Annotated in this window: 52 protein-coding genes (2 of these 52 running past the window's edge); 21 read left to right on the top strand and 31 right to left on the bottom strand. The window is 61.6% G+C overall.

Annotated elements, in window-relative coordinates; all coding sequences use genetic code 11:
- The 3 genes in view from IE123_RS08805 to IE123_RS08795 are tightly spaced (at most 46 nt apart) and all read left to right on the top strand, a layout consistent with a single transcriptional unit that may run on beyond the window.
- On the top strand, positions 1-621 hold the 3' portion of the coding sequence (locus tag IE123_RS08805; protein ID WP_189517183.1) for an ABC transporter permease. The gene continues 369 nt to the left of window position 1, outside the view; only the last 621 of its 990 coding nucleotides appear in the window; its start codon lies beyond the left edge, outside the window; the stop codon is at positions 619-621.
- 46 nt (positions 622-667) lie between these two features.
- Entirely contained in the window at positions 668-1,762 is a 1,095-nt protein-coding gene (locus IE123_RS08800) for a zinc-binding dehydrogenase (protein WP_189517181.1), read from the top strand.
- 11 nt (positions 1,763-1,773) lie between these two features.
- The gene (locus IE123_RS08795; protein ID WP_189517179.1) at positions 1,774-2,526 is read left to right on the top strand and encodes an SDR family oxidoreductase; all 753 of its coding nucleotides are present in this window, start codon (positions 1,774-1,776) and stop codon (positions 2,524-2,526) included.
- 120 nt (positions 2,527-2,646) lie between these two features.
- On the opposite strand, the gene IE123_RS08790 is transcribed toward IE123_RS08795, so the two are convergent.
- The 17 genes from IE123_RS08790 to rhmD form a co-directional block, all read right to left on the bottom strand.
- Entirely contained in the window at positions 2,647-3,333 is a 687-nt protein-coding gene (locus IE123_RS08790; protein ID WP_189517176.1) for a hypothetical protein, read from the bottom strand.
- Positions 3,334-3,550: 217 nt separating this feature from the next.
- Positions 3,551-4,213 (bottom strand): Cap15 family cyclic dinucleotide receptor domain-containing protein, encoded by a 663-nt coding sequence (locus IE123_RS08785; protein ID WP_189517174.1) that lies wholly within the window; start codon positions 4,211-4,213, stop codon positions 3,551-3,553.
- Positions 4,213-5,091, bottom strand: a complete 879-nt coding sequence (locus IE123_RS08780; protein ID WP_189517172.1) for a nucleotidyltransferase domain-containing protein — start codon at positions 5,089-5,091, stop codon at positions 4,213-4,215. Before IE123_RS08780 ends, IE123_RS08785 begins: the two co-directional genes overlap by 1 nt.
- Positions 5,092-5,944: 853 nt before the next feature.
- Positions 5,945-8,131 carry an OsmC domain/YcaO domain-containing protein gene (locus tag IE123_RS08775; RefSeq protein WP_189517170.1) on the bottom strand — a complete coding sequence of 729 codons (2,187 nt, stop codon included), beginning with the start codon at positions 8,129-8,131 and terminating at the stop codon, positions 5,945-5,947.
- 102 nt (positions 8,132-8,233) lie between these two features.
- On the bottom strand, positions 8,234-8,890 hold the full coding sequence (locus IE123_RS08770; protein WP_189517168.1) for a DsbA family oxidoreductase: 657 nt from the start codon (positions 8,888-8,890) through the stop codon (positions 8,234-8,236).
- A 325-nt stretch (positions 8,891-9,215) separates the two neighbouring features.
- The gene (gene hemB, locus IE123_RS08765; RefSeq protein WP_189517166.1) at positions 9,216-10,190 is read right to left on the bottom strand and encodes a porphobilinogen synthase; all 975 of its coding nucleotides are present in this window, start codon (positions 10,188-10,190) and stop codon (positions 9,216-9,218) included.
- Positions 10,191-10,511: 321 nt separating this feature from the next.
- Positions 10,512-10,712, bottom strand: coding sequence for a hypothetical protein (locus tag IE123_RS08760; RefSeq protein ID WP_189517164.1), 201 nt, complete (start codon positions 10,710-10,712; stop codon positions 10,512-10,514).
- Complete coding sequence (locus tag IE123_RS08755) at positions 10,709-12,196, bottom strand: purine-cytosine permease family protein (protein ID WP_189517162.1); 1,488 nt, start codon at positions 12,194-12,196, stop codon at positions 10,709-10,711. Before IE123_RS08755 ends, IE123_RS08760 begins: the two co-directional genes overlap by 4 nt.
- Positions 12,197-12,254: 58 nt before the next feature.
- A complete protein-coding gene (gene aldA / locus IE123_RS08750; RefSeq protein ID WP_189517160.1) occupies positions 12,255-13,694 on the bottom strand; it encodes an aldehyde dehydrogenase in 1,440 nt (479 codons plus the stop codon).
- A gap of 78 nt (positions 13,695-13,772) precedes the next feature.
- Positions 13,773-14,570, bottom strand: a complete 798-nt coding sequence (locus IE123_RS08745; RefSeq protein WP_189517158.1) for an HpcH/HpaI aldolase family protein — start codon at positions 14,568-14,570, stop codon at positions 13,773-13,775.
- A gap of 11 nt (positions 14,571-14,581) precedes the next feature.
- Positions 14,582-15,370, bottom strand: coding sequence for an L-rhamnose 1-dehydrogenase Lra1 (lra1, locus tag IE123_RS08740; protein ID WP_308430209.1), 789 nt, complete (start codon positions 15,368-15,370; stop codon positions 14,582-14,584).
- Positions 15,367-17,991: a family 78 glycoside hydrolase catalytic domain gene (locus IE123_RS08735; protein WP_189517156.1), complete on the bottom strand. Its 2,625-nt coding sequence runs from the start codon at positions 17,989-17,991 to the stop codon at positions 15,367-15,369. The genes lra1 and IE123_RS08735 overlap by 4 nt, the downstream gene beginning before the upstream one ends.
- A 35-nt stretch (positions 17,992-18,026) precedes the next feature.
- Complete coding sequence (locus tag IE123_RS08730) at positions 18,027-19,265, bottom strand: MFS transporter (RefSeq protein ID WP_189517154.1); 1,239 nt, start codon at positions 19,263-19,265, stop codon at positions 18,027-18,029.
- Entirely contained in the window at positions 19,262-20,200 is a 939-nt protein-coding gene (locus IE123_RS08725) for an amidohydrolase family protein (protein ID WP_189517152.1), read from the bottom strand. The genes IE123_RS08730 and IE123_RS08725 overlap by 4 nt, the downstream gene beginning before the upstream one ends.
- Entirely contained in the window at positions 20,191-20,556 is a 366-nt protein-coding gene (gene rhaM, locus IE123_RS08720; protein ID WP_189517150.1) for an L-rhamnose mutarotase, read from the bottom strand. The genes IE123_RS08725 and rhaM overlap by 10 nt, the downstream gene beginning before the upstream one ends.
- A 55-nt stretch (positions 20,557-20,611) precedes the next feature.
- A complete protein-coding gene (locus IE123_RS08715; RefSeq protein WP_189517148.1) occupies positions 20,612-21,967 on the bottom strand; it encodes a GntP family permease in 1,356 nt (451 codons plus the stop codon).
- An 89-nt stretch (positions 21,968-22,056) separates the two neighbouring features.
- Positions 22,057-23,241 carry an L-rhamnonate dehydratase gene (gene rhmD, locus IE123_RS08710; protein WP_189517146.1) on the bottom strand — a complete coding sequence of 395 codons (1,185 nt, stop codon included), beginning with the start codon at positions 23,239-23,241 and terminating at the stop codon, positions 22,057-22,059.
- A 254-nt stretch (positions 23,242-23,495) separates the two neighbouring features.
- Between rhmD and IE123_RS08705 the strand changes: the two genes are divergently transcribed.
- Positions 23,496-24,518, top strand: coding sequence for a LysR family transcriptional regulator (locus IE123_RS08705; RefSeq protein WP_229819673.1), 1,023 nt, complete (start codon positions 23,496-23,498; stop codon positions 24,516-24,518).
- Between the two features lie 29 nt (positions 24,519-24,547).
- On the opposite strand, the gene IE123_RS08700 is transcribed toward IE123_RS08705, so the two are convergent.
- Complete coding sequence (locus IE123_RS08700) at positions 24,548-25,570, bottom strand: LacI family DNA-binding transcriptional regulator (RefSeq protein WP_189517142.1); 1,023 nt, start codon at positions 25,568-25,570, stop codon at positions 24,548-24,550.
- Positions 25,571-25,714: 144 nt separating this feature from the next.
- Between IE123_RS08700 and IE123_RS08695 the strand changes: the two genes are divergently transcribed.
- The gene (locus IE123_RS08695) at positions 25,715-26,464 is read left to right on the top strand and encodes an alpha/beta hydrolase (protein WP_189517140.1); all 750 of its coding nucleotides are present in this window, start codon (positions 25,715-25,717) and stop codon (positions 26,462-26,464) included.
- 89 nt (positions 26,465-26,553) lie between these two features.
- Here the strand turns inward: IE123_RS08695 and IE123_RS08690 are convergent, their stop codons facing one another.
- Positions 26,554-26,691 (bottom strand): hypothetical protein, encoded by a 138-nt coding sequence (locus tag IE123_RS08690; RefSeq protein WP_189517138.1) that lies wholly within the window; start codon positions 26,689-26,691, stop codon positions 26,554-26,556.
- A 633-nt stretch (positions 26,692-27,324) separates the two neighbouring features.
- Here IE123_RS08690 and IE123_RS08685 point away from each other — a divergent pair.
- Positions 27,325-28,611, top strand: coding sequence for an exopolysaccharide biosynthesis polyprenyl glycosylphosphotransferase (locus IE123_RS08685; protein ID WP_189517136.1), 1,287 nt, complete (start codon positions 27,325-27,327; stop codon positions 28,609-28,611).
- A 69-nt stretch (positions 28,612-28,680) separates the two neighbouring features.
- On the opposite strand, the gene IE123_RS08680 is transcribed toward IE123_RS08685, so the two are convergent.
- The 3 genes from IE123_RS08680 to IE123_RS08670 form a co-directional block, all read right to left on the bottom strand.
- Positions 28,681-30,189, bottom strand: coding sequence for a tripartite tricarboxylate transporter permease (locus IE123_RS08680; protein ID WP_189517129.1), 1,509 nt, complete (start codon positions 30,187-30,189; stop codon positions 28,681-28,683).
- A 3-nt stretch (positions 30,190-30,192) separates the two neighbouring features.
- Entirely contained in the window at positions 30,193-30,651 is a 459-nt protein-coding gene (locus tag IE123_RS08675; RefSeq protein ID WP_189517127.1) for a tripartite tricarboxylate transporter TctB family protein, read from the bottom strand.
- Positions 30,652-30,717: 66 nt separating this feature from the next.
- The gene (locus IE123_RS08670; protein ID WP_229819672.1) at positions 30,718-31,728 is read right to left on the bottom strand and encodes a Bug family tripartite tricarboxylate transporter substrate binding protein; all 1,011 of its coding nucleotides are present in this window, start codon (positions 31,726-31,728) and stop codon (positions 30,718-30,720) included.
- Between the two features lie 252 nt (positions 31,729-31,980).
- Between IE123_RS08670 and IE123_RS08665 the strand changes: the two genes are divergently transcribed.
- From IE123_RS08665 to IE123_RS08640, 6 genes are all read left to right on the top strand, one after another.
- Positions 31,981-32,664, top strand: a complete 684-nt coding sequence (locus IE123_RS08665) for a response regulator (RefSeq protein ID WP_189517125.1) — start codon at positions 31,981-31,983, stop codon at positions 32,662-32,664.
- Positions 32,661-34,100 (top strand): sensor histidine kinase, encoded by a 1,440-nt coding sequence (locus tag IE123_RS08660; RefSeq protein ID WP_229819671.1) that lies wholly within the window; start codon positions 32,661-32,663, stop codon positions 34,098-34,100. Before IE123_RS08665 ends, IE123_RS08660 begins: the two co-directional genes overlap by 4 nt.
- Positions 34,101-34,199: 99 nt before the next feature.
- Positions 34,200-35,243 (top strand): LacI family DNA-binding transcriptional regulator, encoded by a 1,044-nt coding sequence (locus IE123_RS08655; protein ID WP_189517123.1) that lies wholly within the window; start codon positions 34,200-34,202, stop codon positions 35,241-35,243.
- On the top strand, positions 35,240-36,241 hold the full coding sequence (locus IE123_RS08650; RefSeq protein WP_189517121.1) for a TRAP transporter substrate-binding protein: 1,002 nt from the start codon (positions 35,240-35,242) through the stop codon (positions 36,239-36,241). The genes IE123_RS08655 and IE123_RS08650 overlap by 4 nt, the downstream gene beginning before the upstream one ends.
- A 34-nt stretch (positions 36,242-36,275) precedes the next feature.
- A complete protein-coding gene (locus IE123_RS08645; RefSeq protein WP_189517119.1) occupies positions 36,276-36,863 on the top strand; it encodes a TRAP transporter small permease in 588 nt (195 codons plus the stop codon).
- On the top strand, positions 36,860-38,167 hold the full coding sequence (locus IE123_RS08640) for a TRAP transporter large permease (RefSeq protein ID WP_189517117.1): 1,308 nt from the start codon (positions 36,860-36,862) through the stop codon (positions 38,165-38,167). Before IE123_RS08645 ends, IE123_RS08640 begins: the two co-directional genes overlap by 4 nt.
- 2 nt (positions 38,168-38,169) lie before the next feature.
- Here IE123_RS08640 and IE123_RS08635 read toward each other — a convergent pair whose 3' ends face one another.
- A complete protein-coding gene (locus IE123_RS08635; RefSeq protein ID WP_189517115.1) occupies positions 38,170-39,369 on the bottom strand; it encodes an MFS transporter in 1,200 nt (399 codons plus the stop codon).
- 168 nt (positions 39,370-39,537) lie between these two features.
- Positions 39,538-40,998, bottom strand: a complete 1,461-nt coding sequence (locus tag IE123_RS08630) for an NCS1 family nucleobase:cation symporter-1 (RefSeq protein WP_189517113.1) — start codon at positions 40,996-40,998, stop codon at positions 39,538-39,540.
- A gap of 54 nt (positions 40,999-41,052) precedes the next feature.
- Between IE123_RS08630 and IE123_RS08625 the strand changes: the two genes are divergently transcribed.
- From IE123_RS08625 to puuE, 4 genes are read left to right on the top strand one after another with little or no spacing between them, the layout of a single operon-like run.
- Positions 41,053-41,433, top strand: a complete 381-nt coding sequence (locus tag IE123_RS08625; RefSeq protein WP_189517111.1) for a hypothetical protein — start codon at positions 41,053-41,055, stop codon at positions 41,431-41,433.
- A gap of 10 nt (positions 41,434-41,443) precedes the next feature.
- On the top strand, positions 41,444-42,166 hold the full coding sequence (locus IE123_RS08620) for a GntR family transcriptional regulator (protein WP_189517109.1): 723 nt from the start codon (positions 41,444-41,446) through the stop codon (positions 42,164-42,166).
- Positions 42,163-42,918, top strand: coding sequence for an aspartate/glutamate racemase family protein (locus IE123_RS08615; protein WP_189517108.1), 756 nt, complete (start codon positions 42,163-42,165; stop codon positions 42,916-42,918). Before IE123_RS08620 ends, IE123_RS08615 begins: the two co-directional genes overlap by 4 nt.
- Entirely contained in the window at positions 42,915-43,856 is a 942-nt protein-coding gene (gene puuE / locus IE123_RS08610; protein ID WP_189517107.1) for an allantoinase PuuE, read from the top strand. Before IE123_RS08615 ends, puuE begins: the two co-directional genes overlap by 4 nt.
- A gap of 40 nt (positions 43,857-43,896) precedes the next feature.
- Here the strand turns inward: puuE and IE123_RS08605 are convergent, their stop codons facing one another.
- The 5 genes from IE123_RS08605 to IE123_RS08585 form a co-directional block, all read right to left on the bottom strand.
- Positions 43,897-44,799, bottom strand: a complete 903-nt coding sequence (locus IE123_RS08605; RefSeq protein ID WP_189517106.1) for an AEC family transporter — start codon at positions 44,797-44,799, stop codon at positions 43,897-43,899.
- Between the two features lie 89 nt (positions 44,800-44,888).
- Positions 44,889-46,106, bottom strand: coding sequence for an amidase (locus IE123_RS08600; protein ID WP_189517105.1), 1,218 nt, complete (start codon positions 46,104-46,106; stop codon positions 44,889-44,891).
- Positions 46,107-46,344: 238 nt separating this feature from the next.
- Complete coding sequence (locus tag IE123_RS08595; protein WP_189517104.1) at positions 46,345-47,184, bottom strand: MurR/RpiR family transcriptional regulator; 840 nt, start codon at positions 47,182-47,184, stop codon at positions 46,345-46,347.
- 90 nt (positions 47,185-47,274) lie between these two features.
- Positions 47,275-48,504, bottom strand: coding sequence for an allantoate amidohydrolase (locus IE123_RS08590; protein WP_189517101.1), 1,230 nt, complete (start codon positions 48,502-48,504; stop codon positions 47,275-47,277).
- Positions 48,497-49,762, bottom strand: coding sequence for a pyridoxal-phosphate-dependent aminotransferase family protein (locus tag IE123_RS08585; protein ID WP_229819670.1), 1,266 nt, complete (start codon positions 49,760-49,762; stop codon positions 48,497-48,499). The genes IE123_RS08590 and IE123_RS08585 overlap by 8 nt, the downstream gene beginning before the upstream one ends.
- Positions 49,763-50,040: 278 nt before the next feature.
- Here IE123_RS08585 and IE123_RS08580 point away from each other — a divergent pair, with 278 nt between their 5' ends.
- The 5 genes from IE123_RS08580 to fnr all read left to right on the top strand — a co-directional run bounded on the left by IE123_RS08580 (position 50,041) and on the right by fnr (position 56,755).
- The gene (locus tag IE123_RS08580; RefSeq protein WP_189517099.1) at positions 50,041-51,027 is read left to right on the top strand and encodes a TAXI family TRAP transporter solute-binding subunit; all 987 of its coding nucleotides are present in this window, start codon (positions 50,041-50,043) and stop codon (positions 51,025-51,027) included.
- 136 nt (positions 51,028-51,163) lie between these two features.
- Positions 51,164-53,770: a TRAP transporter permease gene (locus IE123_RS08575; protein ID WP_189517097.1), complete on the top strand. Its 2,607-nt coding sequence runs from the start codon at positions 51,164-51,166 to the stop codon at positions 53,768-53,770.
- 171 nt (positions 53,771-53,941) lie between these two features.
- Positions 53,942-54,370, top strand: a complete 429-nt coding sequence (locus IE123_RS08570) for a carboxymuconolactone decarboxylase family protein (RefSeq protein WP_189517095.1) — start codon at positions 53,942-53,944, stop codon at positions 54,368-54,370.
- 107 nt (positions 54,371-54,477) lie between these two features.
- The gene (gene hemN / locus IE123_RS08565) at positions 54,478-55,890 is read left to right on the top strand and encodes an oxygen-independent coproporphyrinogen III oxidase (RefSeq protein WP_189517093.1); all 1,413 of its coding nucleotides are present in this window, start codon (positions 54,478-54,480) and stop codon (positions 55,888-55,890) included.
- A 121-nt stretch (positions 55,891-56,011) separates the two neighbouring features.
- A complete protein-coding gene (gene fnr, locus IE123_RS08560) occupies positions 56,012-56,755 on the top strand; it encodes a fumarate/nitrate reduction transcriptional regulator Fnr (RefSeq protein WP_189517091.1) in 744 nt (247 codons plus the stop codon).
- A 66-nt stretch (positions 56,756-56,821) separates the two neighbouring features.
- On the opposite strand, the gene IE123_RS08555 is transcribed toward fnr, so the two are convergent.
- Both IE123_RS08555 and IE123_RS08550 read right to left on the bottom strand, forming a co-directional pair.
- Positions 56,822-57,223 (bottom strand): DUF488 domain-containing protein, encoded by a 402-nt coding sequence (locus tag IE123_RS08555; protein ID WP_229819669.1) that lies wholly within the window; start codon positions 57,221-57,223, stop codon positions 56,822-56,824.
- 190 nt (positions 57,224-57,413) lie between these two features.
- On the bottom strand, positions 57,414-57,671 hold the 3' end of the coding sequence (locus IE123_RS08550) for an alpha/beta fold hydrolase (RefSeq protein ID WP_189517088.1). 636 nt of this gene lie beyond the right edge of the window; 258 of the gene's 894 nt are visible here — the last part of the coding sequence; the start codon falls outside the window, past its right edge — the gene reads right to left on this strand; the stop codon is at positions 57,414-57,416.

Here is a 57,671-nt window from a genome sequence, read left to right as displayed (position 1 = left end):
GCCTTCAACGGTGCCTGCGTGGCCTTTGCCCGCATGCCGCCGATTATCGTGACGCTGGCTACCATGGGCATCGCCCGTGGGCTGGGGCTGATCTACACCGGTGGCTACCCGATCTCCGGGCTGCCGGCCGGCTTTGCCTTTTTCGGCCGCGGCGAGGTCATGGGCATTCAGGTACCGATCCTGATCATGCTGCTGGTCTATCTGGTCGCCTACATCGTGCTGCATCACACCTCCTTTGGCCGCTACGTCTATGCCATCGGCGGCAACGAGGAAGCCACCCGCCTGACCGGCATCCGCGTGCCGCGCTACAAGCTGCTGGTCTACACCATCAGTGGCCTGACCGCCGCGATCGCGGGTCTGGTGATCACCTCGCGCCTGATGAGCGGCCAGCCCAACGCCGGCACCGGATTCGAGCTGGATGCCATTGCCGCGGTGGTGCTGGGCGGCGCGGCAATTGCCGGCGGACGCGGCGCGATTCTCGGCACCCTGGTCGGCGCCATGCTGCTGGCGATTCTGAACAACGGCCTCAACCTGATGGGCGTGTCGCCCTACCTTCAGGATGTGGTCAAGGGCGGCATCATTTTGCTGGCCATCTATATCGGGCGCGGGCGCAGTGCCTGAACGCCTTCCTTTTTATCTGCAACCTCTCTGCCACCGGAGTCCGACCATGACCGATGCAACCGCAACCTCCAGTGCCACCATGCAGGCGGTGGTGTGCCACGCCCCCAATGACTACCGGCTGGAGTCGGTGCCCCGCCCGACCGCCGGGCCGGGGGAAGTGATCCTGAAAATCGGCGCCTGCGGCATCTGCGCCAGCGACGTGAAGTGCCGCGGCGGCGCCGAGATGTTCTGGGGCGGCAACGGCCAGCCCGCCTGGGTGCAGGCGCCGGTGGTGGCCGGTCACGAGTTCTTCGGTGAAGTGATCGAGATGGGCCCGGGCGCGGAGGAACACTTTGACGTGCGTGTGGGCGATCAGGCGATTGCCGAACAGATCGTGCCGTGCGGCAAGTGCCGCTATTGCGACAGCGGCCACTACTGGATGTGCGAGGTGCACAACATTCTGGGCTTTCAGCACGAGGTCGCCGAGGGCGGCATGGCCGAGTACATGCGCATTCCGGCGAAGGCGCGCCTGCACCGCATCCCGGAAAGCCTGAACCTGGCCCAGTCCGCCTTTATCGAACCGCTGGCCTGCGGCATTCACGCCGTCAATCGCGGCGACATTCAGCTTGATGACACGGTGGTGATCGCCGGTGCCGGCCCGATTGGCCTGGCCATGGTGCAGGTCGCACTGCTCAAGACGCCGAAGCAGCTGATCGTGGTCGACATGATCGATGAGCGCCTTGAGCTGGCCAAACGGTTTGGCGCCGATGTGGTGCTCAACCCCTCAAGGGATGACGTCAACGCCCGCGTAAAGGAGCTCACCGGCGGCTACGGCTGCGATGTCTATATCGAAGCCACCGGCGCGCCCAGCGGCGTGCGTCAGGGGCTTGAGATCATCCGCAAGCTGGGGCGCTTTGTGGAGTTCAGCGTGTTCGGCAAGGAGACCACGGTGGACTGGTCGATCATCGGCGATCGCAAGGAGCTCGACGTGCGCGGCGCACACCTCTCCCCGCACACCTTCCCGGTGGCGATCGATCTGATGGCGCGCGGGCTGGTGACCACCGACGGCATCGTCACCCACGAGCTGCCGCTGGCAGAATTCGAGGAAGGTTTCCGCATGGCGACCGCCGCTGAATCCATCAAGGTGCTGCTGGTACCGTAAGCGAGGCCAAGATGAGCGAGACTCTGACGACTACGCAATACGCCGGCCTCAGAGGCCGGCGCTATCTGGTCACCGGCGCGACCAGCGGCATCGGCCAGGCCGTGGCGCTGGCCCTGCGCGAACAGCACGCCGAAGTGGTTGCACTCGGGCGCAACGTTGATGCGCTGGCCGCACTTGATGCCGCCGGCTGCACCACCTGCGCGCTGGAACTGACCGACACCGACGCACTTGAGCAAGCGATCAGTGAATACGGCCCCTTTGACGGACTGGTCAACAGCGCCGGCATCACCCACGTCGAGCCCGCTCTGACCCTGCCGGCCGATGCGATCGATCAGGTCTTTCAGACCAACGCCCGCGCCGCTGCCATGGCAGCGCGCTGCGTGGCGCGCAGCATGATCGAGGCCAATAAAGGCGGCAGCATCGTCAACGTCTCGAGTCAGGCCTCCCTTGTGGGGCTGGATGATCATCTGGCCTACAGCGCCTCCAAGGCGGCGATGGACGCCATCACGCGGTCGCTGTGTCTGGAATGGGGCGCCCATGAGATTCGGGTCAACAGCGTCAACCCGACCGTCACGCTCACACCCATGGCGCAGAAGGTGTGGTCCGCACCGGAAAAGCGTGACCCGCTGCTGGCGGCCATACCGCTGCACCGCTTTGCCGAGCTTGCCGATGTGGTCGAACCGATCCTCTTTCTGCTCAGCGACGGCGCCGCCATGATCAGCGGGGTGTGTCTGCCGATCGATGGGGGGTATACGGCGAGGTAGGATTTATTCTTTTGCCTTGGGATAGAGGTTTTGAGGGTAGGTTTTCGCATTGGTAGCCACATTTAGAGCAGAGACGTTAGCAGCAACTGAAAATCAATCAATACTGACGGGGTTACTAGTTTATCGGCCAATCCAATAAAGGTAACAAAACGCAAAAACTTGAATGGCCACCGATACGTCATAAACCAGTGATCTCTTCACATGAGAAAGTACCCATTTTGACAACATGGCGCTTACCTTTAATGCGATGAGGATACTGTAAGCAAAAGGAGTTACAAACACCCAAATAAAAATGTAATAGATACTAAAGAAGATCAGAAACCCTAAAAACATCCACCATGCAGCCTCAATACTGGATGCTGGCACTAGCCCAATCATTTGAAAAAACGGATAAAAAGCACGCATTAATCCAGCTTTAGGCTCAAAATAATCAAGCAGTAAAATGGCCCAAGGTCCAAATAGCGACCAACCTACCATAGGAACCAATGGTTGCAGTGTCTTACTGTGCTTGAAGCACCATTCGAAAGAGAACCAAGCAAGGAAACATATAAAAAAACCACTTGACGTCCACAAAATTAGAGCCTGTGATTTGGAAAAAACTGCAACAGCTGTCAGTATTCCTGTAGCTATCGAAATTTTTTTAAAATGAGAAATCAGAACATCCAGTTCCGCTCGAACATCAGCATTTGCGCGCCATGTAAATGCTTTTAGAACGCCAAACTCCGTTACACTGACTAATTTCTGCCAGCGAGGGGACTTAGCTACAACCCCCTCGTTGAACCAGAAGAAGGAAATGGCGCCAAGCATTACAACGAAATCTGAAAATCTCATATCAATAAGAGCTAACTCATTGCTTTTTAAATAACCTGAGAAGCAGCGAAAAATTCGTCTATCAGGTGTGCTTTATTACTGCAATTTAGCTGCAGACTTTAATTCACGGATTTTCAGGCGGCAGTTTTCCAATTCATTAAATTGATTGGCCAAAACTAGATATTAACTGCTTTCCTTGCCTCAAAATAATTTATTATCGTCGATTCTCTTCCTCTGTCACCGGATGTTCTCCTAAATCCTCAGGAAGCTCTTCTAGCAAATCCTTTGAGTGATATTCAAGAGCGATTTCACCTTTGGTTAACCTTTCCGTCCAATATCTGCCTGCCAGTCTCAACCATGGCCGTTCTATTATTTTGAACACTGCCGCCCCATCATGAGGAACGCTACGTTGATTCAAACTAAGCCTTGGCTTACTATTGTACGAATATGCCAAGTTTTTGACCTGCCGATCAGGGTCAATAATAAAGCCTTCAGAGTATGAAGAGCTCTCCATTTCGCTTGTAGTCATTTTGCAACTGATATGAAAGAAGGACTGATTTATGGTGAGCATCACGGGGATAGGGTTCGGTTTTTCTCCTGTCCTTGGGTCCTTCCAATCGGAATGTATGAAACCCACCCAACTCCCGCTAAGGTCGGGAAAAGAAACAAGCCATCCTCTAAATATCTTAAACTTCCAGCCCCATTTTACAAAAACTGCCACCACAAATAAGTCGATACTTACCACTTTCGGAACAAGCCCCAAAAAATCTTTTATCTCTGACAGATCCAGCCCGCTAAAGTGAGCAAGTAAAACCCAAGCGACTGCTGATATTCCCACCAACAGATACAAAGAGCTTTTTATTTTTACGTTGCGCATTATTTGAACCTAAAATAGTCCCACGCTGATTTAGCAAAATCTCGGCCATCCCTTCGGGTCCATTCTTGGTTGTTGCGAAACAAGAAAAAGCACTCATTGACCTCCACCCAGCGGCCAGAGACCGGCTCTCCATCCCCTTGAAGATTATTAAAAATATAAATAAGCATAGCTTGAAGTCGTTCTGTCCACGTCGGGTGAGCAAATGCACTATCTGGGCAATTATAAGCCAAGCATTCCATAAAAAAAGATGGCATTTCACGAAACGTACCATTTTGTGCCATTGCGTTTTCAATACGCTTTAGCAGGCGCGCCCCCTTCTTATAGGCATATCCAGTTCGGTTGTTTTTTGCTATTCCATTTTCCTTTTGCTGAATTGGATAGTTAACGATGCTACTGCCATCGGCTTTGAACAACATTGTTCCATCTCTCGATTCATGGCCCATGTAGTAGCGATAACTAAAGCATGGAACCACATCAGCATCTACGCGGGCTGAGTTAGAATTCACTTGTATTGCGGTAGACCCTGAGGAGTCTACCTCACCTGGAAATTTTTTATTTATAGCAGAAAGAACCTCTGCTCTTAACTTTTCAGGGGTCCAAATTCCCTCATATGCTCCACTAGGTAAATGATCACCTTTTTCATGTTCTTCCCAATATTGACATTCAGTGCACTCTACCGCTATGTCCACATCACTATCTGACCGCACATTAGTATTATTAGCATAAGACCCTTTCGCGAAAACCTTCAATGAACAATTATTGAATGGTTCATGTGCGTCTATTGCTTGGCGAATCATTCGCTCTGTTCTATCCTGCTTTTCCTGCTCCGTATTACTTGAGGGGCCTGTCCATCCAGATAGCTTATCTTCCAAATTCATTACTTATCCTTTCAAAACATTGACAGCATTTTAGACTGTTGGCTCGTTTGTTAACTTGAATACGTGCGCACGTGTGATAGTTTTATTTATCCAGCGTCATTGTATAATTTGGATAAAATTTTCGTGGAAGGGAACGTAGCCATGCTCGGCCGACCATCCAAGCTGATTAATCATGTGCCAGCCACCATGTGTTTGAGACGTTTCAGTCTGCAAACCGCAAAGCTCTGAAAACCCATTACTACTTAATAAAACATGACATTCGCTTTTATAGCGCACGCTATCTGTTCTGCATAAAACCACTTGGTCTCAGGCATTCCACTAGCATCATTCGTTGGAAGGTCATGTTGCAGCAGCCACACAGAATCAGGCTTTGAATGCTTCCGTCTTCCTTTATCCCTGCTAGTGGCGTTATCCCATGGACGTCATACGCGTGCAGAATTGGTTATCAGGCCCAATGCACCTAATGTCGTGATGTATGGCTCTTGGCTGCGGTATCGGCCAAGGATAAGAGATATCGATTTTGATCATTACAGCAAGAAAGGAATTTCAGCCACGCTACCGCCCCTACCTGTGCATGCTTCAATGGTCTGATGCCTTCTATGCGATAGTCCCTGCATATGTCTTGGCCGTCCAAGCCATCTTAAATGGCCTTTGCTTACGGTAACCAGCCAATACATTAGGGGCAACGCCAACCAAAGTATGAGGTAGAACCGCTACTGCCATGCGTTAGCAATTCCTCCTAGTAGGTTATGGCAGGATCGACAAAGTAGGTGTTGGCTCGGCGTATAGCGACAACCAAAACAAAAACGCCCACTCATTGGTGGGCGCTGTGCACAACATGCTGACGCTCTAATCAGCGTTCGGCATTCGCCGCCCGCCAGGCGTGGAGCTTCTGATAGCTGGTGATCAACCGCTGGTGCCGGTCGATGCCTTCCAGGTTCATGCCGGTCTCGGTGAGGCCGTAAAAGCGTACATCACCATTAACCGAGCCCACCGCGGCGAGAATCTTCTCCTCGCCAAACATGCGCGAGAGGTTCTTGTAGTAGTCCTCGAACTCGAGCTCATCATCCAGTGCGATCTCGAGCACCGCGGTGAGCGCCTGATAGAATAGGCCTCGGTCGCGGGTGTTGTCGTTGAACTGCAAGAACATCTGCGTGCGGTCGAGTGCGTCCTCGTACTGCCCCAGCGCGAGGCTGATCAGGAGCTTCAGCTCGGCGATCGTCAGTTCCGACCAGACGGTGTTGTCGTCGAACTCGATGCCGATCAGCGTGACGATCTTCATCTGCTCGTCGAGCTCGCTCTCCTCCAGCCGCTCCAGAAGATCGGCGAGTTGGTCTTCCTCCAGCGCGTGGAGGCCCAGGATATCCTCGCGGTAGTTGAGCGCCATGTTGGTGTTGTCCCACACCAGATCATCCACCGGATAGACCTCGGAGTAGCCCGGCACCAGAATGCGGCATACCGGCGCGCCCAGATCCTCATGGTGGGTCACATAGGCCTCATGGCCGTCCTCGGCCAGAATCCCGAACAACCGCTCGGCTTCCTCGCTTGTCGCGCCGGAGAAATCCCAGTCGCAGAACTCAACATCCGCGCGGGCGCTGAAGAAGCGCCAGGAGACCACGCCAGAGGAGTCGATGAAGTGCTCGACGAAGTTGTTCGGCTCCGTCACCGCCTGAGAGTTGAAGGTCGGCTGGGGCAGATCGTCCATGCCTTCAAAGCTGCGGCCCTGAAGCAGCTCGGTGAGGCTGCGCTCGATCGCAACCTGCAGGCTCGGGTGCGCGCCGAACGAGGCGAACACGCCACCAGTGCGTGGATTCATCAGCGTCACGCAGGCGACCGGGTAGCGGCCGCCGAGGGAAGCATCCTTCACCAGCACCGGGAAACCCTGGGCTTCCAGCGCATCGATGCCGGCCTTGATGCCGGGGTAGCGCGCGAGCACTTCCTCGGGTACATCCGGCAGGGCGATTTCCTGCTCGATGATCTGGCGCTTCACCGCCCGCTCGAAGATCTCGGAGAGGCACTGCACCTGGGCTTCCGCCAGCGTGTTGCCCGCGCTCATGCCGTTACTGAGGTACAGGTTCTCGATCAGGTTCGAGGGGAACCACACCGTCTCGCCGTCCGAGTGGCGGGTGAACGGCAGCGCGACAATGCCGCGATCACAACGGCCGGAGTTGGTGTCGATCAGGTGTGAGGCGCGCAGCTCGCCGTCCGGGTTGAATATCTCGAGGCAGTGATCATCCAGCAGCCCTTCCGGCAGGGCATCGTCTTCGCCCGGCTGGAACCAGCGCTCGCTGGGGTAATGGACGAAATCGCTGCCCGCGATCTCGGGGCCGAAGAACTGATCGTTATAGAAGAAGTTGCAGGACAGGCGCTCGATGAACTCACCCAGCGCCGAGCACAGCGCGGCTTCCTTGGTCGACCCCTTGCCGTTGGTGAAGCACATGGGCGATGCCGCATCGCGGATGTGCAGCGACCAGACGTTGGGCACGATGTTGCGCCAGGAGGCGATCTCGATCTTCATGCCGAGGCGCTCGAGAATGCCGGTCATGTTGGCAATGGTCTGCTCCAGCGGCAGGTCCTTGCCCTCGATCCAGGTGCTCTCCCCTTCCACCGTGCCGCCCATCAGCAGCGCCTGGGCGTCCTCGTCGATGTTATCGACCACCTCGATCTGAAACTCGGGGTTGTTCTGGATCACCCGCTTGACCGAGCAGCGCTCAATCGAGCGCAGAATGCCGGTGCGGTCCTTCTCGGAGATGTCATCCGGCAGCTCGACCTGAATGCGGAAAATCTGGTTGTAGCGGTTGTCCGGGTCGACGATGTTGTTCTGGGAGAGCCGGATGTTCTCGGTCGGGATCTCACGGGCGTTGCAGTACACGCGCACGAAATAGGCCGCGCACAGCACCGTGGAGGCCAGAAAGTAGTCGAACGGACCGGGCGCGGAGCCATCGCCCTTGTAGCGAATCGGCTGGTCGGTGATGACGGTGAAGTCATCGAACTTCGCCTCCTGACGGAGGTTGTCGAGATAGTTGACCTTGATTTCCATGAGGCAGAACCGGATTGGTGGCGGGTGTCGCGCAAGGCGAATTGCCCGCCATTATCCGGATTTGAGGGGGGTGTGTCTTGGGAGAGGGTTAGCGCTTCTGGATCATTGGCGGTTAGCGTTTTCTTCCGCCACCTGACGAAGCGCATCGACCAGTACATCGGCGGGCTGGGCGCCGGAAATCAGGTAGCGGCCATCGAGTATGAAGCCCGGCACGGCGCTCACGCCTGCCTCCATAAATTGCTGCTGTGCCGCGCGAACCTCGTCCGCGTACTGATCAGAGCGTGCGATAGCCTCAGCGGTGTCACCGTCAAGCCCAACCGCAATCGCCTTTTCGCGTAGCACTTCCGGATCAGACGGGTTTTTCGCCTCACCGAAGTAGGCCTCAAACAGTGCCAGCTGCAGGGGTGTCTCGCGGTTCTGGGTTGCGGCCCACGCCAGCACGCGATGGGCATCGAACGTATTGTTCGCTCGACGTTCAACGGCGCCACGGAAATTCAATCCAAGCTCTTCAGCTACCGCCATGATCTCACGCTGGGACTGCTCCATGGTGGCCGCATCCTTGCCGTACTTGCGGCACAAGTGTTCCAGAATCGGCTCACCCTCGGGCGGCATATCCCGGTTGAGCTCAAAGGGCTGCCAGACGAGCTCAACGTCGATTTCGCCATCAAGCGTTTCCAGTGCTTGCTCCAGGCGACGATAGCCGATCGCGCACCACGGGCAGGCGACATCGGATACCAGGTCAATTCTCAACTTTTCCATGATGGATCTCTTCGTCAGTGTCCGGGAAATGCTCAGCTTTCCCGAAACGTATATCAGCAAACACAGCTCGGATGGTGAGCGGCGGTGACGCTTGTATGGCTGGAACGGCTTCTCGGTCAGCACCTGTGCCGTTATGGGATGGAGTACCGGGACTATGCCGAACGCCTTTTTCGAGCATTCCAACCGGGGTGAGCCTGACCCACTCGGATCAAAATAAGCGTAGGCAGCACTGTTCCCATCATCCTGTCAGGGTTGCCCGAAGACAACGCCACCAAAAACCGCGCCGAGGCGCGGTTATCGTTTCAGACTTTTTAAAAGGCGGTGCTTACAGCCCTTCTTCCAGCAGCTGCGGGGCGAAGTAGGTCATGATTAGATCGGCGCCGGCGCGACGCATGGAACCGAGCGTTTCGCGCACCACGGCGGATTCATCAATCACACCCTGTGCCGCGGCGAACTTGATCATCGCGTACTCGCCGCTGACCTGATACGCCACCAGCGGCAGCAGGCTGTTGCGGCGGATGTCGGCCATGATGTCCAGATACGCCAGCGCCGGTTTAACCATCAGAAAATCCGCGCCTTCGGCCTCATCGGCGAGCGATTCACGCAGCGCCTCGCGACGGTTCATCGGGTCCATCTGGTAGGTCTTGCGATCCCCCTTTAGCTCGGTGCCGGCGGCTTCACGAAACGGGCCGTACAGCGCGGAGGCGAGCTTGGTGGAATACGCCATGATGGGGATGTCGGTGAAGCCCGCCTCATCCAGCGCTTCACGGATGGCCGCGACCTGGCCATCCTGCGCGGAGGACGGCGCGATAATGTCGGCACCGGCCTTCGCGGCCTGCACGGCCTGAATGCCGAGGTTCTTGATGGTCAGGTCGTTGTCGACGGTATTGCCCTTCAAAATGCCGCAGTGACCGTGACTGGTGTACTCGCAGAAGCAGATGTCCGGAATGACCACCAGCTCCGGCGCGGCTTGTTTGATGATGCGCACCATGCGCGCCACCATGCCGTCTTCCTTCAGGGCATCACTGCCGGTCTCGTCCTTGTGATGAGAAATGCCGAACGGCATGATGCTCTTCAGCCCCAGCGCGCTCAGGCGTTTGGCTTCCTCACCGAGCTTGCTTTCCGGGATGCGCCGCTGCCCGGGCATGCCCTCAATGGGCGTGTACTCATCGGTGTCTTCCTCGACAAAAATCGGATAAACCAGGTGTTCTGCCTTGAGCGAGGTTTCACGCACGATGCTGCGAAGGGCGTCGCTTGAACGCAGGCGACGAAGACGGGCCTGCGGAAACTGGGCCGGCATGGGCTCTCCTTGAGATGGGGTCTCGATATCAATGATGGGCCAGGTATAGCGCCGCCCGGGGGCTGGGTCAAAAGGGCATTTGGTCACCCCATGGCGCCTGGATATCTCCATGATAAAGCGCAGCCGGGGCGGTGGTGAAGAAAGTGCAAGGAAAGGCAGGCCCCCTGCGTCCGTACCCGATCGCGATGTTCGAAGGTGTTGTCCGGATCGCTGACGTTACGTTCCAGAGAATGCTCGGCGCAGAAGCTGCTTTCGGCATGGTAAAGGAGCAAGGGCGCGGCCTGCCAGACGCAACGCCCTTTCCAGATTCAGGCGCCTCTGTCAGTCGTGTCCACCCTCCGATGCCACCGGAGCTTCTTCTCTCCCCATCCAGCAGGGCGTCACGGCAAACCAGCCCAGCGTGACCGCCAGCATCCACCACTTCATGGTCACCTCGCCCAGCACGTCGAACAGATACAGTAGCGGCAGCAGCGCCGCCAGCACCAGCATGAGGACCGAGATCAGCTTGAGGAGTCGAATCATGAGGTGCCCTCCTTTCTGCGAACGGGATCACGAGCAGGCGCCGAGCGCTTCTGGGTCATGATGCTCAGGCCGATATACAGCACGGCGGCAATGAACCAGCCAGGCAGTGCTACAAAGAAGATTTCGATGCCGGCAAACTGCACCAGCGCCAGACAGATTCCCAGTGTGACAAGCCAGGTGACCAGCACCGGCAGGGTCAGACGACGACCGGCATACTCGGCGTAAAAGCTCTTGAGCCCCAGCCGCGGTAGCAGCCAGTAGTCGATCACGATGATGGCCCCGATCGGCATCAGCAGCAGACCATAGAGCGCGACGAACCCGAGCATCTGCATCGCCACACCGGGGAACATCGCTACCATGGTGGTCAAAAGCCCGGTCCCGATGGTCACCCGGAAACGCGAGAGCTGCGGCATGATGGCCTGAAAGGCGAGCCCTGCCCGGTAGATGGTGGGGTTGGCAGTGGTCCAGCCGGCAATGATCACGCATAAAAGCCCTGCCACGCCCAGCGCCTGATCGGCCAGTGGCCCGGGCAGCGGCGCAGGAATGGTGCCGGCATCGGCGGCAGCGACCATGGCAGCCTCGCTGGTCAGGCCTGCATCGTACATCTGAAAGGCAAACATCATCGAGGCCGCCAGCCATGCCACGAAATGGCCCACGTACATGCCGGCCGCTGACGCCACGCCGTACCAGCTCTTGCGCGCAAAGCGCAGCACGGAGAGATCCGACATGCCCACGTGCATGGCCATGTTGGCAAACCAGGCAAAGAAGATGACATGCCAGATCGTAAAGGCCGGCTGACCGGGCACCTGCACGCCGGTCCAGATGGCCGTTTCGGCCAGCGTCCAGAGCGCCCCTGGTGAGTCGAGCGTGGTACCGGTGGCATCGACAAACCACTTGAGCGACACGACGCCAAAGCCGATGAACACCAGTACCATCCAGGGCGCGGCCAGGTTGGCAAACCAGGAGACGAAGCGATAGCCCCAGGCGGCCACCAGTGTAATCACCAGGCCTATCGCCAGCACGCTGAGCACCCAGCCCACACTGTTGGGTGCGATGTCGGACAGTGTGGGCAGCTCAAAGCCGAACCACACCCCCAGTGCCGTCGCCGACACCGTAATCATGGCCCCGGCCAGAAAGCAGAACGCGATGCCGTTGGCCAGGTTATAGAGGATCACCGTATGCCGACCGGCGATGCGCTCCAGATGGTAGTAAAGCGTCAGGCGCACCCGGGTCGCGATGGGCGCCGTCAACAACAGCCAGCTCAACACGGCCAACACGTTGCCGATCAAAAGCCCTGCCACGACGTCAAACGCCGAGACCCCGGCCAGCACGAAAAGCGGACCGATCATCAGCTCGGTGCCGGCGGTGTGCTCGCCGGCATACATGCCAATAAAGCTGCGAAATCCCAGTCGTGCCCGCTCGGGCACGGGCTGGCGCTCGTATTCACCGCCGGTCGCGGCGGGGTCGGACGTTGCATCACTCATGACGTACTCCCCTGTTGTTATTGGAAAAGGTGTTATTGGCAAAGGGCCAACGTCGTCATCAGGTATCGAGATAAACCACGTGCGTGCGGGTGTACTCATAGAGGCCATGCTTGCCATCCGCCCCGCCTATCCCTGACTTGCGGGCACCGGCGTGAAAGCCCTGCATCGCCTCGAAGTTCTCGCGATTGATGTAGGTCTCGCCGTAGTCCAGCTCTCGGCAGGCGCGCATGGCGCTGGCCAGATCCCGGGTATAGATCGAGGAGGTCAGGCCGTAGTCGGAGTCATTGGCAAGCCGGATGGCTTCGTCCAGATCCTCGACGATCTGAATGGGCAGTACCGGGCCAAAGATCTCGTGGCGCATGATCTCCATGTCTTCCCGGCAGCCACTGAGCACGGTGGGCTGGTAGTGAAACCCGGCACCAAGGTCGGCCACATCGCCCCCGGTGACCAGCTCAGCGCCTTCATCAATCGCCCGGCGGACCATGGCGGCGACCTTGTCCAGCCCCTGCTGGTTGATCAGCGGCCCCATTTCGATATCCGGCTGCTCGGAGGGATCGCCATAGCGGGTATCGGCCATCGCCGCGGCGATCTTCTGGCTGAAGGCCTCGGCCACGCCACGCTGGACATAGACCCGCTCGGCGCAGTTGCACACCTGCCCGGTATTGATGATGCGCGAGGCACGAATGGCACTGACGGCAAGGTCGAGATCGGCGTCATCCAGCACGATGGCCGGCGCCTTGCCGCCCAGTTCCAGGTTGAGCTTGGTGATGTTGTCCGCCGCGCCCTTCATGATCGCCGTGCCGGTCGCCACGCTGCCGGTAAAGCTGATCATGTCGACCAGCGGGCTGGCGCTCAGCGCATGGCCGGTACTGGCGCCGCCGCCGCTGACCACGTTGAACACCCCGGGCGGCAGGCCGATGCCGTCAAGCAGGCGAGTGAATTCGAAGCAGTTGTTGGGGGTCTCCTCACTGGGCTTGATCACGACCGTGTTGCCGGTCACCAGCGCCGGCGCCATCTTGCGGGCGATCAAAAAGAACGGAAAATTCCACGGCAGGATGCCCGCCACGACGCCGAGCGGCTTGCGAAACAGGAAGATGTTCTCCCCCGGACGATCACTTTCGATAATCTCGCCCTCGATGCGCCGCGCCCACTCGGCCATGTAATCCAGATAGTCGGCGGTGAAATTGACCTCGACCTCGGCCAGTGAGGCGATCTTGCCCTGCTCCTGGGTAATCACCTGCGCAATCTTTTTGGCCTCGCCGCGAATCTTCTCGGCCAGCGCTCGCAGGTAGCCGGCACGCTCTACCGCCGGGCGCGCCGCCCATGATTTTTGCGCGGCGCGGGCTGCCTTCAACGCGGTATCCACCTCATCCGGGGAGGAATTCGGCACGCGGGAGAGCAGCGCGCCGTTGGCGGGGTTGTAGACGTCAAGATGGTCATGGGCACTGACGAATTCGCCGTTGATGTAGTTTTGCCAGGTGGTGACGTTCTGAGTCATGGGGTTTCTCCTTGTCATGACAGTCTTTCAACCAATGCGTCTCGAGAGGTGTGAAGCCTCATCGGAAGGTGTGAAGCCTCAATAAGTACGAGACGCGCCTGCATCGTTCTGATTATCCCGGTAGCGCGACAGTGTCTGGAGCGCGCCCTGGCGCAGCAGACTGATATCGATGCCCACGGCGATAAAATCGAAGCCCCATTCGGCGTAGGCGCGGGCATCAGCTTCCGCGGGCGCAAGAATGCCGGCGCCCTTGCCGTTGGCTTTGGCCGCATCGAGGGCGCGGCGGATCATGTGCTGGACGTCCGGGTGCCCGGGGTTGCCGATGTGGCCGGCACCAGTGGAGAGATCGGCCGGGCCGACAAAAATCGCATCGACCCCGTCTACGGCGGCGATCGCCTCGACGTTGTCGATCCCGCGAGGCGATTCGATCTGCACGATCAGACACAGCTCGCGGTGGGCGCTGTCGATGTAGTCAGGGATAGCGTCCCAGCGGGTGGCGCGGGTCAGGCCGCCGCCCACGCCGCGAATGCCGTGCGGCGGATAGCGCGTGGCCTGCACCAGCGCCTCGGCCTGCTCGGCCGTGTCGACCATCGGCACCATCAGAGTCTGGGCACCGATATCCAGCAGCTGCTTGATCAGCGCGGGGTCGTGATTGACAGCCCGCACCACCGGGGCACTGTCGTAGGGCGCCACCGCCTGCAGCTGGCCGAGCACTGCCGGCAGCGGATTGGGCGCGTGCTCGCCGTCGATCAGCAGCCAGTCAAAACCGGTAGTGGCCAGAATTTCGGCCGCCCACGCCGTGCCCAGCCCGGCCCAGCAGCCATAGCGCGTTGTGCCATCCAGCGAGCGTTTGAACGTATTGATCGGCAGTTCCATGGACAATGCTCCTATTGCAGATTGACGAACATGCCGCCGTCGACCAGCAGCGAGGCGCCGGTCACGTAAGCCGCCATGTCGGAGGCGAGAAAGACCGCCGGCCCGGCCAGATCGTCCGGCGCTCCCAGCCGGCCCAGCGGCGTGCGCCCTTCCATATAAGCGCGCTTGTCAGGGTCGGCGAGATCATCACGGTTGATGTCGGTCTCGATGGTGCCGGGCAGCAGCGCGTTGCAGCGGATGCCGTAAGGTCCGAGCGCGATCGCGCAGGACTGCATCAGCGACAGCACGCCGGCCTTGGTCGGCGTGTAGTGGGTCTGCATGCCGCCGCCGACCAGCGCCGAGATCGAGCTCACCGCGATGATCGACCCGCCGCTGCCCTGGTCCTTCATCCGATTGGCAGCGGCCTGCACGGCGAAGAAGGCGCCATTCAGATTGACATCGACCGTTTTAAGGTAAGTGTCGCGAGGCATGTCGAGAAACGAATGAAAGGGGCAGATACCGGCGTTGTTGATAAACACATCGAGCCCCCCGAAGGCAGTCACCGCCGTCTCGACCAGCCGCTCGCCGGTGGCCGGGTCCTGCGCCGAAGCCGCAATCCAGGCCGATTGCACGCCGAAGGCGGCAATCTCATCGGCCGTGGCGGCGAGGGCCTCACGTGACTCGGGGGTGTCCTCGGCGCTGATCGCCACGTGGGCGCCCTGCTCGGCGCACTTGAGGGCGATGGCGCGACCGATGCCCTTTGATCCGCCAGTGACAAACACACGCTTGTTCTGCAACAGCATCACAGCCTCCTGAATCATGAATGGGTGGGCTCGTCCGGACCGGGCTGTGTGCCCAGCGCGCCGGAGGTGCGGTCAAAGGAGAGATGATGACGGCCGGCCTCCAGCGTCTGGAGGCGCCCATCGGGTAGCGTCAGCTCGGCGCGACAGCCGGTGGGGACAGTCAGGTCATACAGCACGGCGTCCGGCTGCTGGGTCCAGCGAATGGCAATTCGGCCGTACGGTGACTCATGCTCGGCCGCCGCCCACGGCAGCGACGCCGGGATCTGCGGCGCAAACCGGATGTTCCGATAGCCGGGCGAGGCCGGTGCCAGTCCGGCCAGCTGCTCATGGAGCCACTGCGCCACAGCGCCGAGGGCATAGTGGTTAAAGGAGGTCATCTCGCCCGGATTGACGCGACCGTCGGGCATCAGGCTGTCCCAGCGCTCCCAGATGGTGGTGGCGCCCTGCGTCACCGGATAGAGCCACGAGGGACAGTGCGTTTCCTGCAGCTGTCGCATGGCAGTGTCGAAATGGCCGGTATCGGTCAATGCCCGGGAGATGATGGGCGTGCCGACAAACCCGGTGGCGATGCGGTAGTCGCCGTCGATGACCAGTTCGGCCAGCCGGTCACCCATGCGTTTCAAAAGCGCCTCGTCGTTGCTGAGCCGCCAGGCGATGATCATGGCGTAGCCGGTCTGTGACTCCTGGTGCAGCCGCCCGGTGGCCGGGTCGGTGTAATGCTCGAGAATCGCCCGGGCCACCGCATCGGCCAGCCTGTTGTAGTGCGTCGCCTCGTCGCGATATTCGAGCGCCTCGGCCATCTCGGAGAGCACTCGGGCGCAGCGTGCAAAGCAGGCGCTGGCGACCAGCTCGCGGTCGGTCATGGCGGCGGCCGGGTCGTCCGGCGGCGCCGACGGGTCCAGCCAATCGCCCAGCTGCGTATCGCCCTGCCACAGATGGTTATCGCCGGCGCGCCGATCCATCAGATCGACCCAGGCCCGGGCGCTGGCCCACTGCTGCTCCAGAAAATGGCGGTCGCCGGTAGCCCACCACAGGGCATGGGGCACGATGACCGCGGCATCGCCCCAGGCTGCCAGTGGCGCCATCGGCGTCCAGGTCTCGGTGGTTTCGATATAGGGCACATAGGGCGGCACGGTGCCGTCCTCGAGCTGATCCGCTACCAGATCGCGCAGCCACGAACGCATGACGCCGGCGCAGTCATAGAGAAAGGCGGCCGTGGTCATGAACACCTGAATATCGCCGGTCCAGCCGAGGCGCTCATCGCGCTGCGGGCAGTCCGTGGGAATATCGAAGAAGTTACCCTTGAGCGACCACAGCACATTCTGATGCAGCTGGTTGATGGCCGGATCCGCGCAGGAAAACCAGCCGCTGCGGGCCATGTCGGAGTGATAGACAACGCCCTCGAACTCAAGGTCATCCAGTGTTTGAGGCGGTGCCGTCACCTCGACATAGCGAAAGCCGTGATAGGTAAAGTGCGGCTCCCAGACCTCGCGACCGCCGCCCTCATGACGATAGTGATCAGTGGCTGCAGCAAAACGCAGCGGCCGGGTGTAAAGCTCACCTCCCTGCAGGACCTCGGCGTGGCGCAGGGTCACCGTCTCTCCCGGCGCTCCTGATGAGGTGACGCGTCCACGCCCGACCATGTTCTGCCCCATGTCGAGCAGCAGCCGATCGTGGGCGAGACGCTCCCGATTGATCGGCTGTAGAGACTGTTGGGCGCGTACTGCCGGCCCCTGGGCGGCCTCCAGCCGCTCGACATCAAAGTCGACAAGGCGCGCAGCCTGCCAGCCGGCAGCGTCGAAACCGGCCCGGTCCCAGTCCCGGGGCTCGGCGCGGGCATCGAAGGTCTCGCCATCATAAAGGCTCGAGGACAGGGTGCCCCCGGTGCCAACCTGCCAGTCACTGTCGGGCTCGATAATGTGGCGCTGGCCGTTCGACGTGAGGATCTCCAGCCGCACCAGCAGGCTCAGCTCGCTGCCGTAGCGATCCTGCGCCCCGCCCTCGAAGCCCAGCCGTCCCCGGTACCAGCCATCCGCCATGCGAACGCCCAGCACGTTGCGCCCGGTCTCCAGCAGTGCGGTCACATCGTAGGTCCAGTAGCGCAGTCGCTTGTCGTAGCTTGACCAGCCGGGCAGAAAGGCATCGCACGTCACGGCCTGACCATTACAGCTCGGCTCAAGCATGCCGTGTGCGGTGATGTAGAGCCGCGCCCGTTCAATGGATTCCGGTACTTCGAAGGCGCGGCGAAAGAGCGGCGGCTGACGATCATGGTCGGGCTCCGCCCACGGCACACTGACCGCCTGACGCGGCCAGTCCTTGCGTTCGAGGCCACGCTCCACCGCCAGAGGCGCGCTCCACGGCGACCAGCCGCCGTCGGCATCGCCGACGCGCACCCGAACCTCGGCCCGCTCACGTGGGGCCAGCGGCGCATCGGGCCAGGCCACCAGATGATGGTCGGTCACGCTGAAGACGGTCTCGGTGCCCCCATCACGTGTGATGGCGATCTCATGGCGTGCCGGCGACCAGCCCTCCGGCGCCATGACCTTCCAGGACAGGCGCGGCCGGTCATGATCGATCCCGATGGCGCGCGTCAAAAGCTCCGCACGCAGCGCATGAACATGGATATTGTCTGATGACATGACAGCTTCCCTGTATTGATGACGATTCAGGCACGCTAGCGTGCGCGCACCTTTTCAAAGCGTGAAATCCACAGTAGTCCAATGCCGGCAGCGATCAGTACTGCCCCGAACACGAAGACAAAGATCAATTTATCGCTGTAGGCGATGATCAGCGGGGTGATACCGCCTGTAATGGCGGCCACGACCCGAGTGAAGGAGATGGCAATGCCCTGGGCGCTGGCCCGGTACTCGGTCGGGAAAAGCTCTTGCGCCCAGACCTTGAACATCGGCTCGCCGCCAATGATGCCGCCCATGGCATAGAGGACTGACATGGCAATCAGCGTGGCCGTGCTGACGCCCAGCAACACCGGGATAATGAAGGCACACAGCGAGGCGCTCATGCCCACAATGAACACGATGCGGCGATAGGCAGTATCCACCAGCCGCATCAGTGTAAAAGTGGCTGCCAGCGAGAGAAATGCCGTCGAAAATCCGACCGTCGAGGCCAGGGAAACGGTAGACCCGGCGGCTTCAACGAACAGATAGGTGTTGAACTGGCCCATGGTATTGGCCGGGATGTTGACCAGCGCATAGAAAAGACTGACCGCGATCAGCGGTGCCAGATAGGCGTTTTGTACCATGGCCTTGAGTGAGCCCAGATTGACGCGGGTGCCGTCGGCCTGTTGGCTGCTCTTGTGCAGCGCCTGCCACTTCGCCGATTCGGGCAGGAAGGAGCGCAGCACCAGAACGATCAGCGTAATCACGGCCAGGTGGGCGTACATGATACGAGCGCCGGTATCCCCCATGTCGCCGACGATGATGCCGATGACATGGGCCGCCATGATGCCCAGCATCCAGAGCACATGCGTAAAGGTAATCATCTTGCCGATTTTCCTTTCCGGAACGGCCTCGGCAATCATCGCCAGCGATACCGGCAGGTCGGCCCCTGCCGCCAGTCCAATCAGCGGCAGGGCAACAAAGAGCCCGATCTTGTTCGGGGTAAAAATGGCGATGATCAGCCCGACCAGAAACAGCATCAGCGTTAACATGAAGACCCGCTTGCGACCGAAGCGATCCCCCAGATTGCCTCCGAATCCCGCGCCAACGGCAATCCCGATGGTCAGAAGGCTCGACAGCAAGCCGATATCCCCGCTGCCAAGCGCAAACCCCTCACGAAAGAGCACCAGTGCAATACCGGTCCCCACGATGGCCGCCGCATCCAGATAGGAGGCCATGCCGGCCAGGATCGTGGTGGCCCAGGAGTAGCCTGTTCGTTCCATCCTTGCGTCGCTCATTTATCGTTCCCGTTGTTATTGTCGTGAAGAGGCGACACGTGGGCCGCTGGGAGACGATATGTGCGCCGGGCGTTATCAACGAACAGCGCCGCCTTTTCTTCGTTTGAGGCATCGGCGACCACATCGGCGTAGGCCTGCCAGAGCGCGTCATAGCGAGCGTAAAGGCCGTCGACCGGGAAGTTGGAAGCAAACATGGCGCGCTCGGTGCCGAAGGCGTCGATCGCTTCCAGAATCAGCGGTCTCAGGCTTCCCACCGTCCAGCGGTGGTCAAGCATGCCAAAGCCCGAGAGCTTGATAACCACGTTGGGCCGCGCTGCCAGCGCGCGCAGACCATCGCGCCAGGCGCGCCAGCCGGCCACGCCCTGGCGGTCGACGTACATACCGGCGTGATTGATAACGAACAGCGTTTCAGGATGCTCGGCGGCAAGCTGGGCCGCTCGCGGCATCTGTGACGGGTAGAGCTGCAGATCAAAGGAGAGCCTGTGTCGGGCAAGTAGCGCGAAGTTCTTCCCCCAGTCGGGCTCATTCATGTAGTGGCGGCCGGCGTAGTCAAACAGCGGGTCAGCGTGAACATTGAGAATCTGGCGCACGCCGCGTATCCGATCGCTCAGCTCGAGTTGACGTTCCAGAATGTCAGCGGCATCGGAACGTGACAGGTCTGTACCCACCACCAGCGCCGTGGGTAACGACGGCGTACCGCTGTCATCAAGCCCGGCCAGCCAGCGGGTCTCCTCGACCGGATCGACGGCATCGGCTTCAACATGCACCGCCCCGAGCAGTTCGATGGCCTCACTCTCACCACGCAGATCGGCAGGGCCGTAGTCCCGCGCCATGGGGGAATAATCCCCCAGCAGATTGGGCACCGGCTCTGACAGCCAGGGCTGATTGCCGGAGGCGATCTGCCAGAAGTGCACGTGGGGGTCGATTACCTGCATGGTGCCTCTCCTGTTGTCAGCGAATCTGTCGTTGGCAAACCGGTTGTCAGCGAAAACATCTCGCCGAGTGCGATCTCGACCGGGGCCTTGTTGTCATGGGTCACCATGAGATCGGCCATGGTCGCCCACCAGCGCTGCATGATAGGCAGCTGCGGCAGCGCATCGACGCGGTGCTCATCCACAAGCCACATGATGGCGAACAGATGATGTGATGCCGGGTCCAGAAAGATGCGGTACTCCTGAATGCCGGCATCCTTCAGGGCATCGGTCAGCTCCGGCCAGATCTCGTCATGGCGTTTTTTGTACTCGGCCTCACAGCCGGGGTTGAGCGTCATGCGAAAGGCGCGAACGATCATGTCGGCCCTCCTGATCGTTGGGGTGGACGAAGTGCGGGTCTGTTGGTCTGGGGCATTACGGCCATATCAGCGCTCCTACCAGCGTCAGCGACAGGATGGTCAGCGATACCATCAGCTCGGCCAGGGTGTAGGTCTTGAAGCCGCCGCGTACGCTGAAGCCCGAGAGCTGGGTAGTGATCCAGAAGCCGCTGTCGTTGACGTGGCCGATGCTGATGCCGCCCGACAGGGCCGCCAGGGCGATCCAGAGCGGGTCGACCACACCGGTAGAGGCAGCGCCAGCCATGATGGTCATGGCCGTAATGCCCGCCACGGTGCCGGAGCCCTGCGCAACCCGAAACACCAGCGCCAGCGCATAGGTCAGAAGAATCATTGCCAGCGGTGAGCCGGTTTCCTGAAACAGGCTGTCTACCAGCGACCGACCGATACCGGTCTCCTGAATGACGCTGCCCAGCGAGCCGCCGGCGCCGGTGACCAGCAGCACCAGACCAGCGGTCTGCAGGCCTTTTGATGCCGAGCGGTCGCATTCATCGCGGTTCATGAGGCGCCCGGCAACGGCATAGGCGGCCAGCGCACCGGCCAGCAGCGCCACGATTCGATCGCTGACAAAGGCCACGAAGGGCGGGAGTTCTTCACCGCCGACCATGCCGGTCTGCTGGGCATAGTCGTAGAGCGTGCCGGAAAGAATCAGGGCGATCGGCAGGGCAATGGGGAGCAGCGCCTGCCACAGCGGCAGGTCCGGCAGCGAGATCTCTTCGTCGGCGACGGTGTCTCGGTTGTCGATGTGCAGCTCATCCTTCGCGGCGTTCCAGAGCCCCATATCGAGTGCCAGAAAGTAGAGTTTCATGACCACCAGTGCCGTGATCAGCCCTACGCCAAGCCCGGCCAGCGTCATCAGGCCGATATCGAAGTTCAGAATCGAGGCGGCTGCCAGCGGATTGGGCGTCGGTGGGACAATGGTGTGCGAGGTGGCAGCACCAATCACCAGTGCGCCGATGGCATAAGGCAGTGGTTTGCCAAGCGTTTTAGCCAGTGCAATGCCCAGCGGAATCAGAATTACGAAGGTGACATCGAAAAACACCGGGATGGAGAGCAGAAAGCCGGTCAGCCCCAGCGCATAGAGTCCAGCGCCGCGCGGCGCGCTTTTGACCATGGTATGGGCAATCTGATGGGCCATGCGGGAATCGCTCATCAATTGCCCGATAATGACCCCAAAACCGATGGGCAGCCCGATGGCCGCCATGATGTTGCCAAAACCACCGCCGATGGCCTCGACGGTGGTGGTCATGCCCAGCCCCATGGTGAGTCCCAGATAGAGACACCCTACGATCAGACTGATCGCCGGGTTGAGCTTTAGATAGAGAATCAGCAGCAGGATCAGACCGATCGTGACTGTCAGATGCAGTATTTCCATGACACCCCCCGTGAAGCTGCCGACCTGTTGTGGTTATCGCTGTCGATCGCCTCGCCACGGCGCCCTCACGGGGGCCGTGGCGATCATGCTCAGTGGGTATAGGGTCGGGCCAGATCGCTGTCGGGATTGAGGCGTACGCCAAAGCCCGGCGCATCGAGACTCGAGGCCCGCATGCGGCCGTTTTCCGGCACCGGCTCATCCAGCAGCAGCGGATTGAACATCGGCACCACCTCGTCGGCCTGCGGCGCCATCATCAAAAACTCGGAGAAGGGACTGTTGGTGCGGGTTACCACGAAGTGGTAGCTGTAGACCGAGGAACCATGCGGCACGACCAGAGTGTTGTGGGCATCGGCCAGCGCAGAGATCTTCAAAAGCTCGGTGACGCCGCCGCACCAGCCCACATCAGGCTGGATAATGTCGCAGCAGCCCATTTCCAGCAGCATGCGAAAGCCCCAGCGGGTGGCCTCATGCTCGCCTGTAGTCACCAGCATGCCAGGCGGCACACGCTTTTTAAGATCGGCGTAGCCCCAGTAGTCATCCGGCGGCAGCGCCTCCTCGATCCACTTGAGGCCGTACTCCCGACCGCGCTGGGCCAGCCGGGTGGCGTAGTCGAGATCCAGACTCATCCAGCAGTCGAACATCAGCCAGAAGTCCGGTCCAACGCTTTCGCGCATCTCGGCCAGCTGAGCGATGTTTTTTTCAAGTCCTGTATCACCTTCGGCCGGGCCATGTTTCAGAGGCATCTTGCCACCGATAAAGCCCATCTTTTTTGCCAGATCCGGGCGCGCACCGGTGGCGTAAAACTGCAGTTCATCGCGCACCGGTCCGCCGAGCAGAGCGTGCACCGGCTCGTCGCGGATCTTGCCAAGCAGGTCCCAGAGCGCAAGATCAACACCGGAAATCGTGTTGAGTACGACGCCCTTGCGGCCGTAGAACAGCGTGGCGTGAAACATCTGATCCCAGATCTTCTCGATATCGGTCACACGCTGACCCTCGACAAATCGGGCCAGATGTTTTTCGACAATGAAGGCACCGATCTCGCCGGCAGTGGTGACGGCAAAGCCCACCGTGCCATCACTGGCTTCTACCTCGACCACCAGCGTGCCCAGCACGTTGAGACCGAAACTGCGACGCGTCATGCGGTAATCGGGGTACTTGCTCATGGGCGTCGAGATCTGGCTATCGATCCAGTGCCCCTCGCCCTGATCGTGATAATCGGCGCCCCCGCCACGGACGGTGTAAGCGCGTATCTGTTTGATGGTGGGCATCGACATGGCATTTACCTTTTGCAGTCCGGGTCAGAGAACAAAAAGAAATACCGGGAAATAAAAGTGCTGACTAATGCAGGCTACGGCGCATCCGATACCTTGAGGTTATCACCATGCGTAAAGCGCCTTGCGTCGCTAACCCTTCGTTTTGGCTGATAAAAAAAGAACGTCCTGTTTGGACCAATGTCTTATGGCCGGTAGCTGCCATGCGCCTGCGTTATCAATACGCTGTAGTCGAAGATAACCCAGGAGATGTTCACGTGACGGATGCCCACAGACAGGCAGCGCTGCTTAATCGGTTACGCTACAAGCACCTGCGCCTGATCGCCTTGCTGGATGAACAGCGCAATCTGCATCGGGTGGCGGAAATCCTGAACATGTCACAGCCGGCAGCGACGCGCATGCTGCGCGAGATCGAGGGCATGTTTGGCTGCGATCTGTTCGAGCGCACCTCGCGGGGCGTTCAACCCACAAGCACCGGCGAGGTGCTGATCGAGTTTGCTCATGGCGCGCTCAATCGGCTGGATCGCTGTGCGACCTCGCTACAGCGTCATCAACTGGGCGACCAGGGGCAGCTGGCGGTCGGAGCGATCATGGGCGCCGCGCCGGATCTGGTGGCGGAAGCCATCACGGAGATCAAACGCCAGCGTCCGCTGTTGCAGGTACGGCTACTGGGAGAAACCAGCGATCAGCTGATCGAGCTTTTGATCAATAACCGCATCGACATGGCCATCGCCCGCCATGTAACGGCGCTTCAACACAACCTGTTCGACTTCGAGCCTCTGGGCAATGAGCGCATGCTGGCCGTGGTACGCCAGGGGCACCCGCTGATCGACGCGCGCGAACTGTCTCTGGCAGAGACTCTGGAGCAGTGGCCCTGGATACTCCAGCCAATCGAGAGCCCGGCCCGGCAGGCGCTGGAGAAGGAGTTCGAGCTTGCCGGGTTGATGTCGCCGCGCGATATCATTGAATGCGGCTCGATCTTCGCTGCTCTACAGCTGGTCAGACGCAGTAACAGTATTCTGGTGCTGGCCGAGTCGGTGCTGCGGGATTATCTGCAGATGGAGACGGTGACCGCCCTGCCACTATCACTGGGCAAGACACTGCCTCCCTACGGCATCATGACACGCCGTGAAGAGCCACTGAGCGAGCCGATGCAGCAGCTCTGCGCCATCCTGCGATCAACGGCCGCTCGTCATGATCAATCGACGCCAGCACTGGATTATCCAGAGTCGCTACTCATCAACTCTCCTGACAGACAAGATGCGTTACAAGCACTGTGAACCACGCTCATCGAAGGCGGCCGCAGGCATCACATCACCAGCTCGCCGCGCACGGTCAGCGTACATGGCGCGGCCTGCGGGTCGCGCATCTGCACCAGTAGCTGCGCAAGCGCCTGAGCACCGGCGCGATAACCGTCGTGCACCACGCACGGCACGGTGATATCGAAAATCTCCAGATAGGGCAGCCGGTCGATGCCGATCACGTGCAGCTGTTCCCGATCGATGCCGGCCTCACGCAGCGCCTTGAGGGCGCCCAGAGTGATCAGCTGGTTGAGCCCGAAGATCGCGCGCGGTACGCCGTGCTGCTCGAGATGGTCACGCACCTGTTCCACGGCCGGGGCCAGTGTGTAGTCCCCCCATAGCACATCAATCATGACGTCAGGCGCCTGGGCGCTCAGCGTTGTCTGCACACCCTGCAACCGCTCGCGCGAAATGCGTGAATATTCGGGGCCGGCGACGACCAGCAAACGGTCATGAGGAGTGCGCTGCTCAAGCGTGAAGGCATGAGTCAGCAGATAGTGCGCGACGCGCTCCCCGGACCAGAGATTATCCAGCACCACGGCACTGAAGCCGCTGTCATGGAGAGTGCGATCCAGCTGCACCACAGCGATGTCGCTGGCCTTGAGGCGCGTCAGATAATCGGGCTGGTAGTCAGGCTCATCAGAGACCGGCGAGAGAATGAGACCGGCCGCCTGATAGCTTAACAGGGTGTCGATGGCCGTGGACTCAAGGCGGGGATCGCCGTCGGTATCAAAGAGCATGATGGCGTAGTCATGCTGCTTGGCGTGGCGCGAGATGGCCTTGATCATCTCGGCGTAGAAGGGGTTATCAAGGCTTGCCGTGACCACGCCGATCAGGCGGCTGTCACTGCGCTTGAGGCCGCGGGCAAAGGCATTGGGCACATAGCCGAGTTCACGTGCGGCCTGCTCGATGCGCTCACGCGTGGCGGGTTTGACCAGCTCGGGCTTGTTGAGCGCGCGCGAGACCGTGATGTTGGTCATCCCGACATGACGGGCAATATCGGCAATGGTGACGTTCCGGCTGGCAGGCATGTGGACTCGTTCTACTCATGAAAGAAAGCGCGCCGACGTGACAGCCACTGGCGAATGTCGCACGCTGATCAAGGGAAGCGTCTATAGACAGAGCGCCGCCCGCCCCCTTTATACGTTCACCTGACCAGACCGCCGGAGCCCATCATGGCACAGCTGACCTGCCGCTTTGCCTCACAGATTCTGGATGTGACGCTGTCGCTCAGCGCCATTGTTCCGGAGCACGCCAAAGCGCCATCGCCGGTACTCTATCTGCTGCATGGGCTGTCAGACGATGATAGCGCCTGGCAGCGCTTTAGTGCCATCGAGCGCTACGCGCAAGCCTACGGGATTGTCGTGATCATGCCGCAGGTGGGGCGCAGTTATTACACCGACATGGCGTTTGGTCCCGACTGGTATCGTTTTTTGAGCGAGGAGTTGCCCCTCATCAGCGAGCGGCTTTTTCCCATCTCGACGCGTCGGGAGGATACATTTGTGGCGGGGCTTTCCATGGGTGGCTACGGCGCTTTCAAATGGGCGCTGCGCGAGCCGGAGCGCTTTGCCGCGGCGGCCAGCCTGTCAGGCTCGCTGGATATCGTGGCAGTGGGCCAACGCGAGACGCCGCCGCCGGAGTATCCGTTGATCTTTGATGGTTCACCGCAAGGCACCGACGATGACCTGTTTGCGCTTTTAAAGCGCTATGACACGCCGCAGGCGTGTCAGCCGGCACTGTTTCAGTGGTGTGGTCGGGAGGACTTTCTTTATGACGCCAATCTGCGCTTTAAAGAGGCCGCACAGAAGAGCGCACTACAGCTGGACTGGCATGACGGCCCGGGAGATCACCAGTGGCGCTACTGGGACCGCCAGATTCAGCGCGTGCTCAAGTGGCTGCCCATTGCCCCTGCATCCAGTACCTGACAGCCCCTTTAGCGTGATCCAAAAGCAGAACACCCGGCGCGCGGCCGGGTGTCAGGAAGGCTTGTCAATATAACAGGGGCACCAGCGGCCTATAGGCGCTGACTTTCATCATTGATGGCCGGTGCGCTTTCCATGAAGTGGCCACTGTTGGCCGCCACACCCATGGCAGAGAATATGGCAATGACAGCCAGTGCTGTGATGACAAGATAAGCAATCAGAATTCCCATGACGTTACTCCCTGGTCGCGTTAATCACGATATTAGATGATGGCCGGGCCACTGTTATTATTCATGGACCGCTCAACAATCCTGTTATTTTTATATTCAAAGGCAACAAGGACAATTACTGAAATCAGCAAACTGATATTTATTAAAAGCAATAAAATCATCCGATATTCAGTCCGCGTCATACAATCGACACATTCATCATGCCTGACATCCGTAAGCAGCGAGATTACCCAAAGGTCTATTTAAAGTAACATAATGTAATTTTCTGGCGTACCTGGCAATCAGCCATGAAAGGCCTCAACAGGGGAATCCGAATGTTCGTCGACCGATCAGACAGTTCCTAAAGCGCTTTGGCAAACAAAATGTTTCCCAAGGATAACAAAACTCACACTTTTGATTTTGGATCTTCTAATACTAAAACGCCTTTTAGCGCTCCCCAAAGACCGTAACTCTCAACCTTTTTATCAATGCACAATATTGCATAGATAATCCCACCAAATAGAACGATGTTACTGCTTACATCAGTATTGCCCGGCACTGCCTGCCAAAAAATGACAGTCGTTTTGCAGGTGTCTGATGCATTAAAAAAACCCCTTATCAATGAATAAAAATATATTCATTCAGGAACAGGGCATGGAAATGACAACACGACCGGTACGCAGCAATCACCGGCACTCCCTATGGTATGAACGCCTTCTTCTAAGCTTTCGGATTCATTATTTTCTTGGCCTGATACTGACCGTTTCCCTGCCGGCATTGTGGGAGTGGGGCTGGTCTGTCTGGACCCTGCAGAACCACGACGCCGGTACCACCCTGCTGGCCAGCGCCATCGCCTGGATGGTGGCGTTTCGAACCGTACGCCAGCTTTCCCGCCATCCGGGCGCGGCGCCTGATACCTACGTCATCCCCGTGGTCATCGCGGTCTATCTGATGATACTGGCCCTGCTGACGCTACTATCCATTCCCTTTTCGCCCTGGCAGCTGGTGGCTTCCGGCGTGCTGGCGCTGATCTTTGGCTACGCGGGCTACCGCGTGACCCGGCGCTATCGCCGGCGCAAGATGGCCATCGTGCCGCTGGGCAACGTCATGTCGTGGTTTGATCACCAGGACATCGATCAGCGCTGGCTGGAAGGCCCGGATCTTGGAAACCTGCGCGTGGATGGCGTGATTGCCGATCTCTCCTGTGATCTGAGCGATGAGTGGCAGCGTTTTCTGGCCGATTGCACGATCAAGCGCATTCCGGTCCATGACGCACGCCGCTTTGGCGAGGCCAGCACCGGCCGGATCGGGCTGGATCAGATTCACGCCAATCGCTACGGCTCGCTGATGCCCAGAACCAGCTATGAGCTTTTCAAGCGTCTGGCCGATCTTGTTGCCGCACTGCTGATGCTGCCGGTGGCGCTGCCGATCATGGGCGTGGCCGCGATCATGATCAGGCGCGACGACCCGGGTCCGATTCTGTTCCGCCAGCGCCGCTCGGGCTTTCAGGGGGAAGAGTTCGACGTCTACAAGATGCGCAGCATGTATGTGAACCCTGACGATGTGCGACCCACCCAGGAAGGCGAGGACCCGCGCATCACAAGGGTCGGTAAGTACCTGCGCAAGTACCGCATCGATGAGCTGCCGCAGCTGTTCAACGTGCTCAAGGGCGAGATGAGTCTGATCGGCCCGCGCCCCGAAACGCCGGCGCTGACCGAGGCCTATGAGCGCGACATCCCGTTTTTTCGTTACCGTCATGTGGTCAGGCCCGGCATTTCGGGCTGGGCGCAGGTCGAGCAGGGCTACGCCTCGGAAGTCGAGGGCTCACGCATCAAGCTCGAGCATGACTTCTACTACATCCGCAACTTCTCGTTCTGGATGGACCTGCTGGTGGTGATTCGCACCATTCGCACCATCTTCACCGGCTCCGGCGCGCGCTGATCGATACGCCTGCCGATGCCATTAAAAAGGCCCGCCAATGGTGGGCCTTTTGCGTTGAATGCGCAGGACTCAGGGATTGGACGGCACCGCGGTACGGCGGCGACGCCAGCCGCGATACATCGGCAGCACCACCATCAGTACCACCAGTGCCCAGCCGCCCCAGGTGATCGGGCTCGACCACAGAATCGAGAGCTCGCCGTTGGAGATCGACAGCGCCCGACGCAGGTTCTGCTCCATGATGCCGCCCAGAATAAAGCCCAGCAGCACGGCAGACAGCGGGAAGTCGAACTTGCGCAGGATATAGCCCACCACGCCGATCACGATCATCAGGAAAAGATCGAAGGTAGTCGCGTGCACGCCGTAGACCCCGATGGCGGTGACGATCGCAATGCCCGGCACCAGCGCCCAGTAGGGCACGGCCAGAATCTTGGTGAATACGCGAATCAGCGGAATGTTCATCACCACCAGCATGACGTTGGCGATAAAGAGCGAGGCGATCAGACCCCACACCAGCTGCGGGTCGGTCTGAAACAGCAGCGGCCCGGGCGTGATGTTGTAAAGCGTCAGCGCGCCCAGCATGACTGCTGTAGTGCCCGAACCCGGCACGCCCAGGGTCAGCATCGGCACCATCGAACCACACGCCGCGGCGCTGTTGGCGGTTTCCGGCGCGGCCAGACCGCGCAGATCGCCATCGCCAAAGCGGTTGTCACGGGTGGCCATGCGCTTTTCGCTCATGTAGGCCACGGCGCTGGCCATGGTCGCCCCGGCCCCCGGCAGGATGCCCATGAAAAAGCCCACTACGCCGCTGCGCAGCACCGTCCACTTGACCAGCATGGCTTCCTTCATGTTGAACATCATGCGCCCGCTGGTCTTGAGCGCGCTCTGCCCGTAATAGGTGCGCTCGAGCAGCACCAGAATCTCGCTGATGCTGAAAAGCCCGAGCACCAGCACCACGAACTGGATGCCATCGGCCAGCCCCAGACTGCCGAAGGTAAAGCGATAGACGCCGCTGTTGGCATCGATCCCCACACAGGCCAGCAACAGCCCGATCAGCGAGGCCACGGCCGTTTTCATCGGTTTGTTGCCGGCCATGCCGGCCAGACAGGTAATGGCAAACACCATCATCACGAAGTATTCGGCCGGGCCGAACGCCACTGCCCACTTTGCCAGCAGCGGCGCGAAGATGGTGACCCCGATGGTGGCAATCAGACCGCCCATGAAGGAGCCGGCCGCCGAAATCGACAGCGCAATGCCGCCCTTGCCCTGACGCGCGAGCGGATGGCCATCCAGCGCGGTCATGACGGCAGAGGCTTCACCGGGAATGTTGAGAAGAATCGACGAGATACGCCCGCCGTACTCGCAGCCCAGATAGACCGCTGCCAGCAGAATCAGCGAGGTCTCCGGCGGCAGCCCGAGCGCAAAGGCGATCGGAATCAGAAGCGCCACGCCGTTGATCGGTCCCAGTCCCGGCAACAGGCCGACGACGGTGCCGATCAGCGTGCCACACAGGGCCGTCAACAGGTTCAGCGGCGTGGTGGCCACGCCAAAGCCCTGGCCCAGATATCCCAGTGTTTCCATGGTTCAGCCCCCCAGTCCTGACAGCACGCCCAGCGGCAGCGGCACATCCAGCAGTCGATCAAACAGACCATAAAAGGCCAGCGCCATGACGGCGGCGGTGATCACACTGGTGATCCAGCGCCCGTTGTAGAGCCGACACATGATGATGGCGAAGAAAAAGGCCGAGACCACAAACCCCAGCCGCTCGAAGAAAAACGCAAACAGCGACAGTGCCACCACGCACAGCACCAGCCGGCCCAGCACGTGGCCTGTCAGCGGCGTGTCGGCGTTTTCTTCTGCCATGTGGCCGGGGCGAACGATCAGATAGACCGTGCCGGCCGCCAGCAGAATCAGCAGCAGCAGCGGGAAGGCGCGCGGCCCGACCGGCTCGTAGGAAAAGGGCGCTTCATAGGTGGTAGCGGCGTAGGCCAGCACCGCATAGACGACCAGCAGGGCCGTCAGAAAAAGACGTTGGTAGATCATGACAGGCTCCGGACAGACGGCCGGCAGCGCAGGTCACCCGAAAGGATGCCTGCGCCGCAGTCGATGTTACTGGACCAGACCGAACTGACCGGCCAGCTCGCGGTATTCACCCACGCGCTTTTTGACGTAGGCATCAAGCTCGTCGCCGGTCATCGAGAAGGGATAGAGCTCGCGGTTTTCACGCAGTTTGGCGAAGTCATCGGAGGCCAGCAGCTTGTCAAAGGCATCCTTCCACCAGTTGTAGGCGTCGTCGCTCACCTTCGGCCCGACATAGAAGCCGCGAATGACCGGCCACTGCACGTCATAGCCCTGCTCGATGGCAGTGGGAATGTCACCGGTGACCTCGCCCGGCAGCCGCTCTTCGGAGAACACGGCCAGAATGCGCATGTCACCGCTTTGCACGTGCGGTACGGAGTCGGCGATATCGGTACTGGCGACCTGAATGTGTCCGCCCAGCAGCGAGGTGGCCAGCTCACCGCCGCCTTCCATCGCCACGTAGCGCATTCTCTTCGGATCGATACCGGCTGCCTTGGCCAGCAGTGCGGTCTGCATCCAGTCCTGACCGCCCACCGAACCACCGGCGCCGATCACGACCTTGCTGGGGTCTTTGCGCAGCGCCTGCACCAGATCATCGAGATTCTTGTAGGGCGAGTCGGCGCGCACTGCAACCGCACCGTAGCTGGTGCCCACCGCCGCCAGCCAGCGCACGGCGCTTTCGTCAAAGCGGCCGAACTTGCCCTGGGCCAGGTTCAGAAGCGAACCGCTGGACCAGGCCACGATCGCATTGGCATCCGAGGGGCGCTGGGCCACCACCGTGTTGTAGGCCACCGCGCCGACGCCGCCGGGCATGTAGGTCACGCGCATCGGCGTGGAGAGAATGCCCTCTTCGACCAGCGCGCTCTGGGCCAGCTTGCAGGTCAGGTCAAAACCGCCGCCGGGCGCCGCCGGTGCGATACACTCGGGCCGTTTCGGCTCGCCTGCGGCATGCGCCTGAAGGGCAGCCCCCAGACTCAGGGCACCCATCAGCGCCAGCGCCGCCATGCGGCCCTTGCCGGAAAGTCGTCGTGTCATGGTCATGTCGGATGTTCCTCACGTCTGCCCGGCAGCGTGCCTGGCGCTGTTGTTATGGAATCGTTATGAAGCCGTTATGGCCTGCGACGGCCCCGATGCCGACGCCCCGGACCGGTCGGTGGATTGGTCACCGGCCGGTGGCCGTGCATACTGCGCTCATGAAACGCCTGTGCGCTGTCGCGTGGCGTCATGGGGTCGGGCGTCGCCTGCTGGCACGATAATCCGGCAGCCTTTCAACAACCTTTCACCGGAGCGGCAATGCGTACGCTATTGGTCGAAGACCACCCGTCACTGGCCGAAAGCATCCAGCGCTCGCTGGAAGCCGCCGGCTGGCGCGTGGATGTCATGCATGACGGCGTCTCGGCGCGCACCGCCCTTGAAACCGAAAGCTATGCGCTGCTGCTGCTGGATATCGGCCTGCCGGAGATGGATGGCTTCACGCTTCTGAGCTGGCTTCGAAAGCGCGACACACGCCTGCCGGTGATGCTCTTGACCGCCCGCGGCAGCATCAACGACCGCGTTCGCGGCCTCAACCTGGGCGCGGATGACTACCTGATCAAGCCCTTCTCGCTGTCCGAGCTGCAGGCGCGCATCAATGCCCTGATCCGCCGCACCCGCCATGACGGCCAGCAGATTCATCGCTGCGGCGCACTGGCCTTTGATATCAGCGCGCGCAGTTTCACCCTGCACGAACAGCCGCTTCCCCTGCCACCGCGGGAGCTGGCGCTGCTGGAGGCACTGATGGCGCGCGTCGGGCGCACGGTCAGCAAGGAACACCTGGCCGCGCAGATGTTTTCCATGGAGGAAGACAGCTCGTTCGACGCCATCGAAGTCTACGTGTCACGCCTGCGCCGCAAGCTCGACGGCAGTGATGTGCGTATCGTGACCTTTCGTGGCCTGGGCTATCAGCTCGAGACATCGCCGTCGGACGCGCCGGCGTGAAGGCCAGCCTGTCGCGGCGCAGCCTGCGCGGTCGCCTGACCCGCCGCATCGGTGGTGCCCTGCTGCTGCTGATTACCGTCGGCGTGGCCGGCGCCTGGCTGGATGCCTGGCGGGTGGCCAGCAGCGCCTACGACCGACCGCTGCTGATCGCCGCCCGGGTGCTGGGCGAGTCCCTCACCGTCCGGGACGGCCAACTGCAGGTACGGGTATCGCGTGCCGTGCTCGATCCGTTCTCGCTCGACAGTGGCGGCAGCGCCTTTTATCAGGTCATTACCCCCGAGCAGGGGTCGATCGCGGGTTTCGAGGACCTGCCCGCCCCACCCGCCGCCGCGGCCATGACCAGCCGCTACCCGTCGCTGGCGCGCTTTTATGACGCCACCTACGGCGGGCGTGACGTGCGCGTGGTGTCGCTTCTGGTGCCGGTCAGCCAGCCGGGCTATCAGGGCATGGTCGAGATCCGGGTCGCCGAGCATCGCGATATTCACGCCCAGCTGATGCGCGATCTGCTGGGAGATTCGCTGATGCGCCTGACGCTGTTTGCCATCGGCGCCTTCCTGCTCTTCGTGCTGGCCATCGATGCCGCCCTGCGCCCGCTCAAGCGTATTACCGACATGGTCGCCAGCCGTTCGCCGGACAATCTTGACCCCCTGCCGACCGACAACGTGCAGCGCGAGGTGCGCGGGCTGATCGACGCCGTCAATCATTTGACCGCGCGCCTGGATGACACCCTGCGCGCCCAGCGCGCCTTCGTGGCCGACGCCGCCCACGAGCTGCGCACCCCGCTGTTTGCCCTGCGTGCGCGCCTGGAGCTGGGCATGCAGACCCACGACAACGACACGCTGAGAATCACGCTGGAAAGCGCCCAGCGGGATCTGGAAGCGCTGACCCTGCTGGCCAATCGGCTGCTCTCTCTTGCCCGGGTGGAAAACGATATCCGCCGGCGTGACTTCGGGGTGCTGGATTTAAGCGACACCGCGCGGGAGTTCTGCATGAGCATGGTATCGCTGGCCTGGCAGCGCGGGCTGACGCTGGCGCTTGAGGCCGAGCAGCCAGTGTGGGTGCAGGCCGACAGCGCACTGATCAACGAGCTGCTGGCGATCGTGATCGGCAACGCCCAGGCCTATACCCCTGCCGGCGGTCATATCACGGTGCGCGTTCTCGAAGGCGCTCGCCTTGAGGTCGAAGACGATGGTCCGGGCATCCCGGAGAGCGAGCGCGAGCGGGTTTTCGAGCGCTTTTATCGGGCCCACCGGGATGCCCCGCTGACCGAAGACGCCGGACGTGCCATCAGCGGCACCGGGCTGGGGCTGGCGATTGCCCGCCAGATCTGTACCGCGCTCGGGGCACATATCTCGCTGCATGAGGCCGCAGGCGGCGGCACGCTGGCCCGCGTGGTCTTCATGGCCGGTGCTGTCCCGCCCCCTCCTGGACGTTAGCCGTAGTCCTAAAGCGCAATAGGCGTCGCCCCTGATACAGCGCTAGCCTGCCAGCAGTCTTTGGATCGATCCAAAACACTGATCTGGCAGGTAAACGACATGCCCCAGTCCGGAAAACACGTCACGCTCAGGGAACTGGCCGCCCATGCCGGCGTCTCGCGCTCGACCGTGTCACTGGTACTTCAGGAAAGCCCGCTGGTGGCCAGACGCACCCGCGAGCGCGTGATGGCCGCCGCCAGGACGCTGGGCTATGTCTACAACCGCGGCGCGGCCACACTGCGCAGCGCCCACACCGCCACCCTCGGCGTGGTCGTCCACGACATCGCCAATCCCTTTTTCGGCGCCATGGTGGCCGGCATCGATGAGACCCTGCAAAACGCCGACTACGTGCCCTTTCTGGTCAGCAGCGGCAACAGTGTGGCGCGTCAGCAGCGCCTGATCACCCGCCTGCGCGAGCAGCGCGTTGATGCGCTGCTGCTGTGTCCGGCCGAAGCCACCCCCGCCGCCCTGATCGACACCATTGCCGACTGGGGACTGCCCTGCATCGAGGTCATGCGCCATGTCGGCGACACGCCCCGCGGCCACTACGTCGGCGCCGACATTCGCGCTGGTCTGGCCCGCGCCGTGGCGCATCTGATCGACCAGGGACATCAACGCATCGCGCTTGTGACCGGCACGGGCCACAGCTCCGCCGATCGCGAGCGCATGGCGGGGTATCGGGAGGCCATGCAGGCCGCCAGTCTCGCGCCCGACATTCGTACCGGCAGCAATGACCTGACCCGTCGCGCCGGACTTGTGCGCACGCTCGAGATCATGAAGGCACCCACACCGCCCACGGCGCTGATCTGTCACAACGACCTGATGGCGCTGGGCGCCCTGCTGGCGCTGAATCGTCTGGGCCTCATGCCCGGTATCGACTGCGCAGTGGTGGGTATCGATGACAGCGATGAAGCCGCGCTCGGCGAGCCGGCGCTGAGCAGCATCGCCACGCACCCTCACGCCATCGGCCAGGCCGCCGCCGGACTGGCACTCGCCTGCCTCAGGGGCCCCGGCGGTGACGCGCAGCGCATCGTGCTGGACACGTCGCTGCAGGTCCGCGCCAGTACCGATCCCACGTCCGGCCATTTATGGGAGTTGTCATGATGTCCTGTCTGCCTTTTTTGCGCCGCAGCGGTACGCTGCTGCTGGCCGTTGCCTGTCTGGGGCTTGCGGTACTGGCCCCGTCACAGGCCAGTGCCCGCGAGCTGATCTTCGGCCATGGCGCCACCGAGGAGACGGCCTACCATGCCAGCGCCGAGCGCTTTGGCGAACTCCTGAAGGAAAGGAGCAACGGCGAACTGACCGTCAGCCTCTACAGCAATTCGGTGCTGGGGCATGAAACCGAGATGTTCGAGCAGCAGACCGCCGGGGCGCTGGATTTTTCAATCGTCAATCCGGGGCTGATCTCGGAGTTTTCCCACACTGCCAGCATCTTCTCGATTCCGTTTCTCTACCGCGACATCGACCACTGGCAGCACGTGCTCGACGGCGAGGCCGGTCGCGAAATCGCCCGGCGCATCGAGGACGAGACCGGGGTGAAGGTGCTGGCCTACTACGGCGGCAGCACCCGCCAGATCGTCAGCACCCGGCCGCTGGAAAGCCTTGATGACCTGAAAGGCATGAAGCTTCGCACCAACCCGACCCGACCGGTGATCACCGCCTGGGCAGCGCTGGGCACTCGCCCCACGGTCATGGCCTATCGCGAGATCTACACGGGGCTGCAGCTGGGCGCCATTGACGGGCTGCTCAACGAGGCCGAGTGGATTCACCGCATGCGCTTTCACGAGGTGGCACCGCATATCGGACTTTCCGAGCACGACATTACCGTGCGGCTTTTGACCGTGTCGTCACAGACCTGGGCGTCGCTGTCCCCCCAGCAGCAGCGCGAGGTGCAGGCCGCCGCCGATGAGAGCGAGCAGTACGCCCGCGATCTGCAGATTCGCCTGGATCAGGCGTCCCGCGACGCGCTCCGGGAGGAAGGCGCCACCTTCTACCCGATGGATCGCGAGCGCATGCAGGAGATGGTCGCCGAGCCGCTGGGTCAGATCATCGATGACATGGACCTGCGTGATCTCTTTGAAATGATCATCAACACCGACTGACGCTGATCATCAACACCGATTGAGGAGACGTGCCATGGGATTTATCGCGGCCCTGAGCCGGTTCAACCGCGCCCTTGAGCGGGCGCTCAACGTCGTGCTGTTGCTGCTGCTGGCGGGCTTTATCCTGCTGATCATCTATCAGATCGCCAGCCGTAACCTGACGTTCCTGCCGGCGGCCTACGCTACCGAGGAGCTCAGCCGCTTCGCCTTCCAGTGGATGATCATGCTGGGCACCGCCATCGGGGTGCTGCACGCCGATCACTTCGTGCTCGAGGCCTTTGCACGCCAGAGCGTCATGGGCCGCTTCACCCGGACGCTGCGCGATCTGGCCTGTCTGATGGTGGGCGTGGTGTTCATCGTCTTCGGCCAGGCGTTTGCGTGGTCCGGCTTCAACCGCATCGCCAGCGCCTCACAGCTGCCGATGGTGGTGACCTACTCGGCGTTTCTGGTCTGCGGCGTGTTGATCGTGCTGTTCAGCCTGCAGCGCCTGCTGCTCAGCGCCACCCGGGGACTGGACGCCATGGAGCGCGAGCTCGATACGCCTTCGGACATCGATGAGACGGCACCGCCCACCACCGACATTGATACCCCACAGACCGACCAACGGGAGACACGCCCATGATGACGGCCGATTGGCTTTTTCTGCTGCCGTGGCTTCTGTTTGTACTGCTGGGCGTGCTGATCATTCTGGGCGTGCCCATTGCCATGGCGCTGGTGCTGACCTCGTTTGGCATCATCGCGCTCGACCCGCGTCTCACGCCCTGGATTTTGTTCCAGCGCATGTACTACGGCATGGACTCGTTTGTGCTGCTGGCGGTGCCGCTGTTTCTGCTGGCCGGCAATCTGATGAACGCCGCGCGCATTACCGACCGCCTGATCACGCTGTGTCTCAATCTGGTCGGGCATGTAAAGGGGGCACTGGCGCACGTCAATGTGCTGGTCAGCATGCTGTTTGCCGGTGTGTCGGGCTCCTCGACCGCCGACAGCGCCGGGATCGGGACAGTGCTGATTCCGGCAATGAAAAAGGAAGGCTATCCGGCGCATTTCAGCGTGGCGGTGACGGCCGCCTCGTCGGTGATGGGCATCATCATTCCGCCGTCGATCAACATGATCGTCTGGGGCGCGCTGACCAGCACCTCGATCGCCGGGCTCTTTCTGGGCGGCATCATCCCCGGCATCCTGATTGCCATCACGCAGCTTTTGATGAACCTGGGCTACGTGCGCCGCTATGACGTGCCCACTCGCAAGCGCGCCACGTTCAGGGAAATTCTGTATTCCGGCAAGGATGGCCTGCTGGCCGCCGGCATTCCGATCCTGATCATCGGCGGCATCACGCTGGGCATCGTCACGCCGACCGAGGCAGCCGTGATGGCGGTGTTGTATGCGCTGGTACTGGGGTTTGTGGTCTATCGCGAGCTGAGCTTCAAGAGTGTGCTGGACGCCTCGACCGATACCGTCCGGCTCTGTTCGCTGTCGCTGTTCAGCCTGGTGGGCGCGGCGATCTTTGGTTATCTGATCAGCTTCTACCGCATTCCGCCGCAGTTGATGGTGGGCGTTGAGATCACCGACCCGACCGTGCTCCTGATCGTGATTGCCCTGGTCATGCTGCTGGTCGGCACCTTCATGGACTCGCTGCCGGCGATGGCGATTCTGGCACCCATCTTCCAGCCGCTGGCCGCTCAGGCGGGGATCGATCCGCTGCAGTTTGGCGTGATCAGCGTCATGGCACTCGGCCTTGGGCTGATCACGCCGCCCTACGGGCTGTGTCTGATGATCTCGGCACGCATTGGCGGCATACCGCTGTTGCAGGCACTGGGCACCACCATGCTCTATCTGCTGGTGATGCTGGGCGTGATCGTGGCGCTGATCTTCTTCCCCGACCTGATCCTGTATCTGCCCCAGACCTTCGGGCCCGAGAGCGGCTGAGCCTACGACACCGTGGCAGCGGCGTGCGCTGCATCGTATTCGGCCTGACGCCGGGCGCTGCGCCGCTGCATGACCCGCCAGGCCAGCATCGTCAGACCGATATTGGCCACGATCACGATGGCGCCGGCCAGAGGGATAGTGTGCATCGGCAGGCCCGCACTGATGACCACCCCGCCCACGCTGGCGCCGGTGGCATTGCCCAGATTGAAGGCACTCTGATTGAGCGTCGAGGCCAGGTTGGGCGCCTCGGCGGCCTGGTCCACCACCAGCAGCTGCAAAAGCGGCATGATGGCAAAGGAGATGGCCGCCCACAGGAAAATGGTCAGCATCGCCGGCACCAGCGAAAAGAGCGTGAACGACATGATCACCAGAATCACCCCGGTGCCCAGCATCAGCTTCATCAGTACCGGCATCAGGGCGCGATGCCCCAGGCGTCCGCCCAGAATGCTGCCGGCGGTCAGCCCCAGGCCATAAATGGCCATGATCAGCGTGATCCAGAGTCCGCCGACGCCGGTCAGCGTCGAGAGCATCGGTTCGATATAGGTCACGACGGTAAACATCGAGATCGAGGCCAGCACGCTCAGTCCCAGTGCCAGCAGCACCGACCCTTCCTTCAACACGCGAAACTCGCCCATGATCCCGCCTTCATTGCGCGGCAGGCTCAAGGGCAGCCACTGCCAGAGCGCCAGAATGGCCACCACGCCGATGGCCGCCACGCTCCAGAAGGAGGCGCGCCAGCCGAGCGCCTGACCGATCGCCGAGCCCAGCGGCACGCCCAATACGCTTGCCAGCGTCAGCCCTGCAAACACCAGCGAGATCGCCTGTCCGCGCTTTTCAGGCACCACAAGACCTGCTGCCGTAACCGAGGCGATACCGAAAAAGGCACCGTGGGAAAACGACGTCACCACGCGCGCCGCCATCAGGCTGAGATAGTCCGGTGCCAGCGCACACAGCACGTTGCCGACGATAAAGATGCCCATCAGCATGATCAGCGTGGGCTTGCGCGGCCATTTCGACGTGATGACCGCCAACAGCGGCGCGCCGACCACCACGCCCATGGCGTAGCCCGACACCAGATAGCCGGCCGCCGGCACCGAGACCCCCAGGTCATCGGCCACGCCGGTGAGCAGGCCCAGAATCACGAATTCGGTCGTGCCAATGCCGAAAGCGGCAATGGCCAGAGCGATCAGGGGCAGTGACATGACAACCTCGAAATACAGTGGGCACCTTGTGAGCCGTGCAGTATAGACACCGACCCTTTACGGCTAAAGTCGAATAACTGCTTCTGGCCCGGCCATCCCGGGAGCTGCCCATAAAAAAGGGCATCAGGTGTCGTGTAACACCTGATGCCCGTCGCAGCCCCCTGACGCCTATGAACGTGAGGCGGCGGCCTTTCCGGCGGCGTTGCGACGCCAGAGTCCGGACTGCCAGCCGTGAGCCAGCGCCGCCACACCGCCGCCGAAGAACACGGCAAAGCTGCTGATATCACCCAGCGGTGCAAGGCTGATCGGAATACTCACCAGACCGCCCATGATCAGGGATCGCAGCGCGACCGGATTGACGCCACCCTGGTAGTGGTAGGCGCTGGCGGCATCGGAGGAAAAGAGCGCATCCAGATCGATCTTCTGGCGGCGCACCTTGTAGAAGTCCATGAGGATAATGCCGTAGAGCGGCCCGATCAGACCGGCCAGCACGCCCACCGTGTAATGGATCAGTTCGGGATTGTTGAACAGATTCCACGGCGTGAGAAAGATCGAGCCGACCGCGGCGATCATCCCACCCATGCGCCAGCTGATCTTTTCGGGCGCAACGTGGGAGAAGTCAAAGGCCGGGGCGACAAAGTTGGCCACGATGTTGATGCCGATGGTGGCGGCCACAAAGGCAAAGACACCCAGTACGGCGGCCGTTGCACTGTCGATGCGGGCCACGGTCTCGATCGGGTCGGTCAACATTTCACCAAAGATCTGCGGCGTGCCGGAGACCACCACCACAGTGATGATGGAGAACACCAGAAAGTTGACCGGCAGGCCCCAGAAGTTGCCGCGACGCACGGCCTTCTCGGTGGCGCAGTAGCGCGAGAAGTCACCAAAGTTGAGCGTCGGACCGGCAAAATAACCGGCCACCAGCACCGCCGCCACCACCATCTGCCACAGCGCTTCACCACCGCTGAGTGTCTGACTCGACAGCGACAGGCTGATGTTGCTCGGACCGGCACTCCAGACGATCCAGCCGGCCAGGGCAAACATGACGGCGTAGACCAGCGGGCCCGCCCAGTCGTTGAAACGGCGGATGGTGTCCATGCCGCGCCAGAAGACCAGCGCCTGCAGTACCCACATCAGTGCAAAGCAGAACCAGCCCAGCGCCGACAGACCGACAAAGCTCACTTGGGTCCAGGACTCGAGCCCCGGGAACCAGCGCAGCAATACCAGCAGCAGCGCGTTGGAGGCAAGCCAGGTCTGAATGCCGTACCACACCACCGCGATAATGCCGCGAATGACCGCCGGCACGTTGGCGCCCTTCGTACCAAAGGCCATGCGACAGATGACCGGAAAGGGCACGCCCGTGCGCTGGCTGGGCCGCGCCACGGCGTTGGCAAAGCACTGCACCACCAGAATGCCGACCAGCAGGGAAATCAGCACCTGCCAGCCCATCAGCCCGAGGCCGAACAGACTGGCCGCCAGCACGTAGCCACCAACGCTGTGAATATCGGCCATCCAGAAGGCGAAAATATTGTAGGCGTTCCAGTTCTGCCGGGCCGGGGCCAGATCCTCGTTATAGAGGTGCGGATCGGGCGCTGCGGGCATCTGCCCCTCGGTCTTGATGCTGTTCATGAGCGACTCCATGAAGGATCGTTACGCTGCCGCGGGCAGCCCTGCGATGGCCGGATGGCCGACATCGTCTGTCACTTCATTCGTATACAATCCCCGTGCCAGATTGACGCCAACGCAGGTAAAAATTTGTTCTCGGGCCACAAGGTGTTGTTGTGTCGATATTTTTTGACTGACGAGGCCGCTTGCCGAGCGTTTCCAGTGCGCCAGAGGGCTACGACCAAGGTCGAAAGGCCGCATCATGCGTGCACCATAAAAGTGCTACAACGTCACGATATGCACCAAAAAGGCGCCCTTTTGGTCGTCATTGTGCTGGCACCGGCTCGTTTTGAGGGCGCCCTTTTCTGCATCATCTGTCCGCGACAGGCGTTTGAAGGCAGTGGCATGGAAAATGCTTGTATACAATCTCAAGGCAGCTATCCGACAGGAACAGCATGACAGGAGCCTCATGAACGATACCCGTCAGTTTCATCTGCTGGCCGGTCTTGCCACCGGACGTGACGCGCGCAGCGATGACGCGATCTATCAGGCACTGTGGGAGGCCATCGTGGAGCATCGTCTCTCCCCGGGCGCCCGTCTGCCGGAAGATGCACTGGCCGGCGCCTTTGGGGTGAGTCGTACCACCGTGCGGCGCGTACTGCAGCGTCTGGCGCTGGAGCAGCTGGTGACGCTTCGCACCCATCGCGGCGCCCAGATCACAAGCCCCACCCCTGGTGAGGCGCGTGACGTCTTCAGGGCGCGACGCGTGCTTGAAGGGGCGCTGCTGGCCGAGGTCATGAGGTATATCACCCTGGAAGATGTGCAGGCACTCAAGCAGATTGCCGAGCAGGAGCGCCACGCCAGCCGCGAGCAGGCCATACGCCTGTCGGCCCGCTTTCACACCCGGCTGATGGCCATTGCCGGCAATGCCTCGCTGTCGGACGCACTTTCCCAGCTGATATCGCGTACCTCCCTGATCATTGCCGTCTATGGGCGCGGGCAGGCCGGCTGCCCCTGCGAACATCAGACCCTCATCGAGCTGCTGAAGGCAGAAGCGCTGGCCCCCGTGCAGCACTGGATGCATCAGCACCTGGCCGACATCGAGGCAAGCCTTGATTTCACCGCCAGCGGCGATGCCCTGCCCGACTTTGAACATCTTTTTGGCCACCACCGCGAGCAAAACGTGTCATGACGTCTCAACCCCCGACCATCTGTGTCATTAACCCCAATACCAGCACTGCCATGAGCGAAGGCATTGCCACCAGCGCCCGAGGCGTGTCGCGCGGCGAGATCATCATGCATACCTCGCGTCACGGCCCGGCGAGCCTTGAGGGCCACTTTGATGAGGCCATTGCCGTCCCGGGACTTTTAGAGCGCATGATCGAGACCGAACACGGCGACACCCGCGTCGATGGTTACCTGATTGCCTGTTTTGGCGACCCGGGCCTGGCCGCCGCCCGCGAGATTTCCCCGGTGCCGGTGATGGGTGTGGCAGAAGCCGGCATGCAGATGGCGGCCATGGTGGCGCGGCGTTTCTCGGTGGTGACTACGCTTGCGCGTACGCTGCCCATTGCCGAGCGGCTGTTGCACGAGTATGGCAAGCGCGAGCAGTGCGCCGGGCTGCACGCCTGCGAGCTGCCGGTAGCTGCCTTTGAATCCGAGGATGACAGCGTGTATGAGACGCTGCTGGCCGCCTGTCGCGCCGCACTTGAGGTGGATGACAGCGACGCCATCCTGCTGGGCTGTGCCGGCATGAGTGAGCTGGCCGAGCGGCTGGGGGAAACGCTGGGTGTGCCGGTCATTGATGGTGTCACGGCAGGCGTGGCCCTGCTGGAGGCCGTCAGCGCCACCGGCTACCCGGTCTCCAAACGCGGCGACCGCGCCGCCCCGCTGGCCAAGCCCCTCTACGGCGCCTTTGAACACCTGAGCCGGAGCACTTCATGAACCACGACCTTTACCTGGACAACTACCCCCGCGACCTGCACGGCCATGGCGCCAATCCGCCGGACCCGAAATGGCCCGGACGCGCCCGGGTGGCGGTACAGTTTGTGCTCAACTACGAGGAAGGCGGCGAGAACAGCGTGCTGCACGGCGATGCCCACAGCGAGACGTTTCTCTCCGACATCATCGGTGCCGCGCCCTACCCCGATCGCCACATGAGTCTGGAGTCGCTCTACGAGTACGGCTCGCGGGCCGGCGTGTGGCGCATCCTGCGCGAATTCGAGCGTCGTAACCTGCCGCTGACGGTCTTTGGCGTCACCATGGCGATGGCGCGCCATCCGGAAGTGGTCAGCGCCTTTCAGGAGGCCGGCCACGAGATCGCCTGTCACGGCCTGCGCTGGATTCATTATCAGGACATGAGCGTCGAGCAGGAGCGCACCATGATGGTGCAGGCGCTCGAGCTGCATAAGACCCTGACCGGAGAGTTGCCGCTGGGGTGGTATACCGGGCGTGACAGCCCCAATACCCGCGCTCTGGTAGGCGAGCATGAACATTTTCTCTATGACTCGGACTACTACGGTGATGACCTGCCCTTCTGGACAAGGGTCAGCAACGCCGAGGGTGAGGCGCGTGATCATCTGATCGTGCCCTACACGCTGGACACCAACGACATGCGCTTTGCCTCGGCAGGCGGGTTCAACTACGGCGATCCGTTTTTTGCCTATCTGCGCGACGCCTTTGATGTGCTCTACGAGGAAGGCGCCGAGTCACCCAAGATGCTCTCGGTCGGCCTGCACTGCCGCCTGATCGGCCGGCCCGGACGCTTTCGCGCCCTGCAGCGCTTTCTTGATCACATCGAGGCGCACGACCGGGTGTGGGTCACCCGCCGCGTGGATATCGCCCGCCACTGGCACGAGCATCACGCGCTGACGCCGCGCTGAGTTTTCGCACCACGTTCTGGCCCGCTGCAGGTGCGGCGGGCTAGCCCATCGCCAGCATCCACAGCGGCAGCGTGCCCGCGGCCAGCAGCGTCGACAAAAAGATGCTCGCGCCCACGGTGTGCTGCTCCTCGCCGGGTTGAGCAAAGGCCAGCACATTCACCCCGATCGGCCCGGCAGCCGCCAGCACCAGAACATGCAGCGCCAGCGGTGAAAGCCCCGGCATGAGACTGCCCAGCGCCAGTACCATCAACGGAAAGATCATGAGCTTGCCGACACAAACCGCCCAGATGGTGGGCGAGGTGCGAAGCCGATAGCGGGTCAGCCCCACGCCGACCACGATCAGCGCACACGGCAGGCCTGCACGCGCCAGCCAGTCCAGCACCTGCCATAGCGGGTCGGGCAGCGATAGCCCGGTCACGTTGATCAACCCCCCCAGCAGCAGGCCCACCACCAGCGGATTGGCCAGCGTTTTCAGAAGGCTCAACACGTTTGGCCGCTGCTCACGGCCCTGGCCAAGCGCGGCATACAGCGACTGGGTCGAAAACAGGATCAGGCTGTGGACCGCCAGCAGCGCAAAGAGATAGACCAGCCCCTGGGCACCAAACAGCGCCGTGACCAGTGGAATGCCGATCAGCACGTTGTTGGAATAGCTCGCCGACAGCCCGATGGCAGACGCCTGTCCCGTCCGCCGACGGATATAGAGATTGAAGCCGGCAAAGAGCAGCAGCGCCGGCACGAAATAAACCACCAGCAGCAGCGGCGAGAGCGCATCTCCCAGCGGGGCACGCGCAATGCCGGTCAGCAAAAGGCAGGGCAGAAAGAGCTTGAAGGTCACCCAGGAAAGTCCACCCGCACTGGACGGCGTCAACCACTGCCGCCAGCCCAGCACATAGCCGACCACGATCAGCGTGAAGATGGGCAGGATCGCGAGTATGGCGGTCATGGGCACTCCCTGGTTCATGGTCCCATGGCGCGGATGGGGTAAAAGGCGCCCGGGCAGCCTCGCATCATAACCACCGGGGCGTCTCGTGCCTATGTGCGCTCGCCCCTCATGCCGGCTCGTTCCCATGCGCCATGGGCACCGGCCCGGGCGATCAGATAGTGATCCTGACCGGGCGCGCCCAGAAGCGACAGCCCCCAGGGCGCATGGCCGCCGCCGTCCCGGTCGTCACACAAAAGCGGCATGGAGAGCTGCGGGGCGCCCCACAGCCCGGCCAGCGCGGTCATGCCCATCAGGTGCTCACGATAGGTCTCAAGTGGCCGACCGGTCAGCCCTAGAAGCGGCGCAGCGCCCGGCGCAGTGGGCAGGGCCAAAAGCTGCGCGCCGTCATCGCTGAAGGTACGCAGCGCATCGATAATCTCCTTGCGCGCCTTCTGTGCCGCCAGCTCGTCAGCATCAGTCAACGTGGCGCACCACTGAAAGCGGGCCCTGATATCCGGCGCCAGCCGCGGCGGTTCGCGCGTGAGCATTTCCCCGTGAACCCGCCAGATATCGCGCCCCTGCAGCACCCGAAAGGTGCGCCCCAGATGGGCCAGCCACTGACCTAGGAGCGACTGGACCAGCAGATCCTGTCTTGCCCCCAGTGCCTGGTGAAAGCGTGACGCCTCGCTGGCCAGTGCCTCGGGCACCAGCAGGGTCATGACGCGCTCGGGCGCGCTGCCTTGTGCGGCGGGCAGCAGCACGCGGGCCACATCGGCCAGGGTGTCATGATCGCGGCACATCCAGCCCACCGTATCAAACGACGGCGCCAGCGGCAGCAGACCGTCGCAGCTGACCGCGCCGTGCGAAGGGCGCAGCCCCCACAGGCCGTTGTAGCTGGCCGGAATGCGAATCGAGCCGCCGGTGTCGGTGCCCAGCCCGATCTCGGCCTCGCCGCGTGCCACGGCGATCGCCGAGCCGGAACTCGAGCCGCCCGGCAGGCGGTCGGGCGCCTGTGGATTGATCGGGGTACCGTAGTGCACGTTGGCACCGTTAAGGCTGTAGGCGAACTCGTCGGTCTGGGTCTTGCCGGCAAGTCCAGCGCCGGCGTTCAGCAGGGTCTGCACGGCTGGCGCGGTACGTCGGGCCAATTGCTGGGCGGCAGCCCAGTCGGGGTTGCCCGCGCCGGTCACCTCGCCTTCGATATCAAAAAGATCCTTCACCGCCAGGCGCTGCCCGGCCAGCGGGCCGTGCCCCATGACAGTGGCGTTGTTCTCGGGGCGCCCCTTGACCCAGACGCTGCGATCCACACGCTCGATGATGTCACTCATGTGCACTCCCTGGCCTGACCGGCGCTGTTGAGGATTTCACCAGGTGATTGCAACCTTCGTGCCAGATCGGGACAGATGCCGCCTGCGGCGGGTACAGGCACCTGTGGGTGACATGACATCAGCGCATGACGGTCGATGACATGCACGCCCCCGGTGCAGGAAAGCCTCCCTGCGCACTCATCTGGACGCAAAAAAGGCGGCCCGAAGGCCGCCTTTGGTGGTGACACCACAGCTTGAATCAGGCCAGTTCATCAAGGTCTGAATAGACCCCGCTGATGGCGTCAATACGCGCACGCCCGTCGCCCAGGCGCCGGTGCAGCAGCGCGTTGGCCAGCAGGTTGATCAAACTCATCACCGAGGTGTAGCTGTCAAAGGCGGAGACGCTGTCCAGCGGACACTCCAGCTGCCAGGTCGGTGACACGCCAGCTGCCGCAAGTGTGGGGTCGCCGATCAAGAGCGTATCCACACCGCTGGTCGCGAGCTGTTCGACCAGATTTGAGAAGCCGTGCGTGCGACGTCGAAAGCCCATGACGATGGCCAGCGTCCCCGATGGTACGCCGGCCAGCTCCTCGCCCAGCGACTGCCCGGGCAGCGGCGCCAGCCGCACGTTCGGGCGAATCTGGATGAGTTGCTGGCGCAGATGCAGGGCCGGCGGATAGCCGTTGCGATAACCAATCACCAGTACTTCGGGTGCCTGATCCAGCGCCTCGATCAGCGCATCAAAGGTGTCGGCGTCGATGGCGGCCAGCATCTGGTGCAGGTTATCGCGCTCGCGCTCGAAGTGACGCTGAAAGCGCTCCAGGCCGCTGCCCAGCGCGCTTTCATCGGTGACCAGTGGCACGCCATGGTAGCGCAGCTCGCGGGCGTGCTGGCGCACTTCGCTGAAGCTGGCAAAGCCCAGGCGCCGAAAGAGCCGGCTGACCGTGGCCTTGGAAACGCCGGTCAACCGGGCGATTTCAGCGGCGCTGTAGACGGCCACATCATCGAAGTGATCCAGAATGAAGGTCGCCACCTTCTGCTCATGGGGGGTGAGCTGGTCAAACTGCTGACGCAGTCGCTGACCCAGATGCTGGTCCATGGTGTTCCTGAATAAGGTGTTCCGAAAGAGGGGATTCGCAAATCGCGGCCCGGGCGACGTGCTGCCCGGGCCGTACAGCGAAGGCACATATCAGGCGATGAGCGCCGACACGGCGGTACTCATGGCATTGAGGGCATCGTCGACGTCACGCGCCTGAACGGACTCGTCCGGATGGTGGCTGATGCCGCGGTCGCAGCGCACAAACAGCATGCCGATATCACAGATGCCGGCCATCGCCATGCCGTCATGTCCGGCACCGCTGGCCAGGCGCATGACCGGACCGCTGTCCGTGCCGCTGACGGTGCTGATCGCATCGGAAAGCGCCTCGACCAGCTGCGGCGAGCAGGCCACCGCCGGTGCCGAGTGGGTCTCCTGCCAGTACCAGGCCAGCCCGCGAGCCTCGCCGATGCGATCACAGGTTTCGCGAATGGCGTCCAGCGTGCGGTCGCGATCCTCATCGCGCTCGGCACGAATGTCCAGACTCATGCGCACCTCACCGGGAATCACGTTGACCGCGCCGGGAAAGGTCTCCAGCGAGCCGACCGTGGCCACAATGCCGGCGGCGCGCGCCAGTGTCTCGATGGCCACGATCGCCTCGGCGGCACCGGAAAGCGCATCGCGACGCAGGTCCAGCGGCGTGGTGCCGGCGTGGCCGGCCTCGCCCCTGATCGTGATGGCAAAACGGCGCGCGCCGGCAATGGCACTCACGACACCCAGCGAGCGACGCTCGGCTTCCAGCACCGGGCCCTGCTCGATGTGGGCTTCCAGATAGCCGGCAACGGATTCGGGGGCGCGGGCAGCTTCACCAACTCTTTCGGGATCGAGCCCGAAATCAATGAACGCCTGACGCAGGGTGACACCATCACGCCCGACAATCTCCCACCAGGCGGGATCCCAGCTGCCGGCCACGGCGCGGCTGCCCAGCAGCGCCGTACCGAAACGGGTGCCCTCTTCATCGGCAAAGGCAACGACCTCCACCGAGCGGGTCGGGCGCTGACCGGCGGCGTTCAAGCGCGCCACCACGCCAATGGCCAGCAGCACGCCCAGCGGGCCGTCATAGCGCCCGGCGTTGATCACGCTGTCAGAGTGAGAACCCAGCAGCAGCGCCGGCAGTGACGGGTCGCTGCCTTCCAGCCGCCCCCACTGGTTGCCGGCGGCGTCCTGCCAGGTCTGCATGCCGGCATCCTGCATCCACTGCGCCAGCTGTGCGTTGGCGCGGGCGTGTTCCGGCGTCAGGTAGCAGCGCGTGAGCTGACCCTCATCGGCCGAGATGGCGGCGAGCTGATCGCAGGCCGCAACGATCGCGTCGCCGTTATACATGGGCGCTCCCCGAACCTTGCTGCAGGGACTGCTGCGGGTTCTGCTGATAGAACTCGCGCGCCGCGCCGGCACCGCTGCCGGCCGTGATGCTGACGCCGGCCTGACGCAGCACTTCTTCAAGGGCGGCCAGCGTGGTCATGACGGTATCGCGACGGGCGTTATAGCCCATGGTGCCGATGCGCCAGATGCGCCCGTGCAGCGGCCCGAAGGAGGTGCCGATCTCGATGGCGTAGTCCTCCAGCAGGGTGCGACGCAGCACTTCGCCTTCCACGCCGTCGGGAATGTAGATGCCGACCACGTTGTTCATGCGATGGGCCTGATCACCGAACAGCCTGAGCCCCATGGCCGAAAGCCCCTGGGTCAGCGCGCCGCCGTGCAGGGCGTGACGGGCCACGGCCTGATCCATGCCTTCATTGACCAGCAGGCGAGCGCACTCCCGCGCCCCATACAGCATGCTGGTGGCTTCGGTGTGGTGGTTGAGACGCGACGGGCCCCAGTAATCCAGGATCATCGACAGGTCGAAATAATTCGAGCGGATGCGCACGCCGCGTCCGGCATCATGGCCGTCACCCACCAGCCCGGCCTCGATGTGGGCACGTCCGCGGATGCATTCGACGGCACGCGGGGAGAGCGTCGTCGGCGCACTGCCGGACGGCCCGGCCAGGCACTTCTGCAGCCCGGCGGTGACGGCATCAAGCTGCCAGCCATCGGTGTCCAGCGTATTGCCGGCCAGCGACGCCGTGGCATCGGTATAAAAGAGCACGTCATGCGTGCGGCAGATTTGACCGATCTCCGAGAGCGGCTGGCACATGGTGGTGGAGGTATCGCCCTGCACCATGGCGAGCACCTTCGGGTTCACCTCGCGAATGGCGGTCTCGACCTGCTCGGGGGTGAAGACCTCACCCCACTCGACCTCGATGATGTGCACTTCACCACCGGCCCGCTCGGCGATTTCGCGCAGCAGATGGCCAAAGCGGCCGAACACCGGCACCAGCACGCGGTCGCCCGGCTCGATCAGCGACACCAGTACGGCCTCGATGCCGGCGCGCGAGGTGCCGTCGATCACAAGCGTGGCATCGTTTGTCGTGCGAAAGACATCGCGATAAAGCGCCTGGGTGTCGTTCATGCAGGCGGTCATCGCCGGGTCGTACTGGCCGATCAGCGGCGCGGACATGGCGCGCAGTACGCGCGGGTCAGCGTTGATCGGGCCGGGGCCCATCAGAAGGCGTGTCGGGGGATTGAAGGACTCATGGGACATGGCAGGCAACCTCGTTACGATCGTTTCATATTGATGCTATAGGAAACCATGGTTGCAGCGCGAGTCTTTGGGAGATTGATTTTTATCATCGCCTCGAAGGGCAGGAGACAGAACGCTGCATGACCAAATCTTTGATGAAACTTAATCCAATGCCTTGGTCGTTTTGCAGTCCTGACACGCCGGCAGTAACGTAGCGTCACCTGTCAGGCGCTGCTTGTCACAAGGGCACAGGGTGTCTGTCACAAGGAATAACAAGTCATAAAAAGGAAACCTTACCCATGATCAAACGCCAGACCCTTGCTTCGATGCTGTCGGCAACCGCCATGACGCTGGGCGCGATGGCGCTGTCCACGACCAGCGCGCAGGCCGGTCAGCAGCAGTTCATGACCATCGGCACCGGCGGCCAGACCGGCGTCTACTATGTGGTGGGCCAGTCGGTCTGTCGCTTCGTCAATCAGGGCGACAGCGGCTATCGCTGTAATGCACCCTCGACCGGTGCCTCGGTAGCCAACGTCAACGGTATCGAAAACGGCGATCTGGACATTGGCGTGGCCCAGTCCGACGTGCAATACAACGCCTACCACGGTGAAGGCCAGTTTGAAGGCAAGGCTCATGAGGACCTGCGCTCGGTCTTTGCCATGCACGGTGAACCGCTCACGCTGGTAGCGCGTGCTGATTCGGGCATCAGGACGCTGGATGATCTCAAGGGCAAGCGCGTCAACATCGGTAACCCGGGCTCGGGTAACCGCGCGACCATGGAAGTCGTGATGGCCGCCAAGGGCTGGACCACGAAGGATTTCTCCCTGACCTCGGAGCTCGATAGCGCCGAACAGGCTTCGGCACTGGCGGATAACAATATCGATGCCATGGTTTTTGTCGCCGGTCACCCCAATGGCTCGATCCAGGAAGCGACCACTACGGTCGATGCCCGTATCATTCCGCTCGACGGTGAAGTGATCCAGAAACTGGTCGAGGAGCACCCCTACTACAGCTTCTATACCGTGCCCGGCGGCATGTACAAGGGCAATCCGGATGACGTGAAGACCTTCGGTGTCGGGGCCACGCTGGTCAGCGCCGAGAAGGTCAATCCGGATCTGGTCTATGCCGCGGTCAAGTCCGTGTTCGACAACTTTGATCGCTTCAAGAAGCTCCATCCTGCCTTTGCCACGCTGGATCCGGAAACGATGGTCAATCAGGGCCTGTCGGCGCCGCTGCACGAAGGGGCAAAGCGCTACTATCAGGAAAAGGGCTGGCTCAACGAGTAAGCCGACCCGAGTCGGGTCATGTTGATCACGGCCCGCCTGCCATTGTTTACAGTGCAACGCTCCCAACCGGGGGCGTTGCGTCATTTCCGATCCGGGCTGCTGTTCCGGAGAGGTTTTGCCGCCAGAGGATGCGGACATGAACACGACTCCCTCCCCGAACGAGCGCCCGGCCGTTGACGCCAGGGAGCTGGCCGCCGTTGCCGATACCGGGGGCCGTCAACCACAGGGTGCCACCGGACGCCTGTTGCTGATCGTGGCCGTTGCCTGGTCACTGTTTCAGCTCTGGATTACCTCACCTCTGCCCTATCTGATGGGCTTTGGTGTTTTCAGCGCTACCGAGGCCCGCTCGATCCATCTGGGCTTTGCGCTTTTTCTGGCCTTTCTCTCCTGGCCGGCGCTCAAGCGCTCACCGCGCGATCGCATTCCGGTCACGGACTGGGTACTGGCAGCGGTGGCGGCCTTCTGCGCGCTCTATATCTATCTGTTCTACGCCCAGCTTTCGAACCGTCCCGGCAATCCGATTCTGCAGGATGTCATCGTCGGCGTAATGGGTCTGGTACTGCTGCTGGAAGGTACACGCCGAGCACTGGGCCCGCCGCTGATGATCGTGGCGCTGGTGTTTCTGGGCTATTCACTGGCCGGGCCATACATGCCGGGCATGCTGGCCCACCGCGGCGTGAGCTTTGATGCCCTGATCAACCACCAGTGGCTAACCACCCAGGGCGTCTTCGGCATCGCCCTGGGTGTCTCCACCAGCTTTGTCTTCTTGTTCGTGCTCTTTGGCGCCCTGCTCGACAAGGCCGGTGCCGGCAATTATTTCATCAAGGTGGCCTTTTCGATGCTGGGCCACTATCGCGGCGGGCCGGCCAAGGCCGCCGTGGTGGCCTCCGGGCTGACCGGTCTGATCTCGGGCTCCTCGATTGCCAATACGGTCACTACCGGCACGTTCACCATCCCGATGATGAAGCGGGTCGGGTTTTCCTCGACCAAGGCCGGCGCCGTCGAGGTCGCCTCCTCGGTTAATGGTCAGATCATGCCACCGGTCATGGGCGCGGCCGCCTTTTTGATGGTCGAATACGTCGGCATCCCCTATGTCGAGGTGATCAAGCACGCCTTTCTGCCGGCGATGATTTCCTATATTGCGCTTTTTTATATCGTGCACCTGGAAGCCATGAAAGCGGGCATGCAGGGGCTCAAGAGCGCCAATCCACCGCGGCCGTGGCTGTTCAAGCTGCTGGGCTTTGCCACCGGACTGGTGGGCCTGATGGCGCTGAGTGCAGTGGTCTATTACGGGCTTGGCTGGCTCAAGCCGGTGCTGGGTGAATCGACCCCCTGGGTGGTCTCGATGGCGCTGATGGTGATCTATGTTGGCCTTTTGAAACTGGGTGCCCGCTATCCGGAGCTTGAAGCCGACACGCCCGATACCAGTATCACGACCCTGCCGCAGACCCGACCCACTGTCATGGTGGGGCTACACTATCTGCTGCCGGTGGTGGTGCTGGTCTGGTGTCTGATGGTCGAGCGTCTTTCGCCGGGACTGTCGGCCTTCTGGGCGACCGTGCTGATGATGATCATCATGGTCACGCAACGCCCGCTGAGCGCGGCGTTTCGCGGCCGGCTGGCCCTGGGCGAGAACCTGCGCCAGGGGCTTCATGATCTCTGGAGCGGACTGGTCGACGGGGCGCGCAACATGGTCGGCATAGGCATTGCCACCGCCACGGCGGGCATCATTGTCGGCGCCGTCTCCCAGACCGGCGTCGGGCTGGTGCTGGCCGATCTGGTCGAACATCTCTCGATGGGCAGTCTCTTTCTGATGCTGCTGCTCACCGCCGTTTTGAGCCTGATTCTGGGCATGGGGCTGCCGACAACGGCCAACTACATCGTGGTGTCGGCGCTGCTGGCGCCGGTCATCGTGCAGCTCGGCCAGCAGCAGGGGCTGATCGTGCCGCTGATCGCGGTGCATCTGTTCGTGTTCTATTTTGGCATCATGGCCGATGTCACCCCGCCGGTGGGACTGGCGTCCTTTGCAGCCGCTGCCATTTCGGGCGCCGACCCGATCCGCACCGGCTTTCAGGCCTTCTGGTACAGCCTGCGCACCGCCGCGTTGCCATTCCTGTTCATCTTCAATACCGATCTTTTGTTGATCAATGTCGATCTCTGGCACGGCATCATCATTTTCGTGGTGGCGACTGTCGCCATGCTGGTCTTTGCCGCGGCGACCCAGGGCTGGTTTATGGTGCGCAACCGCTGGCATGAGACTATCCTGCTGCTGCTGATCGCCTTCACGCTCTTTCGCCCCGGCTTCTGGCAGGACATGATCGTGCCGCCCTATGAGGAGATGCCCCCGGCGCAGTTCGCGCAGGCTTATGGCGAACTGGGTGATGGCCAATCCATGCGCGTCGGCATTGAGGGGATCAACGAGTACGGCGCGCCAATGCGCCTGGTCATTGAAGTGCCGGTGGTCGAGGGCAGCGACGGCCAGACCCGACTGGACAATCTGGGCCTGACGCTTCGACAGGACGGCGACACCACGCTTGTGGACATGGTCGGCTGGGGCAGTCAGGCAAGTCGGCTGGGCTTTGACATGGACCAGACGATTACCTCGGTGGGCCTGCCCCGCGAGCGGTTTGCCAAGGAGTGGCTGTGGATACCGGCGCTTCTGGTGCTGGCGCTGATCGTCTACTTGCAGCGACGGCGTCGAGCGGATCACACTGATTATCAAGCAACATCAGCGGCGTCCTGAGATCATGCGCCGCCCATTCCTGACAGGGCGGCGCAAAACATTAAGCAGCACAAATAGTTGTCGAAATTATAAAAGTTTAAACCGCGCTCAACTTTGTAAAGGCAGGCTGTGGATTAATTTCTGCCAGGAGCGTTAAATAGGACCAGATTCATACCATTTTGAGGTGCACTCATGACCAGTGAACGACCCAAGCGAATCGATGCGACCGATATCTACCACACTACCCGTGCGGTAAGACATTGCAGTCTCGACCCCTCCATTCGCTGTCTGGCAGAGCTTCGTACCTCGCAGATCAACGGCGGCTGCGACAACTGCGAGAATCTTCGCGTCAGTGAGGCCGAGGCACTGGGCATCGATGCCGACAAGCTTCGTGAGCTGGCACGCTGGGCCGACTCCGACCGCTTTACCGCCCGCGAACGTGCCGCGCTTGCCTGGTGTGAATCCTTTACCCATTTCCGCCCGGTCGATGCCAGCACTCGCATGATGGCCATTAATACCTTCTCCCCGCGTGAACTGGCTGACCTGACGCTGGCCATCGAACTGACCAGCACCATGTCACGTGTGGCCCGTCACATGGACAGCGACGTCCGCTTCGGCTGATCGCCTCTGGGCGGCGCAATCCGCTGCCCTGATTTGACCTGGATCAGACCCCGAGCATGGCGATGCTCGTAGCATGGCACCATCACCGCCTGCCACGAGCATCGCCCATGTTGTCATCTGCTCCTCGCCCCGCTTCTCCCGATGCCCTGTTTGCTCCGGACGCTGCCTTGCTTCAGCGTTATGACGGTGCCGGACCGCGTTATACGTCCTACCCGCCCGCCACGGCCTTTACCGATCATTTCGGTCCTGACCAGCTGACGCAGGCGCTTTCGCGCAGTAATGCCCCCGGCCGCGCACTGTCACTATATGTGCATATCCCCTTTTGTCGGCGCATCTGCTTTTACTGCGGCTGCAACCGTATTGCGACCCGCCAGACCGCGATGGCTGAACCCTATCTGGAGCGGCTGACCCGCGAGATGGCCCTGATGCGTCGTCATCTGGACGGTGACCGTATGGTCGAGCAGCTTCACTGGGGCGGCGGCACCCCGACCTTTCTCAATCTGGATCAGATGAGTCGGCTGATTGATACCCTGGGTGCGCACTTCACCCTTTCCGATCGTCCCGACCGCGACTTTGCCATCGAGATTGATCCACGCGAGGCCAACGTTTATACCCTGCGTCATCTGCAATCGCTGGGTTTCAATCGCTTGAGCCTTGGCGTACAGGACCTGAATCTGCGCGTGCAAAAGGCCATCAATCGGGTTCAGCCGCGCGAGCTGAGCGAGAACCTGATTGATGAAGCGCGTCGACTGGGCTTTCGCTCGCTGAATCTGGATCTGATCTACGGCCTGCCCCATCAGAGCGTGGCCAGTTTCGCCGATACTCTGGATCAGATCATCGACATGGCTCCGGCTCGGCTGTCCATTTTCAACTATGCCCATCTGCCCGAGCGCTTTCTCCCTCAGCGGCGCATCAACAGTGCCGATCTGCCGGATACGGCCACGCGGCTGGCCATCCAGTGCATGACGGTGACAAAGCTGACGCAGGCCGGCTACGTGCATATCGGCATGGACCACTTCGCAAGACCTGACGACAGCCTGGCGGTGGCACAGCGGGAAGGGCAGCTGCAGCGCAACTTCCAGGGCTATACTACTCATGCCCACTGTGACCTGATCGGTCTGGGGGTATCAGCCATCAGCCAGGTCGATGATACCTATGCCCAGAACGCGGCCCAGCTGGAGGCCTGGCAGGGCGCCATTGATAGCGGGCAGCTCGCGACCTGCCGCGGGGTGCGTCTGAGCGCCGATGACCGCCTGCGTCGTCACGTGATTCATCGCCTGATGTGTGACATGCGCCTTGACATTGACGCCATTGAAGCCACCTTTGGCATCAACGTGTCATACTATTTTGAAAACGTGTTTGAAAAGCTTGCCACCTTTCGACGAGACGGCCTCATCGAATATGATAAGCACTCGCTGATGGTGACCCCCATGGGACGACTGTTGATACGCCAGCTGGCCATGGCCTTTGATACCCGCTTGACAGCCGAAGGACGCCAGCGGTTTTCGCGCATCCTCTAGGGGATGATCGATCGGCAGGACTGACTCCCGATGCTGCCACCGGCAAGGGGAGACAGGCACCGGCAGCCTTTTCTCAAAGTGTCCGGTGTCTCACACACATGCAAAGGAACATGCCAGGTCAATGAACACTTCTCATCTTCACCAGACGCGCTGCCAGACCTGCTCGCTGAGTTCGCTGTGCCTGCCGCTTTCCCTGTCTCTTGATGATGTTGAACAGTTCGACACGATCGTGCGGCGGCGGGCGCCGCTGACCCGCGGCGAAACCCTTTACATGCAGGGCGAGACCTTTGAAAACGTCTACGCCGTACGCAGCGGCAGCCTCAAGCAGACCATCATCGAGGCCGACGGTGAGGAGCAGATCACCAGCTTCTATCTGCCCGGTGAACTGGTAGGGCTCGACAGCATCGACAGCGCCACCCATCCGGGGTTTCTGACCGCTCTTGAGCGCACCACGGTCTGTGAAATTCCCTTCAAGCGCCTTGAAAGCCTTTCCGAGCATCTGCCCGAGCTTCGCCATCAGCTCTATCGCTGCATGAGCCGTGAAATCGTTGATGACCGCCGCCTGATGCGTCTTTTATCCAGCAAGACGGCCGATGAACGCCTGGCAAGTTTCTTTCGCAATCTCTCGGTACGCTTTGACCGCTGCGGCCACAGCGCCGAGCGCTTTCGCCTGCCGATGTCACGCAGCGATATCGGCACCTATCTGGGGCTGGCGATTGAAACCATCAGCCGCGTGCTGGGGCGCTTTCAGCAGCAGGGGCTGCTCAACATCCAGGGCCGTCACGTGGAGATCGTGGACATGGCCGCCCTGAGCGAGCGCGCCGGCATCATTGCGCCCTGCTGTGGCGAGCGCCATCTCGCCTGACCCGACCACAAAAAACGCCCCGACAGGGTCGGGGCGTTTGTATTCTGTCGTCGTGTGATGCGTCTGTCAGTGCGCTTCGGCGACCACTGCGGGCTCGCTGACCACGTTTTCTTCGCGCAGCGCCTCGAGAATCACGTCACGCAGGATAGGCAGGTGCGAGCCTTCCAGATCACGCACGGCACTGACCAGTGTCAGCCGACGCTGACGTGCCTGCGCCAACAGCGGTTCGAGATCACCCGGGTTGAGCTCCAGACGATAGCGGCGTTCAAAGGTCGTGCGATCGATTCGACCACTTTCCCATGCATGTCGCAGGCGACGTGATGGCGCCACCGCGCGGTACCATTGCTCGACAGAGAGCTCTTCTTCCCGCTTGCCGCGTGGCCATACCTGATCCACCAGCCAGCGCGCACCATCATGATGCGTTGAATGCTGATATACCCGCTTGAGGCGGACATCGCCAATAAGCATATTACCCCCTGACATCATGTTCCCAGAGCTGGAAGCCCTTCTTCTTTTTGAGGTTTCAGCCAGCCAAGAATACACCGGGTGCCAGGTCGTTTCACGCAGGAAGGACGGCTCGGCACAGTCGGCCCATACCAGGATCTCCCATACCCCGTGTCACGGCGGGATAGCGCTTTCCCCCTGCAGCGGCCAGGTCTCAGGCAGACGACGTCTGATCGTCATACCACGCCAGAATGGCGCCGGCCACGTCATCAGGATACTCCTCATGCACCGACAGCCGCCCGTGGGGCAGCGATACCGTAATGACCTGCGACAGCGCCCCCAGCGCGCGCATCTCGGCGCGTGAGCGCGGCGGCATATTCTCGGTCATGATCAAAAGCGTGCGGGCACTGGCGCCCTTGAGTGCCGCCACGCATGCCTCGCGACTGCTGAAGGGATCCACCCCGCCGGTCAC

It is taken from the genome of Kushneria pakistanensis (genome assembly GCF_014652795.1).
Classification (GTDB): Bacteria; Pseudomonadota; Gammaproteobacteria; order Pseudomonadales; family Halomonadaceae; genus Kushneria; species Kushneria pakistanensis.
The sequence above is the reverse complement of the archived record's forward strand: the minus strand, read 5'-3'. Positions and strand labels throughout refer to the sequence as shown.

Bases quoted from the DNA above. Each gene is read 5' to 3' on its own strand.
- IE123_RS08800 (WP_189517181.1), top strand. From the start codon at position 668: ATGACCGATGCAACCGCAACCTCCAGTGCCACCATGCAGGCGGTGGTG.
- IE123_RS08795 (WP_189517179.1), top strand. From the start codon at position 1,774: ATGAGCGAGACTCTGACGACTACGCAATACGCCGGCCTCAGAGGCCGG.
- IE123_RS08790 (WP_189517176.1), bottom strand. From the start codon at position 3,333: ATGCTTGGCGCCATTTCCTTCTTCTGGTTCAACGAGGGGGTTGTAGCT.
- IE123_RS08785 (WP_189517174.1), bottom strand. From the start codon at position 4,213: ATGCGCAACGTAAAAATAAAAAGCTCTTTGTATCTGTTGGTGGGAATA.
- IE123_RS08780 (WP_189517172.1), bottom strand. From the start codon at position 5,091: ATGAATTTGGAAGATAAGCTATCTGGATGGACAGGCCCCTCAAGTAAT.
- IE123_RS08775 (WP_189517170.1), bottom strand. From the start codon at position 8,131: ATGGAAATCAAGGTCAACTATCTCGACAACCTCCGTCAGGAGGCGAAG.
- IE123_RS08770 (WP_189517168.1), bottom strand. From the start codon at position 8,890: ATGGAAAAGTTGAGAATTGACCTGGTATCCGATGTCGCCTGCCCGTGG.
- hemB (WP_189517166.1), bottom strand. From the start codon at position 10,190: ATGCCGGCCCAGTTTCCGCAGGCCCGTCTTCGTCGCCTGCGTTCAAGC.
- IE123_RS08760 (WP_189517164.1), bottom strand. From the start codon at position 10,712: ATGATTCGACTCCTCAAGCTGATCTCGGTCCTCATGCTGGTGCTGGCG.
- IE123_RS08755 (WP_189517162.1), bottom strand. From the start codon at position 12,196: ATGAGTGATGCAACGTCCGACCCCGCCGCGACCGGCGGTGAATACGAG.
- aldA (WP_189517160.1), bottom strand. From the start codon at position 13,694: ATGACTCAGAACGTCACCACCTGGCAAAACTACATCAACGGCGAATTC.
- IE123_RS08745 (WP_189517158.1), bottom strand. From the start codon at position 14,570: ATGGAACTGCCGATCAATACGTTCAAACGCTCGCTGGATGGCACAACG.
- lra1 (WP_308430209.1), bottom strand. From the start codon at position 15,370: ATGATTCAGGAGGCTGTGATGCTGTTGCAGAACAAGCGTGTGTTTGTC.
- IE123_RS08735 (WP_189517156.1), bottom strand. From the start codon at position 17,991: ATGTCATCAGACAATATCCATGTTCATGCGCTGCGTGCGGAGCTTTTG.
- IE123_RS08730 (WP_189517154.1), bottom strand. From the start codon at position 19,265: ATGAGCGACGCAAGGATGGAACGAACAGGCTACTCCTGGGCCACCACG.
- IE123_RS08725 (WP_189517152.1), bottom strand. From the start codon at position 20,200: ATGCAGGTAATCGACCCCCACGTGCACTTCTGGCAGATCGCCTCCGGC.
- rhaM (WP_189517150.1), bottom strand. From the start codon at position 20,556: ATGATCGTTCGCGCCTTTCGCATGACGCTCAACCCCGGCTGTGAGGCC.
- IE123_RS08715 (WP_189517148.1), bottom strand. From the start codon at position 21,967: ATGGAAATACTGCATCTGACAGTCACGATCGGTCTGATCCTGCTGCTG.
- rhmD (WP_189517146.1), bottom strand. From the start codon at position 23,241: ATGTCGATGCCCACCATCAAACAGATACGCGCTTACACCGTCCGTGGC.
- IE123_RS08700 (WP_189517142.1), bottom strand. From the start codon at position 25,570: ATGCCTGCCAGCCGGAACGTCACCATTGCCGATATTGCCCGTCATGTC.
- IE123_RS08695 (WP_189517140.1), top strand. From the start codon at position 25,715: ATGGCACAGCTGACCTGCCGCTTTGCCTCACAGATTCTGGATGTGACG.
- IE123_RS08690 (WP_189517138.1), bottom strand. From the start codon at position 26,691: ATGGGAATTCTGATTGCTTATCTTGTCATCACAGCACTGGCTGTCATT.
- IE123_RS08685 (WP_189517136.1), top strand. From the start codon at position 27,325: ATGGAAATGACAACACGACCGGTACGCAGCAATCACCGGCACTCCCTA.
- IE123_RS08680 (WP_189517129.1), bottom strand. From the start codon at position 30,189: ATGGAAACACTGGGATATCTGGGCCAGGGCTTTGGCGTGGCCACCACG.
- IE123_RS08675 (WP_189517127.1), bottom strand. From the start codon at position 30,651: ATGATCTACCAACGTCTTTTTCTGACGGCCCTGCTGGTCGTCTATGCG.
- IE123_RS08670 (WP_229819672.1), bottom strand. From the start codon at position 31,728: ATGACCATGACACGACGACTTTCCGGCAAGGGCCGCATGGCGGCGCTG.
- IE123_RS08665 (WP_189517125.1), top strand. From the start codon at position 31,981: ATGCGTACGCTATTGGTCGAAGACCACCCGTCACTGGCCGAAAGCATC.
- IE123_RS08655 (WP_189517123.1), top strand. From the start codon at position 34,200: ATGCCCCAGTCCGGAAAACACGTCACGCTCAGGGAACTGGCCGCCCAT.
- IE123_RS08650 (WP_189517121.1), top strand. From the start codon at position 35,240: ATGATGTCCTGTCTGCCTTTTTTGCGCCGCAGCGGTACGCTGCTGCTG.
- IE123_RS08645 (WP_189517119.1), top strand. From the start codon at position 36,276: ATGGGATTTATCGCGGCCCTGAGCCGGTTCAACCGCGCCCTTGAGCGG.
- IE123_RS08640 (WP_189517117.1), top strand. From the start codon at position 36,860: ATGATGACGGCCGATTGGCTTTTTCTGCTGCCGTGGCTTCTGTTTGTA.
- IE123_RS08635 (WP_189517115.1), bottom strand. From the start codon at position 39,369: ATGTCACTGCCCCTGATCGCTCTGGCCATTGCCGCTTTCGGCATTGGC.
- IE123_RS08630 (WP_189517113.1), bottom strand. From the start codon at position 40,998: ATGAACAGCATCAAGACCGAGGGGCAGATGCCCGCAGCGCCCGATCCG.
- IE123_RS08625 (WP_189517111.1), top strand. From the start codon at position 41,053: ATGGCCGACATCGTCTGTCACTTCATTCGTATACAATCCCCGTGCCAG.
- IE123_RS08620 (WP_189517109.1), top strand. From the start codon at position 41,444: ATGAACGATACCCGTCAGTTTCATCTGCTGGCCGGTCTTGCCACCGGA.
- IE123_RS08615 (WP_189517108.1), top strand. From the start codon at position 42,163: ATGACGTCTCAACCCCCGACCATCTGTGTCATTAACCCCAATACCAGC.
- puuE (WP_189517107.1), top strand. From the start codon at position 42,915: ATGAACCACGACCTTTACCTGGACAACTACCCCCGCGACCTGCACGGC.
- IE123_RS08605 (WP_189517106.1), bottom strand. From the start codon at position 44,799: ATGACCGCCATACTCGCGATCCTGCCCATCTTCACGCTGATCGTGGTC.
- IE123_RS08600 (WP_189517105.1), bottom strand. From the start codon at position 46,106: ATGAGTGACATCATCGAGCGTGTGGATCGCAGCGTCTGGGTCAAGGGG.
- IE123_RS08595 (WP_189517104.1), bottom strand. From the start codon at position 47,184: ATGGACCAGCATCTGGGTCAGCGACTGCGTCAGCAGTTTGACCAGCTC.
- IE123_RS08590 (WP_189517101.1), bottom strand. From the start codon at position 48,504: ATGTATAACGGCGACGCGATCGTTGCGGCCTGCGATCAGCTCGCCGCC.
- IE123_RS08585 (WP_229819670.1), bottom strand. From the start codon at position 49,762: ATGTCCCATGAGTCCTTCAATCCCCCGACACGCCTTCTGATGGGCCCC.
- IE123_RS08580 (WP_189517099.1), top strand. From the start codon at position 50,041: ATGATCAAACGCCAGACCCTTGCTTCGATGCTGTCGGCAACCGCCATG.
- IE123_RS08575 (WP_189517097.1), top strand. From the start codon at position 51,164: ATGAACACGACTCCCTCCCCGAACGAGCGCCCGGCCGTTGACGCCAGG.
- IE123_RS08570 (WP_189517095.1), top strand. From the start codon at position 53,942: ATGACCAGTGAACGACCCAAGCGAATCGATGCGACCGATATCTACCAC.
- hemN (WP_189517093.1), top strand. From the start codon at position 54,478: ATGTTGTCATCTGCTCCTCGCCCCGCTTCTCCCGATGCCCTGTTTGCT.
- fnr (WP_189517091.1), top strand. From the start codon at position 56,012: ATGAACACTTCTCATCTTCACCAGACGCGCTGCCAGACCTGCTCGCTG.
- IE123_RS08555 (WP_229819669.1), bottom strand. From the start codon at position 57,223: ATGCTTATTGGCGATGTCCGCCTCAAGCGGGTATATCAGCATTCAACG.